The organism is Ochrobactrum sp. SSR, from assembly GCF_030067775.1.
GTDB lineage: Bacteria > Pseudomonadota > Alphaproteobacteria > Rhizobiales > Rhizobiaceae > Brucella > Brucella teleogrylli.
In genome coordinates this window covers 1,094,788-1,152,458 of record NZ_CP125971.1, presented here as the reverse complement: position 1 = coordinate 1,152,458, position 57,671 = coordinate 1,094,788, and the positions used below count along the sequence as shown (strand labels likewise).

Here is a 57,671-nt window from a genome sequence, read left to right as displayed (position 1 = left end):
TCGGTTTCCGCCTTGCGGAAGGCCGAGGTCTTGAAGATGCCGCTCAAAAGCCCGTTGCGGGTGGCAAGATGCTGGGCAACCAGCAGGTTTTCCACCACCGACATTTCCTTGAACAGCCGGATGTTCTGGAATGTGCGGGCGATGCCCGCCCGCGTCACCTGATGGGAGCCGCCGGTGATCGGCTTGTCCATGTAAGCGCCGATGTCGCGCGGGCCTTCCGGACCGTTGAGCACAATGCGTCCTTCGCTCGCGCGATAAAAGCCGGTGATGCAGTTGAACATCGTCGTCTTGCCAGCGCCGTTGGGACCGATCAGCGCGGTAATGCCGCCTTTCGCCACCGAGAAATTGACGCCGCGATTGGCGACGATGCCGCCAAACCGCATGGTGACATTTTGAACTTCGAGAATTGGCGCGTTCATCGGCTGGCCTCCATGGTCAATTGATCCCGCTTGGAGGAAAGCCCCGCCGATACCACCGCTTCCGACGACGGGAAGAATGCCGGGCGCGTGACCCGTACCAGTCCGCGCGGCTTCCAGATCATCATGACGACCATCAGCACGCCGAAAATGAAGACGCGATATTCCGCGAAGTCGCGCAGCAGTTCCGGCAGGATAGTCAGGACCAGCGCGGCCAGAATGACACCGACAGTCGAGCCGAGACCACCTAGCACCACGATGGCGAGGATGAGCGCGGATTCGAAGAAAGTGAAGGAGGTCGGGTTCACGAAGCCCTGATGTGCCGCGAAGAACACGCCTGCAATCCCGCCTGTCGATGCGCCAAGCATGAAGGCGGAAAGCTTGATGAAGACGTGATTGACGCCAAGCGACCGACAGGCAATCTCATCCTCGCGCAGTGCTTCCCACATGCGCCCCAGCGGCATGACGCGCAGGCGCTCCACCGTGTAGATCACCCCGCACACGACGAGGAACAGCACGAAATACAGGAACCAGAACTTGTAATCGGAATTATAGGCGATGCCGAAGAAGTCGTGGAACGGCGTGCCTCCCTGCTTTGCGGTCCGGCTGAACTCCAACCCGAAGAGCGTGGGGGCGGGCGCGGGGGCGCCGTTCGGTCCTCCGGTGAAGTCCAGCCAATTGTTGAGCACAAGGCGGATGATCTCGCCGAAACCCAGTGTCACGATGGCGAGGTAATCGCCATGCATCTTGAGCACCGGAAAGCCGAGGATCATGCCGCAAAGGCCCGCGAGAAACGGCGCGATGACCAGCGCGCTCCAGAAGCCCAGACCCAGATATTGCGAGCCGAGCGCCAGAAGATAAGCCCCCACCGCATAGAAGGCCACGAAGCCGAGATCGAGCAGGCCAGCCAGCCCGACGACGATGTTCAGACCCAGACCCAGGAGGCAGTAGATCAGCGCCAGAACGGCGATGCCGAGGAAATATTTGTCGGCTACGAAAGGCAGCATCAACCCTGCCAGAAAAATCACCGCCAGCAGCGGGGCTGCTGATTTTTCCTTGCCGGTCCTGACCGTGACGCCGCCGCTATTTCTGGACAAAAGGGCTTTCAGCCTTGCGCCAAAGGGGCTCATGCCGATCAGCGAAAATATCAGCCGTCCGGCTGTGACGATGGCGGCAAGCGTAACGGCCCGCATCAGCTCATTGCGGAAGGAGAAGCCGTCCAGCACGAGACCAGAAATCGGCCCAAGCAGGATCAGCGAAATGGTGAAAGTCAGCAGCGCTTCCTTGAAAAGCGCGAGAAGACGGTCGTTCAGCATGGTTTCCGGCCTTCCCTCAGACTTTCTGGATTTCCGGACGACCGAGCAGGCCGTAAGGACGGAAGAACAGAAGAACAATCAGCAAGGCAAAGGCGAAGACGTCTTTGTAATCCGTGCTGACATAGCCGGCGAACAGCGCTTCGGTGAGGCCGAGCAATATGCCGCCGAGCACTGCGCCCGGCAGAGAGCCGATGCCGCCAAGCACTGCTGCCGTAAAGGCCTTGATGCCCATCACGAAGCCGATGAAGAAATTGAACGACCCATAGTTGAAGGTCACCAGCACGCCGCCGACGGCGGCTGTTGCTGCACCGATCACGAAGACCGTAGAGATGGTGCGGTCGGTATTGACGCCGAGGATTGCAGAAATACGGATATTCTGCTGTGTCGCGCGGCACTCACGGCCAATGCGCGTATAGCCGATCACATAGGTCAGAATGCCCATGGCGATCAAAGAGGCCAGTAGGATCACGGTCTGCATATAGGTGATCTGGGCGAAGTGCTGTTCGGTGCCGAACCGGAAAGCGCCCTGGATCAGCGTCGGCACACCCTGATCGCGCGCGCCTTGCGAAATCTGAACATAGCTTTGCAGCATCAGCGATATGCCGATCGCCGAAATCAGCGGTGCCAGTTTGGTGGAGCCGCGCAACGGCCTGTAGGCCACGCGCTCGATCACCCACCCATAGACCGCCGTGATGGCGCAGGTGATGATCAGGATCGAGATAAGCGCGAAAGGAACCGACAGAACGCCGAAGAAGCCCAGCACTGCAAGCGTGATCGCGGCAATATAGGCCGACACCATATAGACGTCGCCATGAGCGAAATTGATCATGCGGATGACCCCGTAGACCATCGTGTAGCCAACAGCGATCAGTCCGTAGATGGCGCCCAGCGTGATCCCATTGATCAGTTGCTGGGCCAAAATATAGAAGTCCATGGCAACCCCTTTTGCATTCAGAGCGACATGCGATCTGAACTCTTGGTCCGACGCATCCAGCCGCACAGCGTGACGTGCTGCGGATGCGGTTCAGGCAAGGAGGAACCAGCCAGACCGCAGGGTCTGGCTGGAGCTGGTAGAGCCTTAATTGACGAGAACTGGGGTTCCCTTGTCGTCGAAATTATAGAAGACGAACTTGAAGTCCTTGATGTCGCCCTTCTCGTCCCAAGTGATCTTGCCAATGGCGGAATCAACCGTGTTGTTACGCAGCCAGTTGGTCTGGACCTTGATGTCGTTACCCGCCTTCAACGCAGCCACGATGGCCTGCGCATTGGCGTAGCCATAGAGCGTGTAGTTGGCTGGCGTGATATTCGCCTTCTTCAGCGCATCCTGAACGCCCTTGGTCGACGGATCGGCCAGCGGGTCCGGCGTTGCCGAATAATAGACATTCTTGAGATTGCCCGCGCCGCCAGCTGCCGCAATCAGCTCGGTCTGCGCGAAGGAATCGCCGCTCACTACAACCACATCCAGACCCTGTTCCTTGATCTGGCGGATCAGCGGGCCGCCTTCCGGAATAAGACCGCCAAAATAAACGGCCGTTGCGCCAGAGCTCTTGATCTTGGTCACCAGTGCATTGAAGTCGCGCTCACCGCGCGTCAGGCCTTCATACAGAACCGGCTTGATGCCGCGTGCTTCGATGGTCTTCTTGACTGCATCGACCAGGCCCTGACCATAGGTGTCCTTGTCATGGATCAGCGCGATCTTGTCCCGCTTCAACGTGTCGAGAATGAACGCACCGGCGACGACTGCCTGCTGATCGTCGCGTCCGCAACCGCGAAACACCGTTTCCAAACCACGCTCGGTCACGGTTGGATTGGTGGATGCAGGCGCCATCTCCAGAATGCCTGCATCATTGTAGATCTCGGAAGCAGGGATGGTGCTCGACGAGCAGAAGTGGCCGATCACCGCCTGAACCTTGTCCTGATCGACAAAACGGTTGGCAACGGCAATCGCCTGCTTCGGTTCGCAGGCATCGTCGCCCTTCACCAGCTCGATCTGCTTGCCATTGATGCCGCCGCTGGCGTTCACATCGTTCACATAAGCGGAAACACCGCTGTAAACCTGTTCACCGAATGTAGCGTTGGGGCCTGTCATCGGGCCTGCAACACCGATCTTGATCGTGTCGGCAGCAAAGGCCTGCGACAGCAGGAGACCGGACGCGATGGCCGATCCGGCGAGAAGTCTTGCGATGGATTTCATGGAGTTTCCCTCTGGTTTTAACCGTTGTTCTTATCGAAGCGATTTCTGTTCCGATGGAAGTGTTCGAACCGCTCCAATTCTTTGCTTGCAGGCATTTTCTGGGCAAAATCGCTCTATATTCTCACTGGAAACGTTAGGGCCGCTCTCGGCCTTCGCCATTTCCACGCGAGTGGTCTCATCGCACCAATCATATGATTTTGCTTGCGTATTACCTCCACCAAACAAAAATCGGCCAGCTGAACCGCCGTTTTTGCGGCTTGTTTTCATGTTGACACATATATGATAAGTGACGTATTTAAAGATCGTCAAGTGGAATTACGAATGAGCGCGGCCCAACACCATCAAGACGCATCAATTCCAGACCCCGACGGCCCGATCTTCCACCCGCCTCCATACGACCCAGCACAAAGAAACGCCGTGATCGGCGACACGCCAGGAACCACAGGCCAGGGAGCCCAGACATGAACATGATCGCGTTCGAAAACCGGCGCGCGGCGACCATCAAATCCTCACCGTCGATGGCAGTTTCGATGGCGGCCAAGGCCATGCGGGCCAGAGGCGAAAACGTCCTCGACCTGTCGCTCGGCGAGCCGGATTTTGATACGCCGTCGCATATTGTCGAGGCGGCTATCGGCGCGATGCGCACCGGCATCACGCGCTATACCGCGCCTGACGGCCTGCCGGAGTTGCGCCAGGCCATTGTCGATAAGTTCAGGCGCGAGAACGGTCTCGACTATGCGCTGGACGAAATCTCGATCGGCAATGGCGCAAAACAGATCCTGTTCAACGCCTTTCTCGGCACCTTGGAGCCGGGCGACGAAGTGATCGTTCCGGCCCCTTACTGGGTGTCCTATACCGATCTGGTGATCCTGCATGGCGGCCTACCGAAAGTGATCGCCTGCGGTGTGGAAGACGATTTCAAGATCACGCCGGAGCGGCTGGAAGCGGCAATCACCCCAAAGACCCGCTGGTTTCTGTTCAACTCGCCTTCCAATCCAACCGGCGCGATCTATACGGCGGACGAATTGAAGGCGCTGGGTGAAGTGCTGGCACGCCATCCGCGCGTCGCGATCATGTCGGATGAAATCTACGAACACATCGTCTGTGACGACACACCCTTCACGTCATTCGCCATTGCATGCCCCAATCTGCGCGACCGCACATTGATCATCAACGGCGTTTCCAAGGCCTATGCCATGACCGGATGGCGTCTTGGCTATGCGGCGGGTCCGAAGGAACTGACCAAGGTGCTCAACAAGCTTCAGTCGCAGAGCACCACCTGCCCCTCCTCCATCACGCAGGTTGCGGCAGCGGCCGCCCTCAACGGCCCGCAGGATTTCGTGCGGAAGGCGGTTGCGGAATACAAGGCGCGTGGCGAACTGGTGACAAAGGGCTTTGGCGCCATTGCGGGGCTTGAAGTGCGCGCGCCGGAAGGTGCATTCTATCTCTTCCCGAAATGCGCTGCCTATATCGGTAAAGTGACGCCGGAAGGCACTCTGATTGAGAATGATACAATGCTCGCTTCCTATCTTCTGACCGAAGGCAAGGTCGCCACTGTGCCCGGCGCGGCTTTCGGCGTTGAGCCTTACATCCGCCTCTCATTCGCGACCTCCCGGGATAACCTGACCGCAGCCATCGAGCGCACGTCCGATGCTCTCGCAAAACTTCGCTAATTAGGACCTCTTCATGACCCACTTTCAAAGAACGCTGTTGACCGGTGCTGCCGGTCGCCTCGGATCGGAGCTGCGCAAATCGGGAACGCGGCTGGGCCAGATCGTGCGCTTGTCGGCGCTGGAACCGTGTCAGGATCTCGCGCCGCATGAAGAGGACTTCCCCGCCGATCTCGCGGATTTTGACGCGGTTTCGCGCGCTGTCGAAGGCTGCGACGCCATCATACATATGGGCGGGCAGTCGGTGGAAGCGCCCTGGAAGACCATCCTCGATTCCAACATTTCCGGCGGCTACAATATTTACGAGGCAGCCCGCCGCCACGGCGTGAAGCGCATCGTCTTTGCAAGCTCGGTTCATGCCATCGGCTATTACGAGCGGACGGATACCATTGACGGCACTGTTCAGACGCGACCCGACAGCCTTTATGGCGTCTCCAAAACCTTCGTGGAAAATCTGGCCCGCTATTACTTCGACAAGTTCGGCATCGAAACCGTCTGCATTCGCATCGGCTCCTCCTTTCCGGAACCGACCGACCGTCGCCATCTGATCACCTGGCTGTCCTTCGAAGACTGCCGCCAGCTGGTCGAGAAGTGCCTGTCGGCGCCGCGTGTTGGCTTCATGGTCGCCTATGGCATGTCGAACAACAGCGAATCCTTCTGGGACAATCGCACAGCCGCCGTGCTCGGCTACAAACCCATGGACAGCGCCGACGATTATCGCGATGCGGTTTTCGCCAAGACGCCGCAAGGCGATCCCAACGATCCGGCAGTCCGGTTTCAGGGTGGCAGCTTCTGCGCCGCCGGTCATTTCGAAGACGAAAATAAGTAGGCTTACAATGCAGGCTTCCAAGACTTCCTATGATGTCGTCATTGTCGGCGGCGCGGTTGTGGGCAGCGCGACCGCCTATTTTCTGGCGACCAACCCCGATTTCAACGGCACCATACTGGTGATCGAAAAGGACTGGACCTATCAGCGCTCGGCAACGGCGCTGTCATCCAGCTCCATCCGCCATCAGTTTTCCAACGCCATCAATGTGCAGGTCTCGCGCTTCGGCACGGAATTCATCCGCAATTTCCGCGGAAACGTGGCCGTCGATGACGACACACCGGAAATCGGCTTTCACGAAGCGGGCTATCTGTTCCTTGCCGCCGATGACCGCGGCGATCAGGTTCTGCGGCGCAATCATGAAACGCAGGTTTCCTGCGGCGCGGAAGTTTCGCTGCTGGATGTGGATGGCCTTGGCCAGCGCTTTCCTTGGCTCAATCTTGAGGGACTGACGCTTGGCAGCACCGGCGAACGCGGCGAAGGCTGGTTCGACAGTTCCGCGCTCATGCAGGGTTTTCGTAAGAAAGCGCGCGCGCTTGGCGTCGAATATATCGAGGACGAGGTCGTGGCCGTCAACCGTGAGGGCGGCCGCATTGTCTCCGTGATCACCAAAAGTGGGCAGACGATTGCCTGCGGCACGATGGTCAACACGTCCGGCACCAACGGCAAGAATGTCGCCCGCATGGCCGGGTTGGACATTCCGGTCGAACCACGCCGCCGTTCGTTGTTCGTCGTCGATTGTCGCACACCGCTGGAAGGCAAGGTGGGCCTTACCATCGACCCAAGCGGCGTGTTCTTCCGGCCTGAAGGCAAGTTCTATCTGATGGGCACCTATCCCAAGCACGACCCGGAAGTCGACCCCAACGATTTCGATGTCATGCATGACGAATTCGACGAGGAAATCTGGCCGACCTTGGCCAATCGCGTTCCAGCCTTTGAGGCGATCAAAGTCGTCAACTCATGGGCTGGCCATTACGACTATTGCACGCTCGATCACAATGTCATTCTGGGACCGCATACCGAGGTGAAGAACTTCCTGTTCGCCAACGGGTTTTCCGGTCACGGATTGCAGCAGTCGCCAGCCATGGGGCGCGGCTTGAGCGAGTTGATCATCTATGGCGCGTTCAAGACACTCGACCTCTCGCCCTTCGGCTATGAGCGCGTGACGGCTAACCTTCCATTTCTGGAAGATGCCGTGATCTGACCGGCTTTCCAGACAAAATCAAAAAGCCCGAAACTGTCGCCGGTTCTGGGCTATTCTGTTTGTTTGCGCTGCTCAGTCTGTCAGCGCATCGCTGGCCGGTTCTTCCAGCAAGGAGCGGTAGCGATTGAGGCTTTCCTCCAGATGCGCGACCAGCGCATTGCGCGCCGCCTTTGCATCGCCCTGCGTGATTGCAGCAAGGATCATCGCATGTTCCTTGTTGATCTTCTTGAGATAAGACCGCGAAGCCCGCACGGGCTGGCGATGCTTCAGGAGCAGATCGAAGTTGATCTCGCCGATCACCGCTTCCAGAAAGTTCGGGAAATGCGGATTGCGGGTTGCTCGCGCAATCGCAAGGTGGAAATCGAAATCGGCGCGTGCCTCGACTTCCGGATCGTCGGTTTCCAGATTTTCCAGATGATCGTAAGCGCGGGCGATTTCCGCCAACGCCTCCGGCGTGCGGCGGGTGGCGGCAAGCGCCACCGACTGCATTTCTACGCCAAGCCGCAATTCAAGAATCTGCATTGCGGAGCGAATATCGTCGATCCGGCTGATCTCGTAATTGAGCGCCTTCACGTCCTTGTCGGTGACATAAACGCCCGCACCCTGCCGCGTGGTGACACGCCCTGCCACCTTGAGCGAGGTCAGCGCCTCGCGGATAACAGTTCTGCTGACGCCAAACTCTTCACATAGCTGGGCGCTGGACGGCAGCTTGTCGCCGGGACCATAGAGACCCGAGTCTATTCGGGTCGTCAGTTCCGCGACGACAATTTCCGCCAGATTTCCGCGTTGGGTAATGATTGACACGACATTTAACTCCAGCGCTGGTTATTTGATTTTATAAATCACGTGATGACTAACTATAGTGGCAGTACCATTTCATTGAGTATCTGAACAGGATGCCGGATGGACCGGCGTTCAATCGCCTCGATTAAAATGCTCTGACATATCCGCATGCCTTGACGAATTTCCAATCGTTGGACGTCGCTTGATAAATCGAATTGACGATAGGAAAAACGGTACGCGAGCTGTCACCGATGTCCACTTCACCTTGAAAGCCCGCCTGGGCCAGGTGTTGAGAGAGTTCGAGTGTCAGGCCATTGAAGGGCTGTTTCCTGATCAGGGATGGAATCATGTGGGACTCAAAAAACTTCTTGCATCGCCTTCAACTTGGCATATAAGTGATAACATACAATTCTTCCCACGCAAGACCAAATATGAGGCGGAACGTGAAAGATCAGACCATTATCATTGTCGGCGGCGCTTCGGGACTGGGTTTGACGACAGCAAAGCTGATGGTGGAAAACGGAGCGGCCAAAATCGGCCTCATAGACCGCAATGCGGAACTACTCGCCAGTTCCGCGGAATCCTTGCGCGAACTGGGCGTTGAAGTCGCGACTTCGGTCGCAGATATTTCGCGAGCCGCATCTGCCCATAAGGGCTTCAACGACGTCGCCGGCAAGCTAGGCCGCGTGCATGCGCTCGTCAACAGCGCAGCCATCTATCCGCGCAAGCCAATCCTTGAAATCACAGATGAAGACTGGGATCTGGAAAACGCCATAAACGTCAAAGGCACCTATCACATGATGGTGGCCGCCGTTCTGCATATGCGGCAATTCGTCGATGTGCCGCACGTCACAGGTCGCATCGTCAATGTCACCTCGGTCGACGCCTTCAAGGCGCATCCGCAAAACGCGCATTATGCAGCCACAAAGGCGGCTGTTGTCAGCCTGACCAAATCCTTCGCGCAGGAATGCGCCAAGGACCAGATTCTGGTCAATTCCGTTGCACCGGCGGGCTTTGCCACCGACCGCGCCAAGGAACTGGGCTTCCTGCCGGAACTGGCCAAGGCAAGCGCGCTTGGACGCGCCGCCGAGCCGGTGGAAATGGCGCAGTGGATCGTCATGATGGCTTCCGGCCGCAATACCTATGCCACTGGTGAGAATGTGGTGGTCAGTGGAGGCTATATCTATGTCTGATCCCTACCGCGTTGCGCTTGTCACCGGCGCCACGAGCGGCATCGGCAAGGCCACCGTCGCGCGGCTGCGCGAGCGCGGGCTGACCGTCTACGCCGTCGGTCGCAACAGTCAGGCGCTGTCAGCACTTGCCGCAGAAACGGGCGCGCTCACGGTTGAGGCCGATGTGCGCGACACGAAGGCAATCGAGGCTGCACTTTCTGGCACCGAGGTCGACATCCTGATCAACAATGCGGGCATTCTTTCCACCCGCGCCTTGTTTCACGAGATTGACCCCGACGAGATCAACGCCATGGTCGATATCAATCTCAAAGCGCCGATGCATCTGACCCGCGCCTTTCTGCCCGGCATGGTGGCGCGCAAGCGCGGCCACCTCATCTATATCGGATCGAGCGGCGGTCAGGCGCCTTATCCGAATATGGGCGCTTACGGCCCCTCCAAGGCTGGCTTGAGCCTGTTTTGCGACAATCTGCGTTGCGATCTTCTGGGCACGTCTGTTCGCGTCAGCGAAATTGTGCCGGGCCGCGTGCAGACTGCACTCTACCGGACATCAATCCCCGACAATCAGGCGCAAGCCGTGCTTTACGATGGCTATCGCCCGATCCAGCCGGAAAACATTGCCCAGATCATTGGTCAGGTGATCGAACTGCCGGTCTTTGTCGATGTTTCCCGCGTCGAAGTCTTCCCGACCGATCAGGCGACCGGCGGCGGCTCCATGGTCAAATTTCAGGAAAACTAAGGCGAAGGCGACCCTCTGCGTCGCCTTTGTCGTTTCATCAGCATCATACCGGGCATCGCTCGCAAGAGCCGCGCACCGATCAGCTATGCGCGCGCGAAAAGCCCACGCCATAGCTCCACCGAAAGACAAGTAAAACTTGCCAATTGCCGGATTATCTTGATTTCGTGAAAATGCTCCGGCTGGCATGATCATTCACAAGGTGATCGCCGAAAAGGCGCACAGGAAGGAATCTGGAATGCGTAACGGAGGCCAGCTTCTCGTCGAAAGCCTCGTCGCTTTGGGAGCAAGAAAATCGTTCGGTGTGCCGGGAGAAAGCTATCTCGCCGTGCTTGACGCATTGCACGATACCAAGGGCGCGCTCGACTTTGTGATGTGCCGCAACGAAGGCGGCGCTTCCTTCATGGCAGCAGCCTGGGGCAAGCTCACCGGCGAACCCGGCCTCTGCTTCGTCACACGCGGCCCCGGCGTCACCAACGCCTCCGTCGGCATTCACACCGCCATGCAGGATTCCGTACCTATGCTGATCTTTGTCGGACAGGTCGGAACCGACATGAAGGGCCGTGAAGCCTTTCAGGAAATCGATTACCGCGCCGTCTTCGGCACCATGGCGAAATGGGCGACCGAGATCGATGATATCGACCGTATTCCCGAAATTCTGGCCCGCGCCTGGACGACGGCGACCACGGGTCGCCCCGGCCCGGTGGTCATCGCCTTGCCGGAAGACATGCTGACCTCTGCAACAGATGCAGCTCCCCTTTCCGGCCCCGCAAAGATCAGCGAAGCCGCACCTTCCGCCGCCGCTCTGGACGACGTGCAGACCTTGCTCGGCGCAGCTAAGCGGCCTGTCATCCTGATGGGCGGCATCAACTGGACTGAGGCCGGGCGCGACGCCCTGCAAAACTTTGCTGAAGCCTCCGACATTCCGGTTGTCGCTGCCTTCCGCTATCAGGACCAGTTCGACAATTTCTCGCCCTCCTTCGTCGGCGAGGCAGGCGTCGGCATGCTGCCGCATGTCAAGGCGCTGATCCGCGATGCCGACCTGATCCTCGCGATCAATGTCCGCTTCGGTGAAATGACAACGGATGGCTATACTCTGCTTTCCGTGCCGGTCCCGGCGCAGAAGCTCATCCATGTCCACGGTTCGGACCGGGAAATCGGCAAGATCTACCAGCCCACACTCGGCATTCAGGCTGGCCCCAATGCTTTCGCTACCGCCTTGAAGCCGATCAAAGGCGACTGGAATAAGTTGCGGGCGGATGCCCGCGCCGCTTTCGAGGCGAGTTTTTCGGCGCCTTCGCAGCCCTCGCCCGTCGATATGGTGGTAGCGATGGAGCATGTCCGCGATGTGCTGCCCGAAGACGCCATTCTCACCAATGGCGCAGGCAATTTCACCGTCTGGCCCAACAAATTCTTCAAATTCGGCAAGAAGAGCCGCCTGCTCGCGCCGCAATCGGGCGCGATGGGTTACGGTCTTCCAGCAGCGGTCGCCGCGAAGGTGGCCTTTCCGGAGCGCACGGTTGTCTGCTTTGCCGGGGATGGCGATTTTCAGATGAATTGCCAGGAACTGGCGACTGCCAAACAGGCGGGCGCGCAACCCATCGTGCTCATCCTCAATAACGGTATCTATGGCACGATCCGCGCCCATCAGGAGCGGAATTATCCGGGTCGTGTTTCCGGCACCACTATGGACAACCCCGATTTCGTGGCGCTTGCCAAGGCCTATGGCTTTCATGCGGAGCGCGTTGAGCGGACGGAAGACTTCCCTGCCGCTTTTGCCCGCGGCCGCGCATCGCGCAGGGGCGCTGTGCTCGATCTCGACATTTCACCCGAAGCACTGACACCGCGCCAGACGCTCAGCCAGATGCGCGCCGCAGCCCTCGCTAAAGTGCCGGTCTGATTGGATCAGATATGCATTTTAGCTGCTTATTTTAACGCGCATCGTTTCCGAAAACCGTTTCACACTTTTCGGGATGCGCACTAAAAAGGAACCAGCATGAGCCAGACCATCCGCCTTGGCGCTGATATCGGCGGCACCTTCACCGACATCGCGCTCGAATGCAAAGGTGCGCTCTATTCCACGAAGGTTCTGACCAATTACAGCGCGCCCGAACAGGCGATCCTCGACGGCATTGCCATTGTGACCCGCGATGCGGGTATCAGCCCTGCCGATCTCGACATTGTCATTCATGGCACCACGCTGGCCACCAATGCGCTGATTGAGCGGCGCGGCGCGCGCACGGCCTTTGTGACGACGGATGGCTTTCGCGATGTCATCGAGATGCGTACCGAAAGCCGCTTCGAGCAATATGATCTCAATCTGCGCCTGCCAAAGCCGCTGATCCCGCGTGAGGATCGCTTTGCGGTCAAAGGGCGCATCGGCGCGCAGGGGCAGGAACTTCTGGCCCTCGACGAAGAGGCGCTGGAGGCCATTGCCGACACCATTGCCGCAGGTGGTTTCGGCGCGGTGGCCATTGGCTTCATCCACTCCTACATGAATCCGGACCATGAACGCCGCGCCCGCGATATCATCGCGCGCAAGGTTTCGGTTCCGGTCTCCATTTCCTCCGAAGTCTCGCCGCAGATGCGCGAGTTCGAGCGCTTCAACACTGTATGCGCCAATGCCTATGTGCGTCCGCAAATGGCGGATTATCTCTCCCGCTTGCAGGTGCGTCTGGCGGAGATGGGCGCAAAGTGCCCGGTCTTCCTCATCCACTCCGGCGGCGGGCTGATCACCGTCGAGACCGCATCCGAATTTCCGGTGCGTCTCATTGAATCCGGACCGGCAGGCGGCGCGATCTTTGCTGCCGATGTGGCGCAGCGCTTTGGCCTTGACAGAGTGGTGAGCTATGACATGGGTGGCACGACCGCCAAGATTTGCCTGATCGAAGATTTTGCTCCCAAGACTGCCCGCACATTCGAAGTGGCCCGCACCTATCGCTTCTGCAAGGGATCGGGCATGCCGATCTCCATCCCCGTGATCGAGATGATCGAGATCGGCGCTGGCGGCGGCTCTATTGCATGGGTCGACGCCATGGGCCGTATCCAGACCGGCCCGGAATCGGCAGCTTCCGAACCCGGCCCGGCCTCCTACCAGCGCGGCGGCGAACGCCCGGCCATCACCGATGCTGATCTGCTGCTCGGCAAGCTCGACCCGGATAATTTTGCCGGTGGCGCAATCCGCCTATCGGTGGAAAACGCCGCCAAAGCCGTGGCGCGCGATGTGGGAGACAAACTCAACATTGCCGTGGAGCCTGCCGCCTTCGGTATCTGCGAAGTGGTGGACGAAAACATGGCCAATGCCGCCCGCGTTCACGCGGTGGAAAACGGCAAGAACATTTCCGACAATATCATGATCGCCTTTGGCGGCGCGGCACCGCTGCATGCGGCGCGCCTGTGCGAAAAGCTCGGCATCGACCAGTGCCTGATCCCTGCTGGCGCAGGCGTCGGCTCGGCCATCGGCTTCCTCAAGGCACCTTTCGGCTATGAGGCGCTGGCCTCGAAGATCGTGCGCATGTCGGACTTCAAGGCTGCCAGCGTCAACACACTGCTGGACGAGCTGAAGACGACGGCGGAAGGCTTTGTCCGCGCAGGTACGAACGGCAAGGTGCTGCGTGAAATCACCGCCTTCATGCGCTATGTCGGCCAGGGTTGGGAAATCCCGGTGACGCTTCCCGACCGCAGCTTTACCGAAGCCGACGCAGAACTGATCCGCGACAGCTTCCGGCAAAACTATGCCCGTTTCTTCGGTCGTGCCATTGATGGGCTGGATGGTCTCGAAATCGAAATCGTAACCTGGTCGGTCAAGGCGCAGGACGAACGCTCCACGCCCAAACGCCATGCGCTGACCTTCGGTCGCTCGACCATTGAAACGCCGGTTACCCGCGCCGTCTTTGATCCCGCACAGGCCGCCAATCTGACGACCGCCATTGTGGAACGCCACACGCTTGCCCCCGGCGCGCGCGTCAGCGGCCCAGCCGTGATCGTAGAACGGGAAACCTCCACCGTTGTCACCTCGCCCTTCGATGTGGTCATGCAGGATGACGGCGCCCTTCTTCTCCTGCGCAAGGAAACAGCAGCATGAGCGACGCGACACAGGAAATCCGCATGCAGGTCATGTGGAACCGTCTGATCTCGGTTGTCGAGGAACAGGCGCTCACCCTTCTGCGCACGGCCTTCTCTACCTCGGTTCGCGAGGCGGGTGACCTGTCTGCCGGTGTGTTCGACCCTCAGGGCCGCATGCTGGCGCAGGCCGTGACCGGCACGCCCGGCCATGTGAACACCATGGCTGAGGCCGTGCTGCATTTCATGGCCGAAATCCCGCGCGAGGAGATGTATCCCGGCGACACCTATGTCACCAATGATCCATGGAAAGGCACCGGTCATCTGCACGACATCACCATGGTGTCGCCATCCTTCCTCGGCGACAAGCTGGTCGGCTTCTTTGCCTGTACGGCGCATGTGGTCGATGTTGGCGGGCGTGGCTTCGGCGCCGATGGCAAGTCGGTCTATGAAGAGGGCATCCAGATACCGATCATGAAGTTTGCCGAGCGTGGCGCGGTGAACAAGGATCTGGTGCGCATGCTGCGCGCCAATGTGCGCGAGCCCAATCAGGTTGTCGGCGATTTCTATTCGCTCGCGGCCTGTAACGATGTCGGCCATAACCGCCTCATCGACATGATGCAGGAAATCGGTCTGACATCGCTCGACACGCTAGGCGAGTTCATCTTTGCACGCACCCGCGCCGCGACGCTGGAACGCATCCGCGCATTGCCGAAAGGCCAATGGGCGAACGAACTTGTGACCGATGGCTATGACAAGCCGATCAGCCTCGCGGCAAAGGTCGAGATTGAAGGCGATACGGTCAATGTCGATTTTGCGGGCAGCGATGCCGTCAGCCCATGGGGCATCAATGTCCCGATCATCTACACCAAGGCCTATGCCTGCTATGCCCTGAAATGCGTGATCGCGCCGGATATTCCCAACAACTGGGCCTCGCTGGAATTGTTCACGATTTCCTCGCCGGTCAATATCCTCAATGCCGAGCGCCCGGCCCCGGTTTCGCTGCGCCACGTCATCGGCCATATGGTTCCCGACCTCGTTCTCGGCGCGCTGGCCAAGGCCCTGCCCGGCCAGATTCTGGCCGAAGGCGCTGCCGCATTGTGGAATATCCACATTTCGGCGCGTCCCGTGGCGGGTCAAGCCGGACGCAAGGCCGAAATCCTGATGTTCAACTCCGGCGGTATGGGCGCACGTCCCGAACTTGACGGCCTGTCGGCGACCGCTTTCCCGTCCGGCGTGATGACCATGCCGATCGAGGCGACCGAGCATACCGGCCCGATTGTCGTCTGGCGCAAGGAACTGCGTCCTGACTCCGGTGGTGACGGCGAATATCGCGGCGGCCTCGGTCAGACGATTGAAATCGGAGCCATTCCCGGCCACGAGTTCGATTTTTCGGCGATGTTCGACCGCGTTCACCATCGCGCCAGAGGCCGCAATGGCGGCGGCGAAGGCGCGCCGGGAGTGGTGGCGCTGGATGACGGCACCAAGCTGAAGCCGAAAGGCTGGCAGCATGTCCCGTCAGGCCACAGGCTGGTGCTGCAACTGCCGGGCGGCGGCGGTTATGGCGAGCCGCAGAACCGCGACCCGCAAGCCCGCGCCGAAGATATTTCGAAGGGCTATGTGTCGGCCAAGTAAATAAAATGAAGCATCGGCCCGAAATCAGTTCTGAGCTTCGGGCCGATGACATAGAAAATAGCGTTTCCGGCAAAACCGCGAAGCGATTTGGCACAGGAAAAGCGAATAGATGACCAGCCGGCATTCGTGATGGAGTGATATGAGCGAGCGGACAATCAGACTGCCCCCTCTCAACGCGCTGCGTGTGTTTCACGCGGTAATGCGCCACCGCAGTTTTCGCAGCGCCGCCGACGACCTTCTGGTCAGCCCGCAAGCCGTCAGCCAGCAGATCAAGCAGCTTGAAGAAACGACCGGTGTCCAGCTCTTTGAGCGGAAAGGACGCACGGTCGAACCGACCGAGAATGCCATTCTGCTCGGTCATTATGTCCAGTCCGGCTTTGCCGAATTTGCCGAGGGTATCCGCCGCATCAGCAAGACCGGCCAGCGCGACCGGATCAACATCAATGCCAGCCCCTATTTTGCGACACGCTATCTGCTCGAAAAGCTGGGCGGCTTTCGCGACATTGTGCCGGGCGCCGATCTTCGCCTGACAACCATGGTGGAGCTGCCGGATTTTGCCCGCGACGATGTGGATGTCGCCATACAATGGGGTTTTGGAGGCGATGTTCAGGGGAGCTGGAAAAACTATGAGACCCGGCCGCTGACCCGCGACGTAAAGGTGATCTGCTGCACGCCCGATCTGGCGCGCCAGATCGCGTCACCCGCCGATCTTCTCCCTATGACGCTGCTGCATCCCGTGCTTTCGGGCAACCTGTGGGCCGATGTTCTGGATCATATGGGCGTCGCGTTCGATCCGGCGGCAAGCAATATGCGCCTTCAGGACGCCGCCACCATGCGCCGCGCGACCGTGGCGGGCTTAGGCGTCGGGCTCCTCTCCATCGCTGACGCGGAGGAAGACCTCAAGCTTGGGCGTCTCGTCGCGCCTTTCGGGCGCGAGATCATGACCACCATGCCGGAAGCAAAAGTGCCGTGCTTTTATCTTGTCTTCCCGAAAGCGCATCTGCGGGTCCCCGCCATCGCAGCTTTCTGCAAATGGCTCGAAAAACATCCCTGGCGCGCCGAGAGGCTCGATACTGCGGCAATAACAGACAGTTAACCTCTTGATCTGATTGCCAGTCATAATCTGTCGACCACGATCAGGGCCTCGCGCGAACAAGAACATTAGCGGGTGCGTCGGCCTAGGCAAAAAATTGATTCTTATATGATGAGTGGTAAGTGCTACGCTTCGTACACTTTTGCATTGGCTCAATTCAGCACAACTGGTGGCCCTACTTTATTACCCCAGTCGCCTTCGATCTAAAGCAGTGTCATCGTTATCTCTTGCTATTACATGTCACTATAATCCGATGCCAAAGGTTTAATAGAACGATGACACATATTCTCAGAAAGCAGAACGTGGTGGCCATCGCACATGCAGAGACTAACGTGCTCCACGCACGAAGCTTTCACCAAGTGCTTGCGGCAAGCTTGCCTTGCGGCCAGCGATCAACAATACCAACATCACCATGGCAAATGGCAACATCTGGATCACGTCTGTAGGCACATTGACGCCGGCAACCTGTAACGCCGTTGCCATCGATAGGCTGACACCGAACAGTAGTGCGCCGCCCAATACCCACAACGGCCTGCCGCGCGCAAGCATAGCAAGAACGATGGCGATGAAGCCGTTGCCATGGCTCATGAACGGAATGAACACGCCCGCAACTGTGACCGACATGAAGGCTCCGCCAAGACCGGCCAATGCACCGGTTATCAGTACGGCAATACTTCGCGTGCGGACAATATCCACACCGGTTGCATCAAGTGCCGCCGGTTTATCGCCCGCCGCCTGCAGAGCTGTGCCGAGATGCGTCATCCGGTAAATCCAGGCGAAAACCGCGACCAGAATGACCGCCACATAAACAACCGGATTATGGTTGAACAGGATTGGTCCCAGCACGGGAACTTCAGACAGAGGCCAGATCGGCCATTTCGGAGCACCGTCCAGACGTGGGTATGTTTGCGAAAACTGCACGAAATGCAGGAGTGCGGTCAGACCTTGCACAGCGAGCGTCAGGGCAATACCGATGACGATCTGATTGAGGCCGAGCCGCACGCAAAACAGCACCATAAAGGATGCGATGAACGCGCCAGCCGCCATGCCGCCGACGAAGCCGAGCCCCATGCTGCCGGTGGTCCATGCCACCAGAAAACCGGCATAGGCACCGACCAATATCATGCCTTCGAGCCCGATATTCAGGACGCCTGCCTTTTCCGACAATTGCTCGCCAAGCCCTGCTAGCAAAAGTGGTGTACCCGCAGCGATTGCACCTAGGAACAGCGTGATGATGAAACTATCCGTAAAAAGCGCCATGTTTTCTCCTCCTCAGACCTTCGCCCGGTAACGGCGATTCTTGTCAAAATATTCCGCCAGCGCCAAGGTGATCAGCAACAACGCCACGATGACGAGCGAGAAGAAACTTGGGACACCAAGCCGACGCGCTGCACTTTCCCCGCCGATTGTGAGGGCGGAAAACAGGAAGACATAAGCGATGGAGCCAAAGCCGTTGAGCCGCGCGAGGAAAACCAGCGGCACCACCGTTAGGCTGTAGGCCGGGTTCCAGTCCGCGCGGACATTGCCTTGCGTGCCCAGAATATCCACCGCGCCGGACAGCCCGGCAAGGCCTGCCGAAATGGCAAAGACGGCGATGGTCAGCTTCGGAACCGATAGACCGGCATGAACGGCGGCGCGCGGATTGGCCCCGACCAGCCGTAATTTCATGCCAAACGAGGTTTTCGTCATCATCAGATGCATGGCGATGATAACGACGAGGCCGATGATCAGGCCCGATGAAATGGTCGTATCGAACAGCTTCGGCAAGCGCGCATCCACCGGAAGCGTGCGCGTTTGCGGGGTCGTGGTCGCCGGATCGAGAAAAGCGAGCTTCACCAGCACATTGGCCAGCGAAACGCCAAGGAAGCTCATCATCAAAGTAGTGATGATTTCATTGATGCCATGCCACGCCTTCAGCATTGCAGGCAACAGGCCCCAGACCGCCCCAACCGCCAGACCAATTACCAGACCGACAGCAAGGTTGAGCCAGATTGGCAATCCGGCCGTGTGCAAAAGCGGTGTGGTAGCCGCGACAATCACCGCAGCGAACAGAAACTGCCCGTCGCCGCCAAGATTCCAGATGCCAGCACGGAAAGCCACGATCAGGCTTGCCGCGATCAGCAGAAACGGCCCCATACGGGTCAGCGTTGCCGATAGACCGGACGGCGATAAAATCCCCCGCTCGACCACATAGGCATAATAACTTAGCGGATTGACGCCCATGGCGAGCAGGATCAGCCCACCCAGAACAAGGGCCGCGACCAGCGGTCCAACGCTGACGGCAAGGATTCTGCCCCACGCGGAAAAAGACAGACGTGCCATCTGTCCAGCCATCCCAGCCGTGCCGGCTTGCTGATCGCTCATTCTTCTTCTCCGGTACTCATCAGACGGCCGATGGTATCGCGCGCGCCTGCTTCATTCTGGACCGTACCGAGCACTCTGCCCTGGTCGATCACGGCTATTCTGTCGGCAAGCTCCAGAAGCTCGTCCAGATCGGTGGAAATCAGCAACACCGCCTTGCCAGCATCTGCGGCATCACGAATACGCTGGCGGGTGGCCCGAATGTTTTTCACGTCGAGCCCATAGGTCGGCTTTGCAAAAATCACCGCTTCGGCTGCGCCTGTCAGTTCACGCGCCAGCAGAACCTTCTGGATATTGCCGCCCGACAAAGTGCCAACCGGCGTCTGGACATCCGGCGTGCGGATATCGAAATTGCGAACATGTTCGGCAGCCTGAGCGCGGATCTGTTGAGGTTTTTCCAGCCCTTTGCGCCAGAATGGGGCGGCGCCAATGTCTTTCAACAGAAAATTGGTGGCGACCGCGAAAGCGCCCACCGTTCCCTCGCCAAGACGATCATCCGTCACGTAGCGCAAGCCTGCCGTACGGCGCTCACCCACCGAAAGCGCGCCGATTTCAGTCCCGTGCAAGCGAACGCTTCCGACGGACGGCGCTTGGCCTGCAAGCGCTTCCGCGAGTTCTTTCTGGCCATTGCCGTCGATACCGGCAATTCCCAGTACTTCCCGAGCACGGATGGTCAGCGAAACATCGCGAACCGGAATGCGCCCCGCGCTGGAGTTAAGCTTTTCGACCGTCAGTACCGTCGCGCCCAAATCGCGGCTGACACGTGGCGCGGTTTCACCGTCACCCGTGGCGGCATTGCCGAACATGAGCTGGATGATATTGGCTGTGTTTTCTGCATCGGTATGGGATTTCAGCTCTTCCGGTGCGATAGCGCCAGCGTTCTTGCCGAGGCGCAGCACGGAAATCCGGTCGCCATAGGCAAGCGCTTCGTTGAGCTTGTGGGTGATGAATATGACCGCCAGCCCTTCCGCCACGAGCCGCCGCATCAGTTGCCCCAACGACACGGCCTCGTTTGGCGTCAGCATGGCTGTCGCTTCGTCAAGGATCAGGCATCGGCTGCCACGCATCAAGGCACGCAGAATTTCCACCTGCTGCCGTTCGCCCAGCGACAGGCTGGAGACCAGCGCAAACGGATCAACCCGCAATCCCACGCGGCTTGCCGTTTCGTTGATACGCTTCGCAACGCCGCTGCGATCCGGTTTCCGCCACCATGCGCCGCCCAGTGTAAAATTGTCGACGACCGTCAAACTCGGAACCAGCATGGAATGCTGGAAAACAGTACCAATCCCCAGCGACAATGCATGGCGGGGCGATGTGATGTTGACCTGTGCGCCATCCACCTCGATCCAACCATCGTCAGGCTGCTGCAGCCCGGACAGCATGCCGACAAGTGTGGATTTACCCGCACCGTTTTCGCCAAGGAGAACATGAACCTCGCCCGGCCAGATATCTGTGCTGACATTACTATTGGCGACGACACCCGGAAAGCGCTTGGTTATGCCGCGCAGAGCGACAAAGGGCATGCCCGATGCACTGACCGGAGAATTTATCGCGTGTGATGGAAGAGGGACTACTTTTTCTGTTGTCGCCTGCATCAAACTGTCCTTCATGGAAGTCCGCCTCGTCGCGACCGGATGGATCACGACGATGCGCGGAAGCAACGAGACGGGTATTCGAGCGTCGTGCGTCCTTTCGGGCGCACAAAATTCGCTCTCACTGCTTTATCCATGCATCGCTTTTTCAGAAATCGAGCCCGATTTCTGAGCCGATGCTTGAGCAAGCCGGTTACTTGGAAGCGACCGTTTTCACCAACGCATGCACGCTGTCGGCGTCGAACTTCGGCTCAACCTTGATCTCGCCGGAGACAACCTTGGCCTGAAGATCTTCGATCTCCTTCCACACATTGTCCGGGATGTTCTTAGTCTTCAGAAGACGCAGGCTGCCGTCATCCAGTTTGATATTATAGTTATGGCTGCCGTATTTGCCATCTTTCAGGTCCTGAATCATCGCCGCATAAACGGGTTTCAGATCCCAAATGACAGAAGACAGAAGGAAGCCCTTGTCGATCGGGCTCTTGTCGCCGATGACGTCGATGAAATAGGCCTTGCCGCCATCCGTCGCAGGCGTGGTTTCAACGGCCTGCAACATGCCGAAGCTGGAACCGTTGCCCTGTCCGAAGATAACGTCCGCGCCGGAAGCGATAACCGTTTCCGTCACGCGCTTGCCGCCTGCGGCGTCCGCATAGGCAGCTGGTCCAATGACGGCATAACGAACTTCAACCGCCGGGTTTTCAGCCTTCACGCCCTGGGCAAAAGCAACCGACATGTTGTTCCACGATGGCGGCTCACCAGAAACGACGATACCGACGACCTTGGTGCGGCTGACCTTGGCGGCGAGACGACCGGCGAGATAAGCACCGTCGCTACCGGCAGCGGTATAATCGGCCACTTTGCCTGCGGAAAGCTTGTCCGGGCTGTCGACAATCGCGACAGGAACCTTCATTTCCTCGCCGATTTCCGGCCCGGCAGTGTTGTAGCCGGAAGCATGCGCGATCAGCAGACCGGCGCCATCTTCGGCAAGCTCGCGCAGCGTTGGGCGCACGTCGCCATAGCCGAGATTTTCCGCAACCACGACCTTCACACCGGCAGCTTCGCCAGCGGCCTTGGCCGCGGCCACGCCCTGTTGGTTCCAGCCCATGTCGGTTCCCATTTCCGGGGCCAGAATAGCAATTGATTTGATATCTTCCGCCAATGCAGTACTGGCCATCCAGCCGCTTACTGCAAGAGCAAGCACAGCTTTACTTACTGTACTGATTCCCATTTTCTTCATTTTTTCGTTCCCTATTGTAGAATTTTGTTGACTATTTCTTATTCTCCGGTTGAATCTTAAGTACAAACGGGAGAAAATTTTAAAAATGCGAATTCACCTTACCTTTCTTGTTACAACACTTCTTGGATTAAACACCGCGCAGGCCGCCATCGGCGGCCAGTCGCTCGACATTACGGTCGAGAACAGTGGAAAGACTTCACTGGCATGTTCGGCTGCTTTCGCGCACTGGTTCTCCGCCGATCTTGGCGAAGTTGCACCCGGCGCGAGCCGTTCATTCAGCTTTGGTGTCGATGTGAAGACGGGCAATGTCTTCCAGTTGAACTCGGTCGGCGACAAGATGGCCGTGCAGCGCATCTGGTGCGGGCACAAGGGCGATGACTGGGCAACACGCGCCGAAATTCCGATGGAGCGCCGCGCAGGCGTGACGCCGGAACCGGTGCATCTGCGCTGCGAGGCAGGCGTCAAGGCAACCCGATGCGCCGCCCCATAGCGGCGCTCGACCAAGCCCTGGATTAGGCGAATTGCCAATCTGTTACAGCCTCGCATCTGACCCCTCCATTTGGAACGAAGCGGGTCCGAAACGCAGATCACCGAAAGATCTCTGCTGCGCATGAACCTCACCCCGATTGACAGTGCGAGAATACGATAGCATGATCATACCGTAATACAATATTGAAAATCGACTAGCGGTGAATTTGCAGAAATCCTTACATCCATTTGGATATAAAGGGAAATTTCAATAACGCCCGCAGATCAGCGTTCATAAGAGAGAGAAAATGCGCACAGCAATTGTTACCGGAGCGAGCCGCGGATTGGGGAAAGCCTCCGCTATCGGACTGGCAAAAGACGGGTTCGCGCTTGGTCTTTGCGCCCGTGATGCGGCAGCTCTGGAAGAGACTGCGGAGGCTGCACGCGCCGCTGGTGCGCCGGAAGTCGTCGTCATTGCCGCCGATCTTTCACAGCCGGGTGCTGCAGAAAAAGTTGTCGCCGATACGCTCGCCGTCACCGGACTGATCGATGCGCTGATCAACAATGCAGGCGCGACCAAGCGCGGCGACTTTCTGTCGCTCAGCGATGATGACTTTCTGGAGGGCTTTGCGCTCAAGTTTCATGCCACCGTGCGCTTTTGCCGAGCGGCATGGCCGGCCCTTGTCGAGAGCAAAGGCAGCATTGTGAATATATCCGGCGTCGGCGCGCATACGCCCGAGCCAGACTTCACGATTGGCGGCTCGGTCAACTCAGCCCTGATCAACTTTACAAAGGCGATTTCAAAGCGCGCCCAAGGCACCGGCATGCGGATCAATACGCTCTGCCCCGGCCATATCGTGACCGACCGGCTGCTGCGTCGTATCGAAGTGCTGGCGAAGGAACAGAATATTTCTCTGGATGCAGCACGCGATGCGCTGCGTGAAGCGCAAGGAATCCAGCGTTATGGAGAAGCCGATGAAGTTGCCGACGTTGTGCGCTTTCTATGCAGCCCTGCGGCTGCCTATGTGCATGGCACGGTCATCAATGTCGACGGTGGTGCGACGCCGGGAATATGATCCCGGCGCCAAACATCCGGTTTAAGAAGCGCTGGCCTCTTCGGCCAGCCGCTTGCGCAGAATGGCGATTGCGACTTTGCCCGCATTCATGACGTGATAAGCCGCCGCCCTGCGGGCTTCCTTGCCGCGTCTGGCTGCCAGATGGCCAACGACCTCTTCCAGCTCGGTGAGGCTTTCGCGCGTTCTACCCGGCGCGCCGAGCGAAGTTGCGCGGAGAACCATGACGCGAGCGTTCAATGACGACAGCGTATGGCCCAGCGCCTCATTATGGGCACCGTAGATCAGGCAGTCGTAGAACGCGTTCTTGGCCGTCAGCCGCTCCAGAGGATCGGTGATCTTATCGCTGTTCTTCAGCACTTCGAATGCTGCCTTCAGAGCTGCAATGTCATCATCGGTCGCATTTTGGGCGAACAGTTCGCAGGCAAGACCTTCCAGTTCGATACGCACCTGATAGATGCCCTCGGCCTGTTCAGGCTTCAGCCGCGCGACGATGGGACCGCGATGCGGCACCACTTCCACAAGGCCTTCACTCTCCAGCTGACGCAGCGCTTCGCGCACAGCCGTGCGGCTCACGCCAGTCATTTCACACAAATCACGTTCCGTGATGCGCTGCCCGGCGGTGAAATACCCAATCGCGATAGAGTTACGGATACTTTCTGTAACGCTATGACGGACAGGTGCGGCAGCCTTTATCACTTTGAAATCAATAGGTGGGTTTTTTCCGTTCATCAATATCGCCATAAGTTTGCGCCCCATAAGCGAAAAGCGGGCATATTACCGTATTACTATACGATAACTGCACTTTTTGAAAGCATCCCCTTGTTCTCTCTGCCCGTTTTAGGTGCAGAACGTTAAGCGGGTGCCTCTTCAATCACCGCCATCGCCGCTGCAACACCTGCGCCAACGTCGATATTTGGCACACCTGCCGCCTTGAGACCGCTTGCAATGGCGGCAACCGAGACGAGCGAATATGTCGGACGTGCTGTCGGCCCCATATGTCCGATGCGGGTCAGTTTGCCGAGCGTTTCACCGCGCCCAGACGAAAAGACAACTCCATAGCGGTCACGGATCGCCGCCCGCAGTTTGGCTTCATCCACCCCTTCCGGGATCGCCACAGCGGTACAGGTCGGCGACGCGATCTCTTCCCGTGCGGCCCAGAGCTTCAGACCGGCGGCCTGAATGCCTGCGCGGCAGGCCTTGGCAGTCCAGGCATGGCGCGCCCAGACGGCCTGTTCGCCCTCTTCCAGATAGAGGTCGAGCGCCGCATCCAGCCCATTGATTTCGGAAACAGATGGCGTGAAAGGGAAAGGCTTGTGAGCTTCATGGGCACGTTTCCAATCAATGATCGACAGGATGGAAGCCGTCGGCGCATCGGGATTGGACGCGATTTTCTCCCAGGCCGCATCGCTGACATGCAGGAGCGTTAGCCCGGGCGGGCAACCGAGACACTTGTTCGGACCGGTCACGAACATGTCGGCATGCGCCGTTTCAGGCAGCACATCCATGCCGCCGAATGCCGATACGGAATCGACGATGAACAATTTGCCAGCAGCCTGAACGACCGCGCCGATTTCCGCGACAGGATTGACCGTGCCGGATGGCGTATCGTGGTGGCAGATCGACACAATCGCAACATCAGGACGTTTTTTGAGGAAATCAGCCACAGCTTCGGCGGTCAGCACCTCATTATAAAGCACTTCCAGCTCGACCACTTCCTTCGCATAGCGCGCAGCCCAGAAGCCGAAGCCTTTTCCGTAGACGCCCGAAACGAGATTGAGCACCACATCGTTTCTGGCGATCAGCGAAGCGGCAGCCGCTTCCAGCCCAAGAACAGGCTCTCCATGCAGGATAACCGGCGGTGTTTTGGTGTGAAACACGCGCTGCACCTTGGCATTTACAGCCTCGTAGAACGCAAGAAATGCCGGGTCGTAATCATAAAGAACCGGCCGCGACAAGGCCCGCAATACAGCCGGATAGGCATCGACAGGGCCGGTGGTCAGCGTAAAAATCGGGTCGGCAATTTTTCCTGCATTCATTTCGCTCTCCCTTGCTTATGCATTTATCTCGATGCTCTATCTGGCTCGCGCCAGGCTGAGAAATGAGGTGGCGTCGGCGGCATTCTCTATCCCTTCAAGGACAGCGATCAGCGCCTCGTCGTCAATTGCAATTCCGCGCCAGTCGATCTGCGCCTTGAATTTCCGTGCCAGTTCAGCGTTGCTCATTGGATGAGCCAGCCCGCCCTTGGCGCCATCGATCTTGCGCACCAGTTTGCGCCCATCTTCGAGCAGAACGCAAACCTCGACCGCTTCGAAAGAAAACGACGGATCATCGACGAAGGACAGTTTTTCACCCAGCGCCTTCAGTTCAGACTCGGCTACCGCGGCATCGGAGAAAGCCGCCAGATCGGCCTTGCCCCACAGTAAGCTGACCGCAACGGCATGTTGGGCGCTGACTTGCGCCAGCCGTCCGGTGGTAACGCCGGGCCTATCCGTGCGCTGGCGCAGCAATGGATGGCCGGTCAGTGTTACAGCGGTAATGGCATCGGCCCGCAGACCGCCCTCAACGTGCAGTTCAAGGCAAGCTTCAATCACCGGATTGAGCACCACACCGCATGGATAGGGCTTGAATGTGTTCTTCAGGATTTCCCAATCGCTGCCAAGTCCGCCGGTCAGCGCATCATAGTCCGGCGTATCGGAATGCAGAGCCAGAAAGCCGCACGCACCCTCCAGCGGCTCCGCCGGGCCGGTATATCCGTCGGCGGCCAGCAAGGCAGACATGAGGCCTGCTCGTGCAGCCTGCCCTACGGAAAGGCTTTTGGACATAGTGCCCAGTGTTTCGACCGATCCGGATGCCTGTGCCAATGCATGACCCAGCGCATCAACGAGTTGCGACGGAGAAAGCCCCAGCAGCCGACCTGCTGCCAATGCGGCACCAAATGCCCCGCAGGTGGAAGTGATGTGCCAGCCGCGTGCATAATGAACCGGATGCAACGCATTGCCCAACCGGCACGTCACTTCCGCACCGAGCACGAAGGCCTCGATCAGCGCGGCGCCAGATACCGGACGCCCTTCCCCGGCCATGGCTTCGGCCAGCGCCAGAATGGCTGGTGCGACAGGTGCCGATGGATGAATGACTGTCGGCACATGCGTGTCGTCAAAGTCGAAAATATTGGCGGAAGCGGCATTGATATAGGCCGCCCAAAGCATGTCGGCACGCTCCGAGCGGCCAATGATGCTCGCTATCGCCGGTCCAGAAAAGGCTGGCAGCATGGCCATCAGCTTTTGTATCGCCGCTTCGTTCGAGCCGCCTATGGCCGTGCCGACCATATTGAGCAATGAGCGCCGCCCGGCAGCGCGCACTGCTTCCGGCAAAACTGTCGGTGCATGGACGAACGCCGCCAGAGTGAGGGTTAAACCTTTCATGTCACGCGCCAGCAGCTTTGCCGCGCACTTCGGCACCCGCCCATTTTTCAAGCGGGCGAATGATTGCGGTCATGTCGGCATCCGCACCGAGATCGGCCTTGGTGATCGAGAAGAGCATGCGCACCGCATTGCCCACCATCATCGGCACACCGAGCCGTTCGGCTTCTTCGAGACATAAACGGATATCCTTGAGCGACAAGCCAATTGCAAAGCCAAAATCGAAACCGCGCGGCAGTACGAAACGCGGTATTTTATCGGCGCTGGCGGAGGTTCGCCCGGAACCGGCATTCAGGACTTCGATCATGACATCGGCATCGAGACCAGCCTTGGCACCCATCACCATGGCTTCGGAGGTGATCGCCAATGCAGCAGCCGAGCAGATATTGTTGATAAGCTTCATCACCTGCGCCTTGCCCGGCTCTTCGGCAACACGGATCACCTTGCCAAGCGCGAGCAGCATCGGCTCCACGACCGAAAAATGCGCCGAAGGTCCCGCAGCCATAAGCGCAAGTGTGCCCTTCTTGGCGCCTGCGACACCGCCCGAAACCGGACTATCGATCAGGGCAATGCCCGCAGCTGACAATATTTCAGCAAGATCCATCTCGGCTTTCGGCCCGGTGGTCGACAAATCGACGACGCGTTTCACGATGCCGGGATTGGCCGCAATGCTGCGCCCGACAGCGATCACCACCTCGGGCGTGGGCAAAGACAGGAAGATCGTCTCTGCGCGAGCGGTCAATTCGCCGATGGTGCCAGCCTCTTCAGCCCCTGCGGCTACCAATGCGGCCACAGCCGCTTCGGCGCGGTCATTCACGGCAAGCTTGTAGCCTGCACCGATGATGCGCTCCGCCATTGGGCGTCCCATATTGCCAAGGCCGACAAAACCGACTTCACTCATTCCACTCTCCTGTTATCGCGGTCGCGCCATCAAGCAAACGACCAGCCATTATCCACCGGTATCGCCGCACCGTTGATTCCTTCGCTGGCAGCGCCGCAAAGGAACAGCGCCAAGGCGGTCACCGTCTCTATCGGAATAAATTTGCCACCCGGCTGACGGGTGGAAAGGAAAAGACGCGTCGCCTCTTCAGTGCTGATGCCTTTTTCCGCAGCCAGCTCTTCGATGCGGACAAGAGCAGAATCGGTCGCCATCAGTCCGGGACAGATCGCGTTGCAGGTGATCGCGGTCGAGGCCAGTTCCAGCGCGACCGTCCGCGTCAGGCCGACCATTGCGTGTTTGGTGGTGACATAATCCGCACGACCGGCAAGCGCGATGAGGCTGTAAACAGAAGCCATATTGACGATCCGCCCCCAACCCCGTGCCTGCATGCCCGGCAGACAGGCGCGAATCAGACGGAAAGGAGCGGACAGATTGACCTCCAGCGCCTTGTCCCAATCGGAATCGGCCAGCGCCTGCACCGGCGCCATTTTGCGAATGACCGCATTGTTGACCAGAATATCGATCCCACCCAACTGTTCGGTTGCAATGGCTGCAAGGTGATCGGCTGCACCGGTTTCAGACAGATCAACCACCGATGAGCCGACCGGCTGGCCTGTCTCACGGCTCAGAGCCGTCGCGGCATCACTCACTTCGGGCAGAATATCGGTGAGAAACACACGATCACCGGCCTTTGCAAAGCTGCGGGCCAGTTCCAGCCCGAGGCCAAGGGCCGAACCGGTAATCAGAACACCACGTCCTGTTGCAAGCGTCATCGCGCCAGTTCCTCCCATGTCAAACTTGGCGCAACGTCGAGCCGAACGACGATCCCCTCCAGTTCAGCCGAAGGTGCTGAATAGGCCTGCATAACTGCCGGATCGTGGCCCGGAACAATGTGATCGAGGCTTGGCGCCAGTTCGGTCAGTCGGGCATAGCCGCGAATAAGAGAGGCTTCATCGTAGAGCACGGGAAACGGATTACGACGCTCCATATTGGCGTAAAAATGCGTCGCATCGGAAGCCAGCACCACCCAGCCGCGCGCGGTATAGACGCGAACCGCCTGCAAACCGGCGCTGTGGCCCGGCACGGCATGAAGCCAGAAACCGGGCGAAAGTTCCCGGTCGCCCCGGTGAAATTCAATCCTGCCCGCATAGAGGCTGCGAATATAGGCGACAATGTTTTCAACATCGAAAGGAGCGCGCGCTTTCGCGTCGCACATGCAGGGACCGGTCGCGTGTCCCGCCTCATCAACCTGCAAATGAAAATGCGCTGCCGGAAAATCACCAAGCGTTCCCGCATGATCGTAGTGGAGATGTGTCAGCACGACCTGGGACACTTTGTCTGCATCCACGCCGAGAAATGCCAGCGCATCCACCGGCTTTCGCAGCAAGGTTCGCCCGCGCGCATCGGCAGCATCCTGTCCGAAGCCGGTATCGATGACGAAAACCTCGTCACCGCGCCGGGCGAGCCAAACGAAATAGTCGAGATCAGCTCCCGACTCATGCGGGTCAGAAACATGCAGAAAATTGTCTTTGATCGTTCGTCCGCCATGGGTGGCGTAACGCAAGGCATAAAGCTCGAAGGGCGCTATTTCCCCGTCAGATCCCGTTATCGGCTCCGCCATGATCCTCCCGCCCCACAAGCGCATTCGACGTTGATGCGCCGAACAATTTCATCTTAGCCTACAGTATGACCGTAATCTTGTCATACAATCTATTGACAGGTCAAGTCCGGCATGTCTAACCTTGGGTCAATAAGAAAGACAAAACCACGGGGACAAGCTGGCGCACTGCCACCTTAACGGAGAGATGTATGACTCGTCCTGAATTCAACGGTGAACAATTCCAGAAGGGGTTGAAGGTTCGGCGCGAAGTGCTTGGCGAGGCTTATGTCGCGCCATCGCTGGCCAATGCCGATGACCTGACCGCACCGCTTCAAAAGCTCGTCACCGAATGGTGCTGGGGTGAAATCTGGACCCGCCCCGGTCTCGAGCGCAAGACCCGCAGTTTTCTCAACCTCGCCATGCTGACGGCGCTGAACCGTCCGCATGAAATCAAGATCCACGTTCGCGGCGCACTGAACAATGGCGTGACCGAAAACGAGATCGTTGAGGTCATTCTTCAGGCCGCGATTTATTGCGGTGTGCCTGCCGCGCTCGACGCGATGCGTGTTGCTTCGGATGTGATCCGGCAAATGCGTGAAGAAAAGGCCGAAAGCGCCTGATTTATATAACCGGAACCGCTCCATAAAACCGGGGAACACCGGCGATTCCAATTGCAAATAGGAGGCCCAATGACACAGGGAACAGCTACAAAACCAGCCAGCACGCCGCATCGGCTGAAGACCGGCGCGGAGTATAAGGAATCCCTCAAGGACAACCGCCAGATCTGGGTCGGCGGTTCCAAACTGAACTCCGTCTATGACGAACCCGCGCTGGCCAAGGGCATCGACCTTCTGGCCTCGATGTTCGACGATCAGTTCACTGAAGAACATGCCGACGCCACCACCTATTACGACGAAAAGGCCGGCGCTGTTCTGAGCCGTTCGTGGCAGATTCCACGCACCAAGGAAGACCTAACTGCCCGCCGCCGCATGATCGAATATACGTCGCTCAAGACCGCAGGCACCTTCGGACGCCCGCCAGATCTCGCGCCGTCCATCGTTGTTGGTCTCTATGCCTATCTACCGACTTTCAAGAAGAAGAAGTCGCTCATCGACGGCATTGATCCGGACTTCGCCGAAAACATCGAACGCTACATGGAATACGGTCAGAACAACAATCTGACCGCGTCGGAAAGCCTCGCCGGACCGCAGGCCGACCGCTCGTCGCCCAAGGCTTCCGAAGCCTCGCTCCTGAAGGCGCGTAAGGTCACGAAGGACGGCGTCTATATCTATGGCGCCAAGACTGTCGGTTCGATTGCGGCTCAGGCCAATGATATTTTCTTCACCAATCTCGGCGGCATTCAGGAAACCCCTGCGGATGCCTGCATCTGGGGTTCGGTGCCAATCGACACGCCCGGCATCAAGATGATCTCGCGTGAAATGGTCTCGCAGCCATTGTCGAGCAAGTTCGACCATCCGGTGTCGAGCCTTGGCGAAGAAGCTGACCAGTTCATCGTGTTCGACAATGTTTTCGTGCCGAAGGAACGGCTCTTCAACCTCGGCGATCCGACGGCGATGAGCTATTACGGCCCGGTCTGCGTTTTTGCACACTGGCATGTCCTCACCCGTCTCGCGGTGAAGGCTGAACTGTTCGTCGGTGCAGGCCAGATGGTTCTTGATTATCTCGGCACCGGCAAAATTCCGGCTGTTCAGATGATGCTGGGCCAGTTGGTCGAATATGCGCAGACGCTCCGCGCCTTCGTCACCGCTGCCGAAGCGCTGGCTGTCCCGACCGAAGGCGATGTCATGCGCCCCGATGTCGGCATGCTGACCGCCGGTCGCCTCTATTCTATCGAAAACTACCCGAAGATCATCCATATCCTTCAGGAACTGTGTGGTCAGGGTCTGGTGATGCGTTTTGGCAAGAAGGCGTTCGACAATCCAGAAGTCGGCCACTTCCTGCATGAACTGCTGCCTGGACATGGCGTATCGGCCATGGTCAAGGAACAGCTGATGAATTTCATCTGGGACATGACCTCCGGTTCGCTGGCTGGCCGCGTTGCACTGTTTGAAAACGTCAACGCCACACCGGCTCCGGCCCTGCGCGCCCGACTATATAATGAAGTCAAGCGCGACGGTTATGTCGCCCAGGTGAAGAAGATCGCCGGGATCGAGTAAAGCTCTGACGACCCCGCCTGATGCCAATCGGGCGGGGTTTTTTCTTTCGCGACATGTTGGAGATTGCGATGGACCAGTCCTCGCTTATCGACCGCTTTTATAGCGCTTACACTTCGCGCGATGCCGAGGAGCGGCTTCGCTTTATCACGCCGATGGCTGGCACGAGGAAGTCGCCATGGCGAAACGCCGCCAGGGACACGCCGCTCTGGCTGAGGGGCTGACCGGCTTCTGGCGCATGCTGCCCGATGTTGCATGGGAACGGCGCGGCTATATTCGCTCGGGCAATCAGGTTGCTGTTCCCTATTACATGACCGGGACCTTCACGCCGCGCGGCGACAATGTTGAACCACGCCAGATCGCGCTTGACGGTCTGCATATATTCGAGTTCCAGGACGGTCTGCTGGCGGGCACCAAGGACATGTGGGACCTCGATCTTTTCAAAGCGCAGATGAGTTGAGACGATGAATGATCTGGCGAAACTCGACGGCATCGCGATTGCCGGTCTGATCTCCAGCAAAGAGATCAGCGCAAGCGAAGTCCTCGAAACCACTATCGAACGGATCGAGCGGCTCAACCCGCAGCTCAATGCCGTCGTGCATCCGCATTACGATCTCGCGCGCAAGCAGGTCGCCGACGGCTTGGCCAAAAGCCCGCTTTCGGGCGTTCCGATGCTGTTGAAGAACACCGGCTTCGAAGCGGAAGGCATGCTCCTGTCGAGCGGGTCGGAACTGCTGCGCAATGTCGTCAGCAAACGCGATTCCACCATCACCGCGCGCTATAAAGCGGCGGGCATGGTGATTGTCGGCAAGTCCAATACGCCGGAATTTGCGCTCAGCTTCACCACAGAATCCGACGCCTTCGGCCCGACCCGCAATCCATGGGATATCAACCGCACGGCGGGCGGCTCGTCCGGCGGCTCGACTGCGGCTGTCGCCAGCGGCATGGTGTCGCTTGCCAACAGTTCGGACGGTGCGGGTTCCACACGCCTGCCTGCCAGCCATTGCGGTCTTTTCGGGTTCAAGCCGTCGCGGCTGATCAATCCCGTTGGTCCTGCTGCCGCTGAAGCCATTGGCGGCATGTCCACACCACACGCCGTTACCTGGTCGGTGCGAGACAATGCAGCCATGCTTGACGTGACAGGCGGCAGCGATCTTGGCGACCCATGGGCGTCTCCAGCCACGCCGGGCAGCTATCTGGCAGCGCTCGACAAAACACTGCCTCGCCTCAAGGTCGCGATGATTGTCGTTGCACCAGACGGCAGTCCTATTGATCCAGAAATGGTCGAAACTGTGCGCGCCACCGCGCGGTTGCTGGAAGACCTCGGGCACAGCGTCGAAGAAGTTGCAGATGCAGGCTATGACGCGGAAGCACTGAAAGCGGCATGGCGCATCATCGTTGGTGTCAACGTGGCTTTGGGTGTCAGCGGCGGTGATGCAGCCTCTGCCAACATCGCCAAGCTTGAACCCGTCAATCAGCAATGGGTCCGCGAAGCGCTGGCAATACCCGGCACCCGTTATTTGTGGGCCGTCAACCAGCTTCACGCTTCGGCGCGCGCGCTCGGGCGGTTCTTCAGCACATATGACGTCATGCTGACCCCGGCTGCGGCAGAAACCGCGCCGCTATTGGGCAAGCTTGCCGGTCAGGGCAAAAACATCGACGAATTCTACGATCTGTTCTGGTCGCATTCGCCCTTCACTGCCGTTTTCAACACATCCGGCTGCCCGGCAATGTCGGTTCCCCTCGGCATGAGTACCCATGGCCTGCCCATTGGCTCCCATCTCGGTGCGGCCTTTGGAAACGACGCATTGCTTTTCGCGCTGGCTGCGGAGCTTGAACGCGCCGCTCCGTGGATCGACCGGCGCCCATCCATATTCGGCTGAGGAAATGTTTGATGAACAACTCTGAAATCCTTGCCCTTGATGCTCGCGACATCGCTGCTGCCGTAGCCTCCGGTGCTCTCACCACCCGTGCAGTCACGGAAGCCTTTCTTGAACGCATTGCGGACAGAGACGGTCCGGTCATGGCGTGGCAACATCTTGATGCCGCGCGGGCGCGCGCCGCCGCCGATGCAATGGATGCATCTGGAGCCAAGGGAGCGTTGGCTGGCGTCCCTATTGGCGTCAAGGACGTCATCGACACAGCCGACATGCCCACGGGCTATGGCACAAGCATCTATGAGGGCTTTCAGCCGCCATGGGATGCGCCAGCCGTGCAGATCACCCGCAATGCAGGCGGCTTGATCCTGGGCAAGACGGTTAGCACGGAACTTGCCATGGCAAGCCCGAACAAGACCCGCAACCCGCACAATCCGGCCCATACGCCGGGCGGATCGTCATCAGGTTCCTGTGCTGCCGTTGCCGCTGGCATGGTGCCTCTGGCCTATGGCACACAGACTTCCGGTTCGGTTATTCGCCCTGCAAGCTTTTGCGGCGTGACGGCCTTCAAGCCGACCTTCGGAGCGATCAACACGGTGGGGATCAAGGTACTCTGCCACGGGCTGGATACGCTCGGCATTCTCAGCCGCAACATTGGCGATGCCGCCCATTGCGCCGCAGTGCTGACCGGTAAATCCGAACTGGCCACCCTCACAGCACCGGCGCGCCCTCGTATCGGCGTCCTCCTCGGCACCCGTCTCGAAAAAGCGGAAGCCTATGCGATCGACATCGTCAACCGGCTGGCGTCCGTCGCGGAAGCATCCGGCGCAGACGTAACCGTGCTGGCCGCTCCGTCCTGGTTCGACGGCATTTTCGACCTGCATGAAGCCGTCATGGGCTGGGAAGTGACCCAGTCACTCGTCTCCGAGACCAGCCGCCATTGGGATCGGCTTACACCCGTTACCCGGGCCATGATGGAAGATCAGGGTCGCGTTGATGAAGCCCGCTATCGTGCTGCCATGGGCGAAATTCCAGGGATCCGCCTGATGATGGACGCGATCCTCTCGCGTTTCGATGCGGTGCTGACGCTGGCCGCCCCGGGCGAAGCGCCGGAAGGAACGCCGACTGGCGACCCGATTTTCAACCGGCTGTGGAGTGTCTTGCAAGTGCCGCTCATCTGTCTCCCCGCAGGCAAAGGCCCCAAGGGATTGCCAGTCGGCGTCCAGCTTGTCGGCGCGCGCGGCGCCGACCACCGGCTTGCCTCAGCGGCGCTCTTTGTTGAAACCGTGCTTGCTGCAAAAGGAGGCACCCTATGATCCAACCAGCCACCGATCAACTGACCGATGATTTTCGCTCCGCCATGCGCCAGCTTGCGGCGACGGTGAACATCATTACCGCCGGTGAAGGCGATCAACGGCGCGGCCTGACGGCAACTGCCGTCTGCTCCATGTCGCTGACGCCGCCTTCCATGCTTGTCTGTGTCAATCGCTTCGGCGAGGCGCACAAGGCGATCACCTCGGCGGGCAGCTTCTGCGTCAGTATTCTCGCCGACCGCCAGCGTGAAGTCGCCATGCGTTTCGCAGGCCAGATCGGCCGTATGGGTGAAGACAAATTTGCGCCCTATCGTTGGACAAGCCTTGCGACGGGTGCTCCGGCTCTTGATGACGCCATGGCCAATCTCGATTGCGAGATCGCCACGGTTTCCGAGACGGACAGCCATTCGATTTTCGTCGGCAATGTAAAGGCCATTCGCTTCGGACCTGAAACATCGCCGCTGCTGCATTACAACCGCAACTTTTTCACACTGGCAAACCAAAACGCACTCTAGAGCGGTTTCAGCAGAAGTTGAATCGTAATAACCTCTCTAGCCTTTTGTTTTGTCGCACATCTTATCCGAAAACCGCTTCGCACTTTTCGGGATGTGCTCTAGCAACCTGACAGAGTGGGAACCGGCTGCACCAGAATAAACACAATAACAAATAGATAGAGCACTTTCTTCATCGGGACTGGCCGACGTGCTCTCTGGTGTAGCCACAGTGTCAAACGGGCAGACGCCCAATGGAGGTATCATATCATGTCAATCAGCGACGCTCAGTTCCTGAAGGGCTGGAGACAGGTGCTCGAAATGTGCAACCTGAAAGCTGGCGAACAGGTCACCATTCTGACGAGTGACGACAGCAACAAGCAGATCGCCTATATCGCCAAGCTTGCGGCTTCCGATCTTGGAGCGGTTGTCACCGAACTGAACCTTGCTCCGGTCAATGCCGAAAAAGCGATTTCGCCTGACAAGTCTGGCTATATCGGCAAGACGCCACTCGACGGCAATTCGGCAGCGCTGGCCTGCCTCATGGCGTCCGACATGGTCATCGACACATTGCAGCTTCTGTTTTCCAAGGAACAGGAAGAAGTATTGAAGACCGGCACGCGCATGCTGCTGGCGGTGGAACCACCGGCAATCATGATGCGCCAGATTCCGCGCCCGGAAGACAAGCTGCGCGTTCTCGCTGCCGCCAAGAAGATCGGCGCGGCCAAGGAAATGCACGTGACCTCGAAAGCCGGCACGGATTTTCGTTGCCGCCTCGGGCAATATCCGGTTCTCACGCAATATGGTTTGGCCGATGAGCCGGGCCGCTGGGACCACTGGCCGAGCTGCTTTTCGGCTCGCTGGCCGGATGAAGGCAGCGCCGAAGGCACCATCGTCATCGACGAAGGCGACATCCTGCTGCCGTTCAAAAAATATGCTCGCGCGCCAATTACGGTGACCATCGAAAAGGGCTTTATCGTCGATATCAAAGGTGGTTACGACGCCGAGTTCATGCGTAAGTTCATGGACAGCTTCAATGATACCCGCGCCTATGCCATGGCCCATGTCGGCTGGGGCCTGGAAAACCGCGCCAACTGGACGGTGCTCGGCCTTTACAACCCCGAGGCACAACTTGGCATGGATGCGCGCTCGTTCGCAGGCAATTTCCTGTGGTCGTCGGGTCCAAACACCGAAGCCGGCGGCGATCGCGATACGCCATGCCATCTTGATATTCCGCTGCGCAACTGCTCTGTCTCTCTCGATGGCGAAGTCATGACACTGGAAGGCGTTGTCATTCCTGCGGATCAGAATTAAGGCAATGGCACAATACAACGTGGCAATTATCGGCGCTGGCTCTGCTGGCGCCCTTCTCGCCGCACGGCTGAGCGAAGATCCAGCACGGCAAGTCGTGCTGATCGAGGCCGGTGGCGAGCCGACAGACCCCGATATCTGGAAACCGGCCATGTGGCCCGCGATCCAGCATCGCCCTTATGATTGGGATTATAATACCGTCCCACAGTCGGGTGCTGCCGGTCGCAGTTTCCCTTGGGCACGCGGCAAGGCGTTGGGTGGCTCCAGCCTGCTGCATGCCATGGGTTATATGCGCGGCCATCCCGCCGACTTTGCTGCCTGGGCGGAAGCGACGGGCGATAAGCGCTGGAGTTGGGAAGGCTTGCAGAAAGCCTTCAAGGCAAATGAAGACCACGCACTGGGCGGCGATGGTATCCACGGCAAGGGCGGCCCGATGCCGGTATGGATACCGGACGAGGAGGTCAGCCCCCTGACCCGCGCCTTCATCGAAGCGGGTGCCGCAGTTGGCCTGCCCCGCATTCCCGGTCACAGCACCGGGCAGATGATGGGTGTTACGCCGAACTCGCTGATGATCCGCGATGGCCGACGCGTAACGGTCGCCGAAGCATGGCTGACGCCAAGCGTGCGTGCGCTTCCCAACCTGACGATACTGACAGGCACAAAGACCCGACATCTCAGTTTCGACAATGCTCGTGCCACTGGTCTTGAGGTTATCGGCCCGGAAGGTTTATCCACGATCACTGCCGACAAGATCATCCTTTCAGCGGGTTCGCTGGAAGGCCCCGCCCTTCTCATGCGTTCAGGCATTGGACCGGAAGACGTGTTGCATGAGGCTGGCGTGACCTGCCGTCTCAAAGCGCCTGAGCTGGGCCGCAATCTGATGGATCACCTGCTTGGCGCAGGCAATCTCTACGCTGCCAGACAAAAGCTGGCACCATCCCGTCTGCAACATTCGGAGAGCATGGCCTATATGCGTGCCGATGGCACTGCGACGGACGGCCAGCCCGAAATCGTCGTCGGATGCGGTGTTGCGCCCATTGTGTCGGAACTTTTCACGGCGCCAGCACCGGGCAGCGCCTATTCCTTCCTGTTCGGCGTTACGCATCCCACAAGCCGTGGTGAAATACGCATAACCGGCGCAGGTCTGGACGATCCCCTTAGGATCGACCCCAAATATCTCCAGACCGAGAACGACCGGCGATTGTTTCGGGCTGCCCTCGCGGCAGCGCGGGAAATTGGCCATCGCCCCGAACTCGATGAATGGCGCGATCACGAAATTCTCCCCGGAGCGGTGGAAACCGAGGATGATATCGACGCCTTCATCGCCAAGGCTGCCATCACGCATCACCACCCGTCAGGAACCTGCCGTATGGGCAACGACGATGCCGCAGTGGTCGATCCCGATTTGCGGCTGAATGGGTTGGATAACGTCTATGTCGTGGATGGCTCCGTTCTGCCGAGCCTGACCGCTGGTCCCATCCACGCGGCCATTCAGGCCATCGCCGAGCGCTTTGCCTGCGACTTCATCGGCAAGGCGACTTAGCTAACAGGGCGCGTTCGCTGTTCCAGCCCGGTGCGCCCAATTTTCCTGCCAAGCGGCGAATTTACGATAGTTTTTGGCCTCGTGGCACAAAACCTTGGAAAAAGCCAATAATTTTAGGACGCATTTGCGCTGCGAGTATTTCATACTGTTACCTGATCTAACCCTCTCATCTTCGCGACTCCAAAACATGGTCTAGAGAGGGTGATTGTGTTGTCGCTTACTTCATAGGGCGGACAATGGCCGTATATCCAGCCATCTGATTGCCAGTCAGACTTTCGCGTATCTCGCTCCTGCCCGGATCGCGTTCCAATAAAGAAGCGCTGAGTTACATACAGATTCCAGTTGAATGCACATAAATATGCGCATATAATAATCAACTAGAGGAGCATATGTTATGCTACGACCGGAGTCTGCCCGGACATTCAAACGCGCGACCAATCTTTCAATCGATAATGAGCTTCTTTCTGAAGCGCGCCAACATAAAATAAATATTTCGCGTGCAGCCGAGAGTGGAATTGCGCAGGCGATAGCTGCTGCCAAGTCAGCACTTTGGAAAGACGATAATCGTCCAGCGATACAAAGTTCTAATGCTTACGTCGAATCAAACGGCTTACCGCTTGAACGTTATCGTCAATTCTAATGGCGAGATATGACGTTTACTCCAATCCGAGTGGCGGCTATGTGCTCGATGTACAGGCTGATCTACTGGATGAACTGAAAACACGTATCGTCATCCCTCTAATATTAAAGCGCTGGCTCCCATCCCCGCGAAGCGGCTCAATCCGAGCTTCGAGATTGAAGGCGAGGAACATGTTTTGGTTACACAGTTTATGTCGGCAATTCCGGTGTCCGTATTAAAGGAACGAGTCACAAACCTTTCTGCTTCACATGACGATATCGTATCCGCGCTCGATATGGCATTTCACGGGTTTTGAACTCTACCGTTCAGTTATTCAACTGAGTGACAACATTGATAACCAGTCAAGTGGAGATTGAAGGGGGCGACCTATTCGGCTTCCAGGTGGACACGTTTGTCGAATTGCTTCCGCAACTATGAAAAATGTTGCAACTTGTCGAGAAACCGGCCTATCAGCTAGCCGCCTCGTTTCTGATAGTCTTCAAGTTTTCTGAAGTCAGAATGACTACATTTTCGCAGGCAGCCCAGACTTGTGGAACGTGGTACCGCGTCGAAATGGAGATAAAACTTTGGCAGTTGGTCGTCAATCCATGCCCCCACTCAATGCGCTGGTGGTTTTCGACAGCGCGGCCAGACTTGGCAGTTTCTCCCGTGCAGGTCAGGAACTGGGCCTTACCCAGAGCGCCGTCAGCCGACAGATCGGCAAGCTGGAAGCCTTCATTGGTTCAAAGCTCTTCAATCGTCTGCCGGTTGGCGTACAACTGACTGCCATGGGTGAAAGTTATGCCTCGGAAGTCAGTCGGCTCCTGGGCGATCTCAGCGCTGTCACAGATGGCCTTCGGGCGTGGATAGGCCCCCGGCAGATCACCATCGCCTGTTCGCGCGGCATTGCCGACCAGTGGTTTCTCTCGCGCATAGGCAAGTTGAAAGCAGAGATTTCAGGCATCGAAATCCGGCTGCGCGTAACGGATGACGTCGCCCATTTGCGCCTCGATGAGTTCGACCTTGCATTGTTTTATCGCAAAGAGCGCCCCATCGGCGTCAATTTGACGGTTCTCGGACGAGAGGAAGTCGTGCCGGTATCAGCGCCGGGTGTGCCCAATATCATGGAGCAGGAAGCGCCTGTACTGCTTGCTATCGAAGATACGATGCGCGAGTGGCAGGGATGGCCGGAATGGTGGCACGACGCCCGACTGTCGCCGCCCGGCGGCGCGCTGGAATGGCGGCTTGGCGATTACGGCCTTTGCGTCGCCGCGGCAACGCAAGGCATTGGCATCACCCTCGGCTGGACATGGCTGATCAAGGAACAGCTTGCGAGCGGGACTTTGGTGCCCGTGCATAGCCACATGATGCGGTCGGATGCCTATTTCTATCTGATGCGACCGGCCGACCGTCACCAGCGAAAAATCGTACGGGAAGTGGCCGGCTGGCTGATTGCGAGCAATGGAACCGATCCGATCACGTAAAGATGATCGGATCGGCGAAACGCATCATTCCTGCGGGAGTGCGGCGCGGCGGCGCGACACCATGCGGAAGCGGATATATCCGAAAACGGTGATCACCAGCCAGGCAACCTGCGAAATAAAGGAACCGAGGTTGAAGTTCCAAACCAGCGAATAGATCAGGGCGATGCCGCCCAGCACATTCAGCAGCGGAATGACCGGATCGTCGACGGTAAAAATACGCAATTGAATCAGCGCATAGCCAAGAAGGTAAAAGAACGCGCCCACCAAGCCGATAACATCCGGCAAACCCATTTTCGATCTCCAGGATCATCCAAATCTAAAAAAGCAGGGACAGCTTCCCCTACGGAAAAGCGCCCCTGCCGGTACTGTTGGACGCTCCTTTATTCCTGTTCGCGCAAATGCCAAGACACACATTTCGCATGAGGGTATGCTTAAAAGTCATGCCCAGAAATCCGACATCAACCCTTGAAAATAAGGGCTACAGTAAGCTACCCCACCCGCAAAAGCCGATAAGCTATGACTTAAACACAGGGGTACAGCATGCCTGAGCAAAAAAGCCAGTTTCAATTGACGCGTCGTTCTTTCATGGCGGGCGCAGCCGGCCTCGGTCTGGTGGGCATCACCGGCATGAGCGGCCTGATCACCTCGCCCGCTGCGGCGGCAGGCGAAGGCGCGCCAAAGAAAGGCGGAGTGCTCAAGCTCGGCATCGGCGGCGGCAGCACGACCGACAATTTTGATCCGCGCCTTCTGAAGGACTGGGTTCCGGTCAATCAGGCCTACATGCTGATGAACGGCCTTGTCGAAATCGACGCCAACAACAAGGCTGTGCCTGAACTGTTCGAAAGCTGGGAGCCGTCAGCCGACGCCAAGGAATGGACCTTCAAGGTTCGTCAGGGAGTGACCTTCCATAACGGCAAGACGCTTGACGCCGACGACGTCATCTATTCGATCAACCTTCATCGCGGCGAAACCACATCTGGCGCGCGTTCGCTCGCCTCGGAATTCACCGATGTCGCCAAGGTCGATGCTGGCACGGTCAAGATCACGCTGAAGAGCGGCAACGCCGATCTGCCTTACATTCTGTCCGATTATCACTTCCTCGTCGTTCCGAAAGACTGGACCGATTTCAACAAGCCGGTCGGCACCGGACCTTTCGTTTTCGAGCGTTTCCAGCCGGGCGTGCGTTCGCGTTTCACGCGCAATGAAAGCTATTGGAAGCCGAACACGGCATGGGTCGATGCGGTTGAAGTCATCGTTATCAACGATGTGTCTGCCCGTACCAACGCCATGATGTCCGGTCAGGTGCACGCCATCAACCAGCTCGACTTCAAGACCGTCGATCTGTTGAAGCGCAATCCGAACCTCAACATCGTCCAGTCGTCCGGCGGCCAGCACTTCTCCTTCCTGATGGATTGCACGCAGGCACCGTTCACCGACAACAATGTCCGTCTTGCCGTCAAACACGCCATCGACCGTGAACAGATGCTCAAGACCGCCTTGCGCGGCTATGGACGTCTCGGCAACGACAACCCGATCCCGAGCACCGACCCGTTTTTTGACGCAGCACTGCCGCAGCGCGCCTATGACCCGGAAAAGGCCAAGTTCTATCTGAAACAGGCCGGCATGGATTCGCTGAAAATCCAGCTGTCCGCTTCCGATGCAGCCTTCACGGGCGCTGTCGATGCCGCTGCGATCTTCCGCACCGCCGCCGCCAAGTCGGGCATCGAGATCGATATCAAGCGTGAACCGGCTGACGGATATTGGGACAATGTCTGGATGAAAGCGCCGTTCTGCATGTCTTATCGTGGTGGTCGCCCGACTGCCGATCAAGCCCTGTCGGTCGCCTACGCATCCAACGCATCGCAAAACGATACGCATTGGAAGAGCGCCGATTTCGACGCCAAGCTGCTTGAAGCCCGTGCGATGCTTGATCAGGCCAAGCGCAAGGAAATCTACGCCGAATTGCAGGCGATGATCAGCAATGATGGCGGCGCGCTTATTCCGATGTTCGGCGACTATCTCGACGCCACCTCCAAGAAGCTCAAGGGCGTGACCACGCATCCGATGTTCAATCTGATGGGTGCGCGCCTTGCCGAAAAAGTCTGGCTGGAAGCATAAATGTTCGTTCTAATTGTTAAGCGTGTGGGGCTCGGGCTCCTCACGCTGTTCCTCGTGTCGGCGTTGATTTTCGCCGGCACGCAGATTTTGCCGGGTGACGTGGCGTCCGCCATTCTCGGTCAGAATGCCACGCCGGAAGCGCTTGCGACGCTGCGCGAAAGCCTCGGCCTCAATCAATCGGTCCTCGCACGCTATTTCGCGTGGCTGGCAGGTTTCGTGACCGGCGATCTCGGCACCTCGCTTGCCAATCAGCAACCGGTTGCCGATCTCCTGTGGCCGCGTTTCTGGAATACGATGGCGCTTGCAGCCTTTGCAGCAGTCATCAGCGTCCCGATCGCCATTCTGTTTGGCCTCATTTCCGCAGTTAAGCGCGGCGGCATCTTCGACCGCGTTGTGAATATCGTAGCGCTCGCCTTCGTTTCGCTACCAGAATATTTCCTCGGCCTTTTGCTGATCCTGTTCCTGTCGATCCGCTTCAACCTGCTGCCGAGCCTTGCCGATACTTATGAAGGCATGACGTTCCTTGAATGGGTTCAAGCCACGGCCCTGCCCGCACTGACGCTGGTTCTGGTGACCGTTGCGCAGATGATGCGCATGACCCGCACCGCCGTTTTGTCGGTTATGGATCAGGCCTATGTTGAAACCGCCTATCTGAAAGGTCTGCGCACCAAGCGCGTTGTAACCAAGCACGCTTTGCCCAATGCGGCAGCGCCAATCGTCAATGTGGTGGCGTTCAACATCGCTTACCTTATCACCGGCGTGGTGCTGGTCGAAGCGGTCTTCAACTATAACGGCCTTGGCCGTTTCATGGTTGACGCCGTTTCCAAGCGTGACCTTCCGCTCGTGCAGGCTGCGGCCCTCGTCTTCGGTGCGGCCTATGTCATTCTCAATATCATCGCCGATGTCGCTGCCATCGCGCTCAATCCGCGCCTGAGGCACCCACGGTAAAGACAATGAAGAAATCTATTCCCCTGACGGCGTGGGTCGGTCTCGCCATCGTCACCCTCTGCCTCCTGATGTTCCTGTTTGGCCCAATGATCGCGCCTTATGGTCAGGAAGATATTGTCGGCGCGCCATTTGATCCGCCATCGGCGCAGTTCTGGTTCGGTCTCGATCAGAATGGCCGCGACATGCTCTCGCGCCTGCTCTTTGGTGCGCAGATGTCGATTGGTGTTTCACTGGCTGCATCGCTGTTGTCGTTCAGCGTCGGCGTGCCTCTCGGTTTCCTTGCCGCCATTTTCGGTGGTTGGGTCGATACGATCCTGTCGCGCATCGTCGATACCGTCATGTGCATTCCGGTGCTCATTTCGGCGCTCGTCATCCTTCAGGCGCTCGGCTCTTCTCTCCCGGTGCTGATCATCACCATCGCGTTGCTCGATTCCACCCGCGTGTTCCGTCTGGCGCGCATTGTAGCGCAGGGCGTCAATGTGCTGGAATATGCCGAAACCGCCCGTCTGCGCGGCGAAGGTCTCGGCTGGCTGATCTGGCGTGAGATCCTGCCGAATACGCTGCCGCCGCTGATCGCGGAATTCGGCCTGCGTTTCTGCTTCACCTTCCTGTTCGTAGCCGGTCTGTCGTTCCTCGGTCTCGGTATCCAGCCGCCATTTGCGGACTGGGGCGGCATGGTGAAGGACAACCAGCAGGCCATTCTCTACGGACTCTACGCGCCGCTGTTCCCGGCGGCTGCAATCGCTATCCTCACCGTTGGCGTCAACCTCGTCGTGGACTGGCTTCTGGCCGGACGCACGACCACGCAGGGAGCTGATCGATGAGCAACGATATCGTTCTTTCAATCTCCGACCTCGTCGTCAAAGCACCCAATGGCGCAACGCTTGTCGATCATGTCGATGTGACGCTGAAGCGTGGTGAAGTGCTGGGTCTCATCGGAGAGTCCGGTGCTGGCAAATCCACCATTGGTCTGGCCGCGATGGGCTATGGCCGTGGCGGCTGCAGGATCGCTGAGGGCACAATTGTCGTTGACGATATTTCGTTGATGGACGGCACTCGCGAGACCCGTGAAAAGGCGCGCGGCGCACGCATCGCCTATGTTGCACAAAGTGCGGCAGCGTCGTTTAACCCGGCGCACCGCATCGGCGATCAGATTATGGAAGGCCCGCTTTATCATGGCCTGATGACCAAAGCGGAAGCAAAGGAATGGATGTTGGAACTGCTGCACGCGCTACAGCTTCCAGACCCGGACAATTTTGGCGACCGCTATCCGCATCAGGTTTCCGGTGGCCAGTTGCAGCGCGCCATGGTCGCCATGGCAATGTCCTGCCGCCCGGATATTCTGGTGCTGGATGAGCCGACCACCGCACTTGATGTGACGACCCAGATCGAGGTGCTGGCACTCTTGCGCAGCCTGATCCAGCGTTACAACACCGCTGCTCTTTACATCACGCATGACCTCGCCGTGGTGGCGCAAATCGCCGACCGCATCATGGTTCTTCGTCATGGCAAGATGGTCGAGCTTGGTTCTGCGGAAGAAATTCTCGAAGCACCAAAACAGGACTATACCCAGCGCCTGGTATCCGAACGTGAAGCCAGCATTTCGGGCGAACAGGCCGAGCACAAGACCGGCGAAATCCTGCTCGAAGTGAAGAGCGCAACCGCCTATTACGGCAAGAAACTCGTTTTGACCGATGTGGGTTGCTATATCCGTCGCGGTGAAACGCTTGCAGTTGTGGGTGAATCCGGTTCCGGCAAATCGACGCTTGCACGCATCATTGCAGGCCTGCCGCCGCACTCAAGCGGCATCATCACGCTTGCCGGGCAGCGGCTGGAAGCGAACTACAAAAAGCGTAGCCGCGAAGAACTGCGCCGCATTCAGTTCGTTTACCAGCTGCCCGACGTGGCATTGAACCCGCGCCAGACCGTCGGTGAAATCATCGGTCGTCCGATGAAGTTCTATTTCGGCATGAATGAGGACCAGCGCGAGATTGAGGTCAAGCGCCTGCTTGAACTCATCGGCCTGCCTGCCGATTTCGCAAGCCGCCTGCCGGGCGCGCTTTCGGGCGGACAGAAACAGCGTGTGTGTATCGCCCGTGCGCTGGCCGCCAAGCCTGATCTCATCATCTGCGATGAAGTCACCTCGGCGCTCGACCCGCTTGTCGCGGAGGAAATTCTCAGGCTTCTGCGCAAGTTGCAGGACGAATTGCACGTGTCATATCTCTTCATCACCCACGATCTTGGCGTCGTCCGTCGGCTCGCCGACCGCACCATGGTGATGCAGAAGGGCAAGGTGGTCGAAACCGGTACCACGAAGGCAATCTTCGAACCGCCTTACGAGCCCTATACGGAGCAGCTCATCACATCCGTTCCGGAGCTACGCCGTGACTGGCTGGACGATATCCTGAAAGTCCGTGCCGCCAGTTAAACTACCGATGCGGCGCTAATGCCGCACCGGCTCCTCTTTATTGAAATTGGAACCGATCATGACCGTCAATATCACCGAGCATCTGTGGATCACTCTCAAGGATGGCACCCGTCTTGGTGCACGCCTGTGGCTGCCTGAAGGCGCCGAGGAAAATCCCGTTCCTGCCGTGCTCGAATATATTCCGTACCGCAAGCGCGACGGCACACGTGGCCGCGATGAACCAATGCATGGCTATTTCGCGCAGAACGGCTATGCCGCGATCCGCGTTGACATGCGCGGCACGGGCGAATCCGATGGCCATATGGCCGATGAATATATCCAGCAGGAGCAGAACGATGCGCTGGAAGTCATCGCCTGGATCGCTGAGCAGCCATGGTGCAGTGGCAATGTCGGGATGATGGGCAAGAGCTGGGGCGGCTTCAACGGTCTCCAGGTCGCAGCCTGCCGTCCGCCCGCATTGAAGGCGGTCATCACCGCCTATTCGACCGACGACCGCTTCCGCGACGACATCCACTACATGGGCGGCCTGCTGCTCAATGATAATCTCTGGTGGGGCACGATCATGCTCGCCTATCAGTCGCGTCCGCTCGATCCGGCGATTGTGGGCGCTGGATGGCGCGATGCATGGATTGAACGTCTGGAGCGACTGCCATTCTTCCCGGCGCTCTGGCTCGAACACCAGCATTACGACGAATATTGGAAGCATGGCTCGGTCTGCGAAGACTGGTCTGCAATCCAGTGCCCGGTTCTCGCCATTGGCGCATGGGCCGACAGCTACACCAATGCTGTTCCGCGCCTGCTTGAAAACCTTCAGGTTCCTGCGCGTGGTATTATCGGCCCATGGGGCCATGTCTATCCGCAGGACGGTCTGCCGGGTCCGGCAATCGGCTTCTTGCAGGAAGCTGTGCGCTGGTGGGACCAGTGGCTTAAGGGCAAAGAGACCGGCATCATGGATGAGCCGAAGCTCCGCGCCTATATCTGCGATACTATCGAGCCCACCGGCTCGCGCGACTTTACCAATGGCCGTTGGGTTGGCGAACAGAACTGGCCTTCGACCGAAATCGTACACACGCCTTTCGCGCTTGGCGCTGACTTCACGCTGGGCAAGGCCGATGCAGCCAAGGGTATGCTTTCGATTTCCTCGCCAAACAGCCACGGCAAGGCCGGTGGCGAATGGATGGCGACCGGTTGCCCTGGCGAACACCCGACCGATCAGCGTCTTGACGACGGCGGTTCGCTCAACTTCGACACCGCTGTTCTGACCGAGAACCTCGAAATTCTCGGCGCGCCAGTTGCACGTCTGACATTCACCGTCGATCAGCCGGTTGCACAGGTTTCGCTGCGTCTGAGCGATATTCTGCCCGATGGCCGCATCACCCGCGTCAGCTATCAGGTCTTCAACCTCAACCACATCAACGGCCATGACAAGCCGGAAATGCTGGTACCGGGCAAGACCTACGAAATTGCGATCAAGCTCAACGATAGCGGCTACAGCTTCAAGCAAGGCCATCGCATCCGTCTTTCGGTTGCAACTGGCTATTGGCCGATGGTCTGGCCATCACCAAAGCGTGTGACACTCACGCTCGACACCGTTTCATCAGTTCTTGATCTGCCAGTGCGCCCGACATCCGCCGATGACGCGAAGGTCGTCTTCCAGAAGCCAGCACATGGCCCTGCAACGCCTATGACCCAGCTTGATCCGGGCAGCGTGCGTCGCTGGACCAAGCAGGATCACGTCACCGGCGAAACGCTTTATGTGACGGAAGGCATTGGTGGTCTGTTCGGCGAAGGCATTTTGCGCTTTGACGATCTCGGCACGCAATTAAGCCACAGCCTCAAGCGTGAACTGCGTATCCATGACAATGACCCGTTGTCCGCGTCTTATGTGCTGACACAGGGCTATCAGATGGGCCGCGAAGGCTGGATGATCGATATTGAAAGCACCACCAAGATGCAGTCGGACGCCGCGAATTTCTATATTTCTGGCGTGTTGACGGCGAAGGAAAATGGTGAAGCGGTGACAACCCGCGAATGGAACAAGACCATTCCGCGCTATCATCTTTGAATAAGTACTATAAGCGGTGGCGTCGCCTAAAAGATTTTGCTGAGCGCGGTGATATTCACAGAGCATGACCGAAGACCAGCCTGTTCAAGTTAGGCGCCACCGTTTTCCAGAAGATCATTGCGCATGTAGTGTGGCTTTATTATCAGTTTCCACTGAGCTTCCACGACGTAGGAGACCTGCTTGTCGAGTGCAGCATTGAGGTTTCGTTGCTGGCAGGCCATCAAAGTCAACCGCTAAACCGGAAAAAGGCGCAGTTCTGCAATTCAATTGCCTCCTACACGATCCTCATTGCTGCTGCTCCTCGATTGGATGAGGAAGAAATTGCAAGGGCATGTGAGCAGAGCCTGCAAGAGGAAATCGCTATGGCGGACTGGCTTCGGTCCAATCTGGATGCGACAACTACCCAGTTTCTGGAGAGGACTTTTGCCGAGAGCGACGCCGCGAAGTGAACCACAGATCAAGCCAAACGGGAATCTCGAATCCAGTTAACAGCGACATGATTTAGTCTGCATTTCGATTAGTTTATCATGATAACAACAAATCCAAAATCGCATCAGCATGTTGATTGGCACTTGGTTTCGATATCGAACGTCGTCGCAAAAGTCATCACGTTTCACATCCTATCCTGAACGATCCCCGCTGATCTGACGGCCGTTCCGCCGCTTCCTGCGGGAGAAGTTATGAACCAGGCGCCCGGAACTGCTTTGCGGAGGTTGCCGGCAATAACCCGCACATCTGCGCCGGCAGAATGGTGAACCGTCCTTAAGAAATTGGTGCGAGCCAGCACGGCCCGGTCAATTTCATGCGTTTTCGATCCCCGCCCAAGGCCGTAAATGGGGCTGAGAGTTGTAGTCCGTCAATCTTACCTTCAGACCTGTCGGGACGTTGAAGTCCCACCGGTCAAAGTGGACGCCGCCGTGGACATATACACTTCCTGTTGAGGAAGGTATGGAGGTGCCCACAGGCAAAGCAATGCCAGAGGCGACTTTGCCTTCAGCCAGAACGCAACAGATGCAACTGGCGACACTACCGTCCACGTGTAAATCCAACTCGACGTCTTTTGTCGAGTGGCATCGCCTTCCCTGTTGAAGAGTCACGCCTTTCACTACGACGCGGATGCGTCCAGTTTTTTGGTTTGATCATGAAGTAAGCAAATGGAAACCACTGATACTGGCAGAGATACCAAAGCGGATACGAGAGGCAGATCAGGTAAAACAAACGCCGTATAGAGGATCGATGCGCAATCAGGCTGGCAAGCCAGACCTTCCCGGAAGCGTAAAGAGCGTTCCGACTGCCTTCAGCCTCATTTAGCCCAATATACGTTATACGATGATTGTGCGGAAATGGAAGGTAGTCGTATTGATCGGTTCCATTTCGTTCCGTTACTGCTCAAGTTCTGTCACACAGAAGCTTCGCTTTGAAACGGGATTTCGCCAGCAGCTTGTTTCGTTGTCACGGCGAGGACCATCCGTTACGAGTTCATTCAACAGCCATCTCCCGTCTTTCTGATAGACCACTGTTCTGTCGCCATCTGGCCAGACATACACGTCTAATCTGACCTGATTACGCTGCTCCTTAAGCTGGCCCGCCGCCTGATAAAATGGAAATGCTCGGCAGACCTTGTCAGAACGAACAATTCCACTGTCATCCTCAACCCGGCAACGCACACGGCTATGGTAATAACGCCCGTTACTCCAGTCATTGAGTAGTTTCCGGTTTAACTGACAAGCCTGTTCAATACTGTCCATGCAACCCATGTCATAAGCCCGCGAGGCTTCAGATCCGATGCCAATCGGGCTTTCCGTGTCGTCATACATGTTTCCCGGAAGGATGAGTTTAGGGGCGCCAGTCTGGCCAAGCTGACCCAGCGCATCCAGAAGGATATTTCCATATTTGATACAGGATTCGCCATCAGTGGTTTTAACAAAAGGATGAAAGCACCCGCTTTGATAAGCGATCACTGCTTCCTGTGGGCTGGCTTCAACACCAAGACCGAACGCGTAGATGTTACCGGCCAACTTGCAGGCATAGGGTGACAGTCCCACATCTTCGGCGCTGCACGAAAATTCTGCCCAGCGCAAAGCATCTGTATATCGGACTTTCTGCGCCAGCGCGAATTTGGCTGCATTATAGCAGATACTGACATCCTTCAGTCTTCCGACTGCATGCTTGATCTGGTACTCGCAGGTTTTAGCGTAAACATCGGTTGCATTGCCGCTATCTCCATTAGAAGCCAAACTATCCGCCAGCGAAAGGCACGTGCTACCGGGGCTGTCGTCAAATCGACAACCGGTACGAAGAACTGATAGAACGGCATCTTTAGCATCTGGTGACCCGTCTTGGAATTTCTCCGCAATGAGTGAAGCCAGCGCATTGCAACCGTTGATATTTTCAGCGTTACACGCGCCAGAAAGCTGGGCTTCAATATCGGACGATTGTCCATCTCCCTGTAAGGATTTGTAGGTTGTAACCGCTGAACTGCAGGCTTGGGGGCCTTCTGAGGTTTTGTCGGTCTTGCATTTCTCAATATGCGCGTCATAGACCTGACGTTGCGCGGGTATAGCGGCATTAAGCTGCGGGTCGAGAGACGCCGTCAATCCATCGCAAATGCTATCTTTCTCTGATTGCTGCGCGCATAAATCGATTGCCCGCGCCGCAGCTCTGTTCCTCACCTCGGCGGCCCAATGATCGTTCAGCCTCGATTGAGTGGCACAAGCTGATGGATCGCCCGCGGCGCAGCCTTTTTCCAGGAAGCTTTTCGCATTACCAATTCGTGTGTCAACGTCGGCGGAAGTCTTTGTAAATTGCAGAAAATCCCGGTATTTCAGGTAAGCTGCTTTACAGTGCGTGATATTCGGTTTCGCAGGCCCTGGAGTACAAATTTCCTCCACCAAAGAGCCCAAGGCGTAGTTTTCATCCGGTGTTGCGGAAGCATAGCCCGTACGCGCCTGAACGACCTTTGCGAATGCGTCTTGAAGTTCTTCGCATGCCCAGGCAATGCTGGTTCTACATGCGGTCAGTGTAGCGGCAAAATTCGATGCCGCCTGAATGAGCGTCGGCGTCGCATAGGGCGCCGTACCACGAGCAAGTAACACGCAACTGACTGCCTGCCGTGCGTCGCAACCAAGTTTTGCAAGTTCCAAACCGACAAGATCGTCGGGATTACCGGTTCCGCCGTCAATTGCGCGAAACTGCGCATTTTCTAGAGTGTTTTCGGCTCGATTGATGGCAAGTTTACAACCAAGCACATTTCCGCCCATACACCCCATCAACGCGTAATGGGTAACAGTTGCTGGCAGGGTTCCGTTTGTGTCTTCTGCGTTGTAGATTGCCTCAGCATACCGGCTGCAGGCTTCAGGAGCTCCCAGGTCACAAGCTTGCTTTAAAACTGCCACGTCGTGGATTTGCACGCCTTGTTGCATCATATCGCGAGCCGCCGCGCGGCGTTCAGCGTCGGAAGCGAAGCGTCGGCTTTGTTCGTCTGAAAAAGCGCTTTCGGTTTTTACCAACGCTTCAACAAACTCGGCGCCCGTGGAACATTGGCTGTTCGCCGGAAGGTCTTTTGCAAGCCGCAGTATCGTTTCGCTCGCCCGAATGTTGAGTAAACCAAACGACAGCGCATAATTCCCGTTGCTCATTCGATAAGCGGCCATGGAAGCACGGAATTTTTCAAGAGCCGACGCTTCTTTGTTCAAGGCCGCAATTGAGCTTTCTTCAACTGCCACCAAATGGCAGGTGTTGGGAGGCGCCAGAAAATTCTGACCATTCGCGGCCCGCTTTTCGAAGTCGCAGAAATTAAAGACCTGATCGATCGGCAAAAAACCAGTCGCGCGTTGCAGTCCGGTTCCGGTCGCGTAGTTGACGGAAAAGTAGGGCTTATTGTCTGGTCCAAAGGTGACGTCCTGCAATTGGATCTCTTCGCCGGAGTGAAGCGAATGTCCCACTGACAGGCCCGCACTGGCGCTTACCTGAACGGGCGCACAAACGTGCCTGATGCCAAGAGGCTGATGCGGTGGCAAACTGTCGGATCGGGCGTCACTGCTTATTGTTACGAAGGCTAAAAGCGACGCAGACAGAAGTGCGATACGATACTTAATCGAGCCGCCGCCCATTATTCTATATTTCACCATCCCCAACAACAATTCCCCACGTGTTGATCCACTGCTTGAGCTTCATCTAGCACACGCACTGCTCTTCCAATAGTTCATTCAGCTACCTCTGTGGTTTTGACCACGATTGTATGTGACGGGTCAAAGACACCATAACGAACGGCTCCGTTGCAAACATTCGTTTTGCACGGAACAAGGTTTAACTGTAGGCGCAATTATGCTGTGAGCGCTGCGAATTGTTGTTTGAGTGAAAGCGGTGCGTTGAGCCGTAAGTGCATTGTAGCTTTCGCATCATGTGAATGAGTTCGATGCTGGCGAGCGTGATGCTGGCAGTGGCTTCAGACATGAAGCCGAGCATGGATCGTATCCGATGTTTGACACGGCGACGATCTTGTTCGATAGTGTTGTTCATGTATTTGCTGGAGCGAATGGTGATGGGTTTTCCACCCCGCCGCAACCGGTTCTCCGCATCACACTGCATGATGGCCATGCGATTGGTCTGGCTCCCATCAAAAGTGATCTTCTCTGGCCGGACATGCCGGGCCAAAGCTTTGTGCAGAAACCTTTTTGCTGACTGTATCGCCGTTGCTATCGATGGCACGATACAGATAAAGGCCATCATTTCTTTCAGATTGCGAAGGCTCAGATTGTAAGTCAGGTACCATCGAACACAAAGGAGGATGACGGACTTATCGAAGTGGCGACCTTTGAACGTCAAATAATCCAGCTTTTGAAGCTGAGAACCTATCTCAACGCTAATTGACGAAACGTTTGCAACAGATCCTCCTCGAACACGATATTCTCAAGGGAGCCATTGGGGTGTGGTCCAGCGTGCAACCCGTGACGACCAGCCGTGCGTTGCGCAGCATCTGGATTTGCCTGACTGTCGCGTCAAGCTGCGTCCAGTTCCAAGGCTGGCCTCGCGCAATCAGTCCGACCTCGAACTGGTAGGGCGTCAGAACGCCGGCCAGCGGCACGAGTTCGTTGCAAATGCACTCGACCACCTGATCGGCGACGAACACGCCGAGATTGGAATCTCCCATCACCGGGTCGCAGATATAAATGATGTCCGAGTTGATCTGCCTTGCGCGTTCGACGAAGGCGGCAACAACATCGCCGTTGGCGCGGTAGCCCAGATAGCCGGAGACAATGTAGCGGCTCGTCTCGATCAATCCGCGTTCTTCCACTCCGCGCAGCAGATCGCCGACCAGTTCGGATTCACACGGCCTCGCATGGTCTCAAAGCCGGGATGGTTCGGCAGCAAGGTTGTCGGAACCGCCGCGACATTCAACCCATGTGCCTGCATGGGCAGGATGGCGGCGCTGTTGCCGACATGCCCATGCACGACCTGGCTCTGGATCGAGATGACGGAAGTGGTTATCGTCATCACTTCGCGGTCCTTTCGGTCATGGTGAGGCCGGACCGCTCGCGATGCGGTAGGCGACCGTTGAGGACCATGTAGGCGACAAGGCCGATCACCAGTCCCCAGAACGCGCCGCCGATGCCGAGCAGCTTGATGTTCGCCGCAGACGCCAGAAAGGTGATGAGGGCGGCTTCACGCGATGTCGGATCTGCCATGGCTCCGGCAAGGCTGCCGCCGATCGTGCCGAGCAGCGCCAGACCGGCAAGTGTGGTGATGAAGGTTGCCGGGAAAACCATGAAGACGGCGGCGAGCGTCACGCCGAATACGCCGACCAGCACGTAGAAGCAGCCGGCCGCGATGCCTGCGATCCAGCGCTTTCGCGGATCTTCATGCGCTTCCTTGCCGGTAGCAATCGCCGCAGTGATCGCCGCGATGTTGAAGGCGTGCGAGCCGAACGGAGCCATGACGAGCGAGCCAAGGCCGGTCACGGTGACAATCGTATTGGCGCTGGTCTTGAAGCCGTCGTTCCGCAGCACCAGCATTCCCGGCATGTATTGGCCGGTCAGCGTGATGAGAAACAGCGGCAGCGCAACAGACAGGAGCGCGTTCAGGGAGAACGCCGGCATGGTGAAGACGGGCGCGGCGAACTCCAGCTTCAGCCCCGACAGATTGACCCGGCCCTGCGTCAGCAGGAACACCAGCCCCAGAACGAGGATGCCGACGACAGCATAGCGGGCGGAAAAGCGCTTCAGCACGACATAGGCGATGACCAGCAGTCCGACGAGCAGCGGATCAACGCTCGCGCCACCGAATGCGCCGATGCCGAATTGCAGCAAAATGCCAGCTAGAAGGCCGGAGGCGATGCCGGGCGGGATCAGCCGTATGACCTTCTCGAAATAGCCGGAAAGACCGAGCGCGACGAAGGCCACCGCCGAGATCATGTAGGCACCGACCGCTTCCTCATAGGGCGTCGTCGCCAGCGCGGTGACGAGGAACGCCGCCGCCGGCGTGGACCAGGCGGTGATGATCGGTTCGCGATAGCGCCAGCTCAGGAACAGCCCCGTCAATCCGACCCCGATGGACACCGACCAGACCCATGAGGCCGTGAGTTCGGGGCTTAGCCCGGCGATCTTGGCGGCCTGAAACACCAGGATGAAGGTGCCGCCATAGTTGACGATGACGGAGATCAGTCCCGCCACGATGGGATGGGTCAGGTCGTTCAAGCGGATCGACGAAGGTGAAGCATGTGAGGGCATGATCCTGAAGGGTCTCCTGAAGTTCGGGGCGCACAGGGCAAAAAAGCTGCATTGACAAATAGCCCACCAATGGCCTGAATTACCCATCCACTTCTTTCGAGAGATTCAGACCATTTGTTCAAGCACTCCCAACTGGAATCCGTGAAGGCATGGATCGCCCATCCCGCCCATGCGGCGATGCCGCTTCATGCGCGGATTCAGCGGGCAATCCGGCACCTGATCGTCGATGGCGTGCTTGGGCCGGGGAAGCCGCTTCCAGCCTCACGCGCGCTCGCCAAATCGCTCGGCGTGTCGCGCGACACGGTTGAGGCCGCCTATGCCCAGCTTCACGCTGAGGGCTTCATTGACCGCCGCGTCGGTAGCGGAAGCTTTGTCGCCGAGATGATGGAGTTCACGCCCGGCCACCGCCTTTCCCGGCGTGATGCGCTTGCGCGCAATCAGGCCCCGAACCTCAGCAAGCGCGGGGCTGCGATGTTCCGCAGCGGCGGGGTGCGCGAGATGCTGATCCCGCGACCCTTCGCGCACGGCGTGCCGGAAACCCGCACCTTTCCGCTTCAGCTCTGGGAACGGCTGGAACGACAGGTGCGCAAGGAGGCCAGCGCGCCCACGCTGTTCCATGGCGATCCGCAGGGGACTGAACCGCTACGCCGCGCCATCGCCGACTATGTGAATCTGGAGCGTGGTGCGCGCGCCACGGCCGACCGGGTGCTGATCCTCACCAGTTCGCAACAGGTCATGTCGCTTTGCGCGAACATGCTGCTCGATCCAGGCGACCGCATCTTCATCGAAGACCCCGCCTATTACGGCGCACGCAAAGCGTTCGATGCGGCGGGGCTGGAATGCGTGCCTATTCGCGTGGATCGGCTGGGAATCGTCGTCGACCAGATCATCGCCGAGCCGCGCAAGGCCAAGGCCGTTTCCCTGACGCCTTCGCACCAGTTTCCGACCGGGGCGACACTGGCGCTGGAGCGCCGCCTTGCGCTGATCGAATGGGCCTCCCGGCATCAGGCGTGGATCATCGAGGACGATTACGACAGCGAGTTCCACTATGCCGGCAAGCCGACCGCCTGCGTGCAGGGGCTCGATGCTCACGACCGAACCATCTATATTGGCACCTTCACCAAGTCGCTCTTTCCGGGTTTGCGGATCGGCTATGTCGTGTTGCCGCCCCAGCTCGTGAAGCCGATGACAGTGGCGCGCACGCTGTTCGATGGGCATTCGGCCCCGATGCCGCAACTGACGCTCGCCCGGTTCATGGAGGGCGGACATTTCGGCGCGTATGTGCGCACCATGCGCGGCATCTATGCCGAACGGCTCGATGTGCTGGTCGGTCTCGTTCAAAAGCATCTGGCGGATTTCGTCGAACCGCGCGTTCCAACCGGCGGGCTGCAAATGCCCTGTCTCCTCACTGGCAATCTGTCGGAGCGTATGGCGATCGACGCCGGGCGACGTGTTGGGATCGAGCTTCTGGGATTGTCGGCGCTTCACGCGACGAGCGATGCCAGGGCCGGTTTCCTGATGGGCTTTGCCGCTTATACGCCGGCCGAAATCGAACATGCCGTCAAGAAGCTGGCGAACGCGTTTCGGGCGGTGGCGAAGTCGTAGCTGGCCTTCGCCGGGTTCGGGTCGAATGGTCTGAATGACAGGCAGGAAGTGGCGGGGCATGGCAGACCGCACGCATGATAGATGCTGACGGACATCGCCACGCTGGATCAGCGCGGCGGAGAGCCATTTTCTCAGCACCTTGATGGAGACCAGCAATGCAAACATCGGCCGCCCCGCACGCAGTCCTAAGCGGTCAATATTCAGGTGTCAGTGCTACCGGGCTGTCCATCGCCGATACAGCCGTTGCCGCTGCGATCACCAACGAAACCATCCGCCAGCGCGCCTCCATCGAGCTGATCGCGTCGGAGAATTTTGTAAGTCAGGCCGTGCTCGACGCACAGGGATCGGTGCTCACCAACAAATATGCCGAAGGCTAGCCGCATCGCCGTTATTATGGCGGCTGCGCGAATGTCGATGTCGTCGAGGACCTGGCGATCAAGCGCATGAACCAGCCTTTCGGCAGTACCTATGCCAATGTCCAGCCGCATTCGGGAAGCCAAGCCAATCAGTCGGTGTTCCTCGCGCTGCTCAGACCCGGCGATACGATCCTCGGGCTTGATCTCAAGGCGGGTGGGCATCTCACCCATGGCGCACCGGTCAAAATGTCCGGCCGCTGGTTCAACGTCAAGAGCTATGGCGTGGACCCGGACAGCCATCTGATCGACATGGATTAGGTCGCCGAGCTGGCGCGACAACACCGCCCAAAATTGCTGATTGCCGGTGGCTCGGCCTATCCGCGCGTGATGGATTTCGCACGCTTCCGTGGAATCGGCGATGAGGTGGGCGCGATTCTGCTGGTCGATATGGCGCATTTCGCGGGGTTGGTCGCTGGCGGCGTATATCCGTCGCCGGTTCCTTTCGCCGATGTCGTTACTTCGACCACGCACAAAACCTTGCGTGGGCCGCGCGGCGGCTTCGTGCTGACCAATGATGCCGAGATTGCGAAGAAGATCAATTCATCGACATTCCCCGGCCTTCAGGGCGGGCCGCTGATGCACGTCATCGCCGCAAAGGCCGTGGCGTTCGGTGAAGCGCTGCAACCGTCCTTCAGGAAGTATTCGCAGGGCGTCGTCGAGAATTGCCGGGTGCTGACGCAGGCCCTTGCCGATGGCGGGTTGACGATCACCACCGGCGGCACGGACTGCCATC

The 57,671-nt window shown here is 58.1% G+C and carries 49 protein-coding genes and 4 pseudogenes (2 of these 53 only partly in view); 31 read left to right on the top strand and 22 right to left on the bottom strand.

Going from position 1 to position 57,671, the window contains the following annotated elements; genetic code table 11:
* The 4 genes from QLQ11_RS22865 to QLQ11_RS22850 form a co-directional block, all read right to left on the bottom strand.
* A protein-coding gene (locus QLQ11_RS22865) for an ABC transporter ATP-binding protein (RefSeq protein WP_121539360.1) crosses the window boundary here: on the bottom strand, positions 1 to 419 show its 5' portion. It extends 400 nt beyond the left edge of the window; the window shows 419 of its 819 coding nt (coding positions 1–419); its start codon is at positions 417 to 419; its stop codon lies off the left edge, out of view.
* Positions 416 to 1,732: a high-affinity branched-chain amino acid ABC transporter permease LivM gene (gene livM / locus QLQ11_RS22860; RefSeq protein WP_121539361.1), complete on the bottom strand. Its 1,317-nt coding sequence runs from the start codon at positions 1,730 to 1,732 to the stop codon at positions 416 to 418. Before livM ends, QLQ11_RS22865 begins: the two co-directional genes overlap by 4 nt.
* A 16-nt stretch (positions 1,733 to 1,748) precedes the next feature.
* Positions 1,749 to 2,666 carry a branched-chain amino acid ABC transporter permease LivH gene (locus QLQ11_RS22855; RefSeq protein WP_283735353.1) on the bottom strand — a complete coding sequence of 306 codons (918 nt, stop codon included), beginning with the start codon at positions 2,664 to 2,666 and terminating at the stop codon, positions 1,749 to 1,751.
* A 144-nt stretch (positions 2,667 to 2,810) separates the two neighbouring features.
* Positions 2,811 to 3,926 carry a branched-chain amino acid ABC transporter substrate-binding protein gene (locus tag QLQ11_RS22850; protein ID WP_121539363.1) on the bottom strand — a complete coding sequence of 372 codons (1,116 nt, stop codon included), beginning with the start codon at positions 3,924 to 3,926 and terminating at the stop codon, positions 2,811 to 2,813.
* 461 nt (positions 3,927 to 4,387) lie between these two features.
* Here QLQ11_RS22850 and QLQ11_RS22845 point away from each other — a divergent pair, with 461 nt between their 5' ends.
* From QLQ11_RS22845 to QLQ11_RS22835, 3 genes are read left to right on the top strand one after another with little or no spacing between them, the layout of a single operon-like run.
* Complete coding sequence (locus tag QLQ11_RS22845; protein WP_167836154.1) at positions 4,388 to 5,599, top strand: pyridoxal phosphate-dependent aminotransferase; 1,212 nt, start codon at positions 4,388 to 4,390, stop codon at positions 5,597 to 5,599.
* Positions 5,600 to 5,612: 13 nt separating this feature from the next.
* Complete coding sequence (locus QLQ11_RS22840; protein WP_121539364.1) at positions 5,613 to 6,425, top strand: NAD(P)-dependent oxidoreductase; 813 nt, start codon at positions 5,613 to 5,615, stop codon at positions 6,423 to 6,425.
* Positions 6,426 to 6,432: 7 nt separating this feature from the next.
* A complete protein-coding gene (locus QLQ11_RS22835) occupies positions 6,433 to 7,626 on the top strand; it encodes an FAD-binding oxidoreductase (protein ID WP_121539365.1) in 1,194 nt (397 codons plus the stop codon).
* A 72-nt stretch (positions 7,627 to 7,698) separates the two neighbouring features.
* Here QLQ11_RS22835 and QLQ11_RS22830 read toward each other — a convergent pair whose 3' ends face one another.
* Positions 7,699 to 8,430, bottom strand: coding sequence for a FadR/GntR family transcriptional regulator (locus tag QLQ11_RS22830; protein ID WP_121539366.1), 732 nt, complete (start codon positions 8,428 to 8,430; stop codon positions 7,699 to 7,701).
* A gap of 124 nt (positions 8,431 to 8,554) precedes the next feature.
* Positions 8,555 to 8,758: a hypothetical protein gene (locus QLQ11_RS22825; protein ID WP_121539367.1), complete on the bottom strand. Its 204-nt coding sequence runs from the start codon at positions 8,756 to 8,758 to the stop codon at positions 8,555 to 8,557.
* Between the two features lie 94 nt (positions 8,759 to 8,852).
* Between QLQ11_RS22825 and QLQ11_RS22820 the strand changes: the two genes are divergently transcribed.
* The 6 genes from QLQ11_RS22820 (at position 8,853) to QLQ11_RS22795 (ending at position 17,128) form a co-directional block, all read left to right on the top strand.
* Positions 8,853 to 9,602 carry an SDR family NAD(P)-dependent oxidoreductase gene (locus QLQ11_RS22820; protein ID WP_121539368.1) on the top strand — a complete coding sequence of 250 codons (750 nt, stop codon included), beginning with the start codon at positions 8,853 to 8,855 and terminating at the stop codon, positions 9,600 to 9,602.
* On the top strand, positions 9,595 to 10,338 hold the full coding sequence (locus QLQ11_RS22815) for an SDR family oxidoreductase (RefSeq protein WP_121539369.1): 744 nt from the start codon (positions 9,595 to 9,597) through the stop codon (positions 10,336 to 10,338). Before QLQ11_RS22820 ends, QLQ11_RS22815 begins: the two co-directional genes overlap by 8 nt.
* Before the next feature lie 235 nt (positions 10,339 to 10,573).
* The gene (locus QLQ11_RS22810; RefSeq protein WP_121539396.1) at positions 10,574 to 12,235 is read left to right on the top strand and encodes a thiamine pyrophosphate-binding protein; all 1,662 of its coding nucleotides are present in this window, start codon (positions 10,574 to 10,576) and stop codon (positions 12,233 to 12,235) included.
* A gap of 96 nt (positions 12,236 to 12,331) precedes the next feature.
* The gene (locus tag QLQ11_RS22805) at positions 12,332 to 14,419 is read left to right on the top strand and encodes a hydantoinase/oxoprolinase family protein (protein WP_283735354.1); all 2,088 of its coding nucleotides are present in this window, start codon (positions 12,332 to 12,334) and stop codon (positions 14,417 to 14,419) included.
* On the top strand, positions 14,416 to 16,032 hold the full coding sequence (locus tag QLQ11_RS22800; RefSeq protein ID WP_121539371.1) for a hydantoinase B/oxoprolinase family protein: 1,617 nt from the start codon (positions 14,416 to 14,418) through the stop codon (positions 16,030 to 16,032). The genes QLQ11_RS22805 and QLQ11_RS22800 overlap by 4 nt, the downstream gene beginning before the upstream one ends.
* A gap of 139 nt (positions 16,033 to 16,171) precedes the next feature.
* Positions 16,172 to 17,128 (top strand): LysR substrate-binding domain-containing protein, encoded by a 957-nt coding sequence (locus QLQ11_RS22795; protein ID WP_121539372.1) that lies wholly within the window; start codon positions 16,172 to 16,174, stop codon positions 17,126 to 17,128.
* A 324-nt stretch (positions 17,129 to 17,452) separates the two neighbouring features.
* Here the strand turns inward: QLQ11_RS22795 and QLQ11_RS22790 are convergent, their stop codons facing one another.
* Genes QLQ11_RS22790 through QLQ11_RS22780 form a run of 3 tightly spaced genes read right to left on the bottom strand, consistent with a single transcriptional unit; the run spans position 17,453 to position 21,009 of the window.
* On the bottom strand, positions 17,453 to 18,385 hold the full coding sequence (locus QLQ11_RS22790) for an ABC transporter permease (protein WP_121539373.1): 933 nt from the start codon (positions 18,383 to 18,385) through the stop codon (positions 17,453 to 17,455).
* A gap of 12 nt (positions 18,386 to 18,397) precedes the next feature.
* On the bottom strand, positions 18,398 to 19,489 hold the full coding sequence (locus tag QLQ11_RS22785) for an ABC transporter permease (RefSeq protein WP_283735355.1): 1,092 nt from the start codon (positions 19,487 to 19,489) through the stop codon (positions 18,398 to 18,400).
* Positions 19,486 to 21,009, bottom strand: coding sequence for an ABC transporter ATP-binding protein (locus tag QLQ11_RS22780; protein ID WP_121539375.1), 1,524 nt, complete (start codon positions 21,007 to 21,009; stop codon positions 19,486 to 19,488). Before QLQ11_RS22780 ends, QLQ11_RS22785 begins: the two co-directional genes overlap by 4 nt.
* Between QLQ11_RS22780 and QLQ11_RS22775 the strand changes: the two genes are divergently transcribed.
* Positions 21,008 to 21,250 carry a hypothetical protein gene (locus QLQ11_RS22775; protein WP_283735356.1) on the top strand — a complete coding sequence of 81 codons (243 nt, stop codon included), beginning with the start codon at positions 21,008 to 21,010 and terminating at the stop codon, positions 21,248 to 21,250. The two genes, QLQ11_RS22780 and QLQ11_RS22775, sit on opposite strands and share 2 nt — an antisense overlap.
* 21 nt (positions 21,251 to 21,271) lie before the next feature.
* Here QLQ11_RS22775 and QLQ11_RS22770 read toward each other — a convergent pair whose 3' ends face one another.
* Positions 21,272 to 22,315 carry a BMP family protein gene (locus tag QLQ11_RS22770; RefSeq protein WP_121539377.1) on the bottom strand — a complete coding sequence of 348 codons (1,044 nt, stop codon included), beginning with the start codon at positions 22,313 to 22,315 and terminating at the stop codon, positions 21,272 to 21,274.
* An 85-nt stretch (positions 22,316 to 22,400) separates the two neighbouring features.
* Between QLQ11_RS22770 and QLQ11_RS22765 the strand changes: the two genes are divergently transcribed.
* Both QLQ11_RS22765 and QLQ11_RS22760 read left to right on the top strand, forming a co-directional pair.
* Positions 22,401 to 22,805, top strand: a complete 405-nt coding sequence (locus tag QLQ11_RS22765) for a hypothetical protein (protein ID WP_121539378.1) — start codon at positions 22,401 to 22,403, stop codon at positions 22,803 to 22,805.
* A 286-nt stretch (positions 22,806 to 23,091) separates the two neighbouring features.
* Complete coding sequence (locus tag QLQ11_RS22760; protein WP_283735357.1) at positions 23,092 to 23,859, top strand: SDR family oxidoreductase; 768 nt, start codon at positions 23,092 to 23,094, stop codon at positions 23,857 to 23,859.
* Positions 23,860 to 23,880: 21 nt separating this feature from the next.
* Here the strand turns inward: QLQ11_RS22760 and QLQ11_RS22755 are convergent, their stop codons facing one another.
* The 6 genes from QLQ11_RS22755 to QLQ11_RS22730 form a co-directional block, all read right to left on the bottom strand.
* Positions 23,881 to 24,588, bottom strand: coding sequence for a GntR family transcriptional regulator (locus QLQ11_RS22755; RefSeq protein WP_209446013.1), 708 nt, complete (start codon positions 24,586 to 24,588; stop codon positions 23,881 to 23,883).
* A 122-nt stretch (positions 24,589 to 24,710) separates the two neighbouring features.
* Entirely contained in the window at positions 24,711 to 25,895 is a 1,185-nt protein-coding gene (ppaT, locus tag QLQ11_RS22750; protein ID WP_283735358.1) for a pyridoxamine--pyruvate transaminase, read from the bottom strand.
* Positions 25,896 to 25,931: 36 nt separating this feature from the next.
* Positions 25,932 to 27,281 (bottom strand): MmgE/PrpD family protein, encoded by a 1,350-nt coding sequence (locus QLQ11_RS22745; protein ID WP_283735359.1) that lies wholly within the window; start codon positions 27,279 to 27,281, stop codon positions 25,932 to 25,934.
* 1 nt (position 27,282) lies between these two features.
* Entirely contained in the window at positions 27,283 to 28,179 is an 897-nt protein-coding gene (locus QLQ11_RS22740) for an NAD(P)-dependent oxidoreductase (protein ID WP_283735360.1), read from the bottom strand.
* Positions 28,180 to 28,208: 29 nt separating this feature from the next.
* The gene (locus QLQ11_RS22735; RefSeq protein ID WP_167836155.1) at positions 28,209 to 28,991 is read right to left on the bottom strand and encodes an SDR family oxidoreductase; all 783 of its coding nucleotides are present in this window, start codon (positions 28,989 to 28,991) and stop codon (positions 28,209 to 28,211) included.
* Positions 28,988 to 29,839 (bottom strand): N-acyl homoserine lactonase family protein, encoded by an 852-nt coding sequence (locus tag QLQ11_RS22730; RefSeq protein ID WP_121539384.1) that lies wholly within the window; start codon positions 29,837 to 29,839, stop codon positions 28,988 to 28,990. The genes QLQ11_RS22735 and QLQ11_RS22730 overlap by 4 nt, the downstream gene beginning before the upstream one ends.
* A gap of 188 nt (positions 29,840 to 30,027) precedes the next feature.
* On the opposite strand from QLQ11_RS22730, the gene QLQ11_RS22725 reads away from it, so the two are divergent.
* The 11 genes and pseudogenes from QLQ11_RS22725 (at position 30,028) to QLQ11_RS22675 (ending at position 40,630) form a co-directional block, all read left to right on the top strand.
* A complete protein-coding gene (locus QLQ11_RS22725; RefSeq protein ID WP_121539385.1) occupies positions 30,028 to 30,438 on the top strand; it encodes a carboxymuconolactone decarboxylase family protein in 411 nt (136 codons plus the stop codon).
* A 69-nt stretch (positions 30,439 to 30,507) separates the two neighbouring features.
* The gene (locus tag QLQ11_RS22720; RefSeq protein ID WP_121539386.1) at positions 30,508 to 31,995 is read left to right on the top strand and encodes a 4-hydroxyphenylacetate 3-hydroxylase N-terminal domain-containing protein; all 1,488 of its coding nucleotides are present in this window, start codon (positions 30,508 to 30,510) and stop codon (positions 31,993 to 31,995) included.
* A 139-nt stretch (positions 31,996 to 32,134) separates the two neighbouring features.
* Positions 32,135 to 32,452, top strand: a pseudogene (locus QLQ11_RS22715) (nuclear transport factor 2 family protein); the annotation flags it as partial.
* 4 nt (positions 32,453 to 32,456) lie between these two features.
* Positions 32,457 to 33,875, top strand: coding sequence for an amidase (locus QLQ11_RS22710; protein WP_121539388.1), 1,419 nt, complete (start codon positions 32,457 to 32,459; stop codon positions 33,873 to 33,875).
* A gap of 11 nt (positions 33,876 to 33,886) precedes the next feature.
* Positions 33,887 to 35,185, top strand: coding sequence for an amidase (locus QLQ11_RS22705; protein ID WP_283735361.1), 1,299 nt, complete (start codon positions 33,887 to 33,889; stop codon positions 35,183 to 35,185).
* On the top strand, positions 35,182 to 35,697 hold the full coding sequence (locus tag QLQ11_RS22700; RefSeq protein ID WP_124916102.1) for a flavin reductase family protein: 516 nt from the start codon (positions 35,182 to 35,184) through the stop codon (positions 35,695 to 35,697). The genes QLQ11_RS22705 and QLQ11_RS22700 overlap by 4 nt, the downstream gene beginning before the upstream one ends.
* A 246-nt stretch (positions 35,698 to 35,943) precedes the next feature.
* Positions 35,944 to 36,987: a 2,5-dihydroxypyridine 5,6-dioxygenase gene (locus tag QLQ11_RS22695; protein WP_124916103.1), complete on the top strand. Its 1,044-nt coding sequence runs from the start codon at positions 35,944 to 35,946 to the stop codon at positions 36,985 to 36,987.
* A gap of 4 nt (positions 36,988 to 36,991) precedes the next feature.
* Positions 36,992 to 38,527 (top strand): GMC family oxidoreductase, encoded by a 1,536-nt coding sequence (locus QLQ11_RS22690; protein ID WP_124916104.1) that lies wholly within the window; start codon positions 36,992 to 36,994, stop codon positions 38,525 to 38,527.
* 394 nt (positions 38,528 to 38,921) lie between these two features.
* Entirely contained in the window at positions 38,922 to 39,167 is a 246-nt protein-coding gene (locus QLQ11_RS22685; protein WP_283735362.1) for a type II toxin-antitoxin system CcdA family antitoxin, read from the top strand.
* Positions 39,167 to 39,462, top strand: a pseudogene (locus QLQ11_RS22680) (CcdB family protein). Before QLQ11_RS22685 ends, QLQ11_RS22680 begins: the two are co-directional and overlap by 1 nt.
* A 271-nt stretch (positions 39,463 to 39,733) precedes the next feature.
* Positions 39,734 to 40,630: a LysR family transcriptional regulator gene (locus QLQ11_RS22675; protein WP_121539574.1), complete on the top strand. Its 897-nt coding sequence runs from the start codon at positions 39,734 to 39,736 to the stop codon at positions 40,628 to 40,630.
* Positions 40,631 to 40,654: 24 nt separating this feature from the next.
* Here the strand turns inward: QLQ11_RS22675 and QLQ11_RS22670 are convergent, their stop codons facing one another.
* Positions 40,655 to 40,921, bottom strand: coding sequence for a cyclic nucleotide-binding protein (locus QLQ11_RS22670; protein WP_121539575.1), 267 nt, complete (start codon positions 40,919 to 40,921; stop codon positions 40,655 to 40,657).
* 249 nt (positions 40,922 to 41,170) lie between these two features.
* Here QLQ11_RS22670 and QLQ11_RS22665 point away from each other — a divergent pair, with 249 nt between their 5' ends.
* The 6 genes from QLQ11_RS22665 to QLQ11_RS22640 all read left to right on the top strand — a co-directional run bounded on the left by QLQ11_RS22665 (position 41,171) and on the right by QLQ11_RS22640 (position 48,638).
* On the top strand, positions 41,171 to 42,748 hold the full coding sequence (locus tag QLQ11_RS22665; protein WP_121539576.1) for an ABC transporter substrate-binding protein: 1,578 nt from the start codon (positions 41,171 to 41,173) through the stop codon (positions 42,746 to 42,748).
* Entirely contained in the window at positions 42,749 to 43,696 is a 948-nt protein-coding gene (locus QLQ11_RS22660) for an ABC transporter permease (RefSeq protein WP_283735363.1), read from the top strand.
* A gap of 5 nt (positions 43,697 to 43,701) precedes the next feature.
* Positions 43,702 to 44,520: an ABC transporter permease gene (locus tag QLQ11_RS22655; protein WP_121539578.1), complete on the top strand. Its 819-nt coding sequence runs from the start codon at positions 43,702 to 43,704 to the stop codon at positions 44,518 to 44,520.
* Complete coding sequence (locus QLQ11_RS22650; protein WP_283735364.1) at positions 44,517 to 46,124, top strand: ABC transporter ATP-binding protein; 1,608 nt, start codon at positions 44,517 to 44,519, stop codon at positions 46,122 to 46,124. Before QLQ11_RS22655 ends, QLQ11_RS22650 begins: the two co-directional genes overlap by 4 nt.
* Before the next feature lie 58 nt (positions 46,125 to 46,182).
* Entirely contained in the window at positions 46,183 to 48,189 is a 2,007-nt protein-coding gene (locus QLQ11_RS22645) for a CocE/NonD family hydrolase (protein WP_171318170.1), read from the top strand.
* Between the two features lie 128 nt (positions 48,190 to 48,317).
* On the top strand, positions 48,318 to 48,638 hold the full coding sequence (locus QLQ11_RS22640; RefSeq protein WP_371830847.1) for a DUF892 family protein: 321 nt from the start codon (positions 48,318 to 48,320) through the stop codon (positions 48,636 to 48,638).
* A gap of 933 nt (positions 48,639 to 49,571) precedes the next feature.
* Here the strand turns inward: QLQ11_RS22640 and QLQ11_RS22635 are convergent.
* The 5 genes and pseudogenes from QLQ11_RS22635 to QLQ11_RS22615 form a co-directional block, all read right to left on the bottom strand.
* A complete protein-coding gene (locus QLQ11_RS22635) occupies positions 49,572 to 52,097 on the bottom strand; it encodes a sel1 repeat family protein (RefSeq protein ID WP_124916510.1) in 2,526 nt (841 codons plus the stop codon).
* Positions 52,098 to 52,513: 416 nt separating this feature from the next.
* Positions 52,514 to 53,016, bottom strand: a pseudogene (locus QLQ11_RS22630) (transposase).
* A gap of 37 nt (positions 53,017 to 53,053) precedes the next feature.
* Positions 53,054 to 53,470, bottom strand: coding sequence for a bifunctional hydroxymethylpyrimidine kinase/phosphomethylpyrimidine kinase (locus tag QLQ11_RS22625; RefSeq protein WP_283735365.1), 417 nt, complete (start codon positions 53,468 to 53,470; stop codon positions 53,054 to 53,056).
* A complete protein-coding gene (locus tag QLQ11_RS22620; RefSeq protein WP_235859055.1) occupies positions 53,467 to 53,685 on the bottom strand; it encodes a hypothetical protein in 219 nt (72 codons plus the stop codon). The genes QLQ11_RS22625 and QLQ11_RS22620 overlap by 4 nt, the downstream gene beginning before the upstream one ends.
* Positions 53,685 to 54,917: a benzoate/H(+) symporter BenE family transporter gene (locus tag QLQ11_RS22615; protein ID WP_121539583.1), complete on the bottom strand. Its 1,233-nt coding sequence runs from the start codon at positions 54,915 to 54,917 to the stop codon at positions 53,685 to 53,687. Before QLQ11_RS22615 ends, QLQ11_RS22620 begins: the two co-directional genes overlap by 1 nt.
* A 114-nt stretch (positions 54,918 to 55,031) precedes the next feature.
* Between QLQ11_RS22615 and QLQ11_RS22610 the strand changes: the two genes are divergently transcribed.
* Together QLQ11_RS22610 and glyA are read left to right on the top strand one after the other, a co-directional pair.
* The gene (locus QLQ11_RS22610; RefSeq protein WP_121539584.1) at positions 55,032 to 56,522 is read left to right on the top strand and encodes a PLP-dependent aminotransferase family protein; all 1,491 of its coding nucleotides are present in this window, start codon (positions 55,032 to 55,034) and stop codon (positions 56,520 to 56,522) included.
* A 155-nt stretch (positions 56,523 to 56,677) separates the two neighbouring features.
* Positions 56,678 to 57,671 (top strand): annotated as a pseudogene (gene glyA / locus QLQ11_RS22605) (serine hydroxymethyltransferase) (its annotated part continues 177 nt past the right edge of the window); the annotation flags it as partial.

Bases quoted from the DNA above. Each gene is read 5' to 3' on its own strand.
- QLQ11_RS22800 (WP_121539371.1), top strand. From the start codon at position 14,416: ATGAGCGACGCGACACAGGAAATCCGCATGCAGGTCATGTGGAACCGT.
- QLQ11_RS22855 (WP_283735353.1), bottom strand. From the start codon at position 2,666: ATGGACTTCTATATTTTGGCCCAGCAACTGATCAATGGGATCACGCTG.
- livM (WP_121539361.1), bottom strand. From the start codon at position 1,732: ATGCTGAACGACCGTCTTCTCGCGCTTTTCAAGGAAGCGCTGCTGACT.
- QLQ11_RS22650 (WP_283735364.1), top strand. From the start codon at position 44,517: ATGAGCAACGATATCGTTCTTTCAATCTCCGACCTCGTCGTCAAAGCA.
- QLQ11_RS22810 (WP_121539396.1), top strand. From the start codon at position 10,574: ATGCGTAACGGAGGCCAGCTTCTCGTCGAAAGCCTCGTCGCTTTGGGA.
- QLQ11_RS22685 (WP_283735362.1), top strand. From the start codon at position 38,922: ATGCTACGACCGGAGTCTGCCCGGACATTCAAACGCGCGACCAATCTT.
- QLQ11_RS22850 (WP_121539363.1), bottom strand. From the start codon at position 3,926: ATGAAATCCATCGCAAGACTTCTCGCCGGATCGGCCATCGCGTCCGGT.
- QLQ11_RS22670 (WP_121539575.1), bottom strand. From the start codon at position 40,921: ATGGGTTTGCCGGATGTTATCGGCTTGGTGGGCGCGTTCTTTTACCTT.
- QLQ11_RS22745 (WP_283735359.1), bottom strand. From the start codon at position 27,281: ATGAAAGGTTTAACCCTCACTCTGGCGGCGTTCGTCCATGCACCGACA.
- QLQ11_RS22655 (WP_121539578.1), top strand. From the start codon at position 43,702: ATGAAGAAATCTATTCCCCTGACGGCGTGGGTCGGTCTCGCCATCGTC.
- QLQ11_RS22805 (WP_283735354.1), top strand. From the start codon at position 12,332: ATGAGCCAGACCATCCGCCTTGGCGCTGATATCGGCGGCACCTTCACC.
- QLQ11_RS22790 (WP_121539373.1), bottom strand. From the start codon at position 18,385: ATGGCGCTTTTTACGGATAGTTTCATCATCACGCTGTTCCTAGGTGCA.
- QLQ11_RS22690 (WP_124916104.1), top strand. From the start codon at position 36,992: ATGGCACAATACAACGTGGCAATTATCGGCGCTGGCTCTGCTGGCGCC.
- QLQ11_RS22665 (WP_121539576.1), top strand. From the start codon at position 41,171: ATGCCTGAGCAAAAAAGCCAGTTTCAATTGACGCGTCGTTCTTTCATG.
- QLQ11_RS22765 (WP_121539378.1), top strand. From the start codon at position 22,401: ATGCGAATTCACCTTACCTTTCTTGTTACAACACTTCTTGGATTAAAC.
- ppaT (WP_283735358.1), bottom strand. From the start codon at position 25,895: ATGAATGCAGGAAAAATTGCCGACCCGATTTTTACGCTGACCACCGGC.
- QLQ11_RS22755 (WP_209446013.1), bottom strand. From the start codon at position 24,588: ATGAACGGAAAAAACCCACCTATTGATTTCAAAGTGATAAAGGCTGCC.
- QLQ11_RS22740 (WP_283735360.1), bottom strand. From the start codon at position 28,179: ATGAGTGAAGTCGGTTTTGTCGGCCTTGGCAATATGGGACGCCCAATG.
- QLQ11_RS22720 (WP_121539386.1), top strand. From the start codon at position 30,508: ATGACACAGGGAACAGCTACAAAACCAGCCAGCACGCCGCATCGGCTG.
- QLQ11_RS22725 (WP_121539385.1), top strand. From the start codon at position 30,028: ATGACTCGTCCTGAATTCAACGGTGAACAATTCCAGAAGGGGTTGAAG.
- QLQ11_RS22730 (WP_121539384.1), bottom strand. From the start codon at position 29,839: ATGGCGGAGCCGATAACGGGATCTGACGGGGAAATAGCGCCCTTCGAG.
- QLQ11_RS22775 (WP_283735356.1), top strand. From the start codon at position 21,008: ATGCCCGATGCACTGACCGGAGAATTTATCGCGTGTGATGGAAGAGGG.
- QLQ11_RS22760 (WP_283735357.1), top strand. From the start codon at position 23,092: ATGCGCACAGCAATTGTTACCGGAGCGAGCCGCGGATTGGGGAAAGCC.
- QLQ11_RS22785 (WP_283735355.1), bottom strand. From the start codon at position 19,489: ATGAGCGATCAGCAAGCCGGCACGGCTGGGATGGCTGGACAGATGGCA.
- QLQ11_RS22695 (WP_124916103.1), top strand. From the start codon at position 35,944: ATGTCAATCAGCGACGCTCAGTTCCTGAAGGGCTGGAGACAGGTGCTC.
- QLQ11_RS22615 (WP_121539583.1), bottom strand. From the start codon at position 54,917: ATGCCCTCACATGCTTCACCTTCGTCGATCCGCTTGAACGACCTGACC.
- QLQ11_RS22845 (WP_167836154.1), top strand. From the start codon at position 4,388: ATGAACATGATCGCGTTCGAAAACCGGCGCGCGGCGACCATCAAATCC.
- QLQ11_RS22815 (WP_121539369.1), top strand. From the start codon at position 9,595: ATGTCTGATCCCTACCGCGTTGCGCTTGTCACCGGCGCCACGAGCGGC.
- QLQ11_RS22780 (WP_121539375.1), bottom strand. From the start codon at position 21,009: ATGCCCTTTGTCGCTCTGCGCGGCATAACCAAGCGCTTTCCGGGTGTC.
- QLQ11_RS22700 (WP_124916102.1), top strand. From the start codon at position 35,182: ATGATCCAACCAGCCACCGATCAACTGACCGATGATTTTCGCTCCGCC.
- QLQ11_RS22645 (WP_171318170.1), top strand. From the start codon at position 46,183: ATGACCGTCAATATCACCGAGCATCTGTGGATCACTCTCAAGGATGGC.
- QLQ11_RS22795 (WP_121539372.1), top strand. From the start codon at position 16,172: ATGAGCGAGCGGACAATCAGACTGCCCCCTCTCAACGCGCTGCGTGTG.
- QLQ11_RS22710 (WP_121539388.1), top strand. From the start codon at position 32,457: ATGAATGATCTGGCGAAACTCGACGGCATCGCGATTGCCGGTCTGATC.
- QLQ11_RS22825 (WP_121539367.1), bottom strand. From the start codon at position 8,758: ATGATTCCATCCCTGATCAGGAAACAGCCCTTCAATGGCCTGACACTC.
- QLQ11_RS22770 (WP_121539377.1), bottom strand. From the start codon at position 22,315: ATGAAGAAAATGGGAATCAGTACAGTAAGTAAAGCTGTGCTTGCTCTT.
- QLQ11_RS22660 (WP_283735363.1), top strand. From the start codon at position 42,749: ATGTTCGTTCTAATTGTTAAGCGTGTGGGGCTCGGGCTCCTCACGCTG.
- QLQ11_RS22840 (WP_121539364.1), top strand. From the start codon at position 5,613: ATGACCCACTTTCAAAGAACGCTGTTGACCGGTGCTGCCGGTCGCCTC.
- QLQ11_RS22735 (WP_167836155.1), bottom strand. From the start codon at position 28,991: ATGACGCTTGCAACAGGACGTGGTGTTCTGATTACCGGTTCGGCCCTT.
- QLQ11_RS22705 (WP_283735361.1), top strand. From the start codon at position 33,887: ATGAACAACTCTGAAATCCTTGCCCTTGATGCTCGCGACATCGCTGCT.
- QLQ11_RS22835 (WP_121539365.1), top strand. From the start codon at position 6,433: ATGCAGGCTTCCAAGACTTCCTATGATGTCGTCATTGTCGGCGGCGCG.
- QLQ11_RS22620 (WP_235859055.1), bottom strand. From the start codon at position 53,685: ATGACGATAACCACTTCCGTCATCTCGATCCAGAGCCAGGTCGTGCAT.